Origin of the sequence: Janthinobacterium lyxosi, from assembly GCF_051380665.1 — a bacterium.
Taxonomy (GTDB): Bacteria; Pseudomonadota; Gammaproteobacteria; order Burkholderiales; family Burkholderiaceae_D; genus Janthinobacterium.
Map to the genome: position 1 here is coordinate 114,297 of NZ_JBNYXM010000015.1, position 45,032 is coordinate 159,328.

Sequence of the window (45,032 nt, forward strand, 5' to 3'; positions counted from 1 at the left end):
GACCGTGCTGAAAGCCCTGGCGCAGAAGAAGAAACAGGCCGAGCTTGGTGGCGTCATCGAAACCAAGGTCGAACTGGTCGCCAAGGGCGCCAAGTCCTGATCGTTTGATCCCGCCGGGGCCGGCGCCCGCTTGCTCACCGAGCAGGCGGCGCCGGCCCCGCCGTCACTACCGCGGAGTTTTATCATGCCTACCGACATCCCCCCGGCGCCACCGGCCACCACCCCTTTATTGACCCTGGACAACATCGGCAAGTCCTATGTCGGCCCCGTGCTGGGCGGCGTGGTCCTGCGCTTCGCCCCTGGCCAGGTGCTGGCGCTGACGGGAGAGAACGGTGCGGGCAAGAGCACCCTGTCGAAGATCATCTGTGGCCTGGAGCATGCCACCACGGGCACCATGCTGCTCGACGGCAAGCCTTACCAGCCCGCCTCGCGTGGCGCCGCCGAGGCGCTGGGCATCCGTATGGTGATGCAGGAACTCAATTTGATTCCCACCCTGTCGATCGCGGAAAACCTGTACCTGAAAAATCTGCCGCAGCGCTTCGGCTTCATCGACCGTACGCGTCTCGAACGCGACGCGCGCGAACAGATGGAAAAAGTCGGCCTGGGCGGGCTCGACCCGTGGACCCTCGTGGGCGAACTGGGCATCGGCCACCAGCAAATGATCGAAATCGCGCGCAACCTGATCGGCGCCTGTCGCCTGCTGGTGTTGGATGAGCCGACGGCCATGCTGACGCACCGCGAAGTGGAATTGCTGTTCCTGCAAATCGAGCGCTTGAAAGCCGAAGGCGTGTGCATCATCTATATTTCGCACCGCCTGGAAGAACTCAAGCGCGTGGCCGACCGCATCGCCGTGCTGCGCGACGGCCAGCTGGTGTGCGACGACGATATCGCGGGACACTCCGCCGCCGACCTGGTCAGCCTGATGGTGGGCCGTTCGGCCGACGATGCCGTCGACTTGAGCGGGCGCACCATCGGCGCGCCCTTGCTGCGCGTGCGTGGCCTGGCGCGCGGCAAGGTGGTCAACCCGACGTCCTTCGACTTGCGCGCCGGCGAAATCCTTGGCATTGCCGGCCTGATCGGCTCGGGCCGCACGGAATTGCTGCGCCTGATCTTCGGCGCCGACCGCGCCGATGCCGGTGACGTGTTCCTCGGCGACAGCGAGGTGCCCGCCGCCTTGCACTCGCCGCAGGCAGCAGTGAAAGCTGGCATTGCCATGATCACGGAAGATCGCAAGGGACAAGGCTTGTTGCTGCGCCAGTCCATCGCCGTCAACACCACCCTGGCCTCGCTCGACACCGTCAGTGGCGCTGGCTGGCTCAACGATGCGGCCGAAGCGACGGTGGCCGACGATTATATTCAGCGCCTGGGCATCCGCTCGCGCAACAGCGCGCAAACGGTGGCGGAATTGTCCGGCGGCAACCAGCAAAAGGTGGTGATCGCCCGCTGGCTGTACCGCGACTGCCCCGTCATGCTGTTCGACGAGCCCACGCGCGGCATCGATATCGGCGCCAAGTTTGATATTTATCAGGTACTGGCCGAACAGGCGCGCCAGGGCAAGGGCCTCGTCATCGTCTCGAGCGACTTGCGCGAACTGATGCTGATCTGCGACCGCATCGCCGTCATGAGCGCGGGCAGCATCGTTGAGACCTTCGAGCGCGGCGCCTGGAGCCAGGACGCGCTGCTGTCGGCCGCCTTCTCCGGCTATTTGACCTCACCTTCCACTCCAGCTGCGGCCTGATCCGCCGGAAAGATTCCCATGACCACCAACTCCTCTCCTTCGTATCTGCAGCGCAGCCTGGCCGACCTGAAAAACTATGCGGGCCTGATCGGCGCCCTGCTGGCCATGTGCGTGCTGTTCTCGTTTGCCAGCGAAAATTTCTTCACGCTCGCCACGCTCAGCACCCTGTCGAACAATATCCCGACCCTGGTCGTGATGGCTGTCGGCATGACCTTCGTGCTGATCATCGGCGGCATCGATTTGTCCGTCGGCTCCGTGATGGCGCTGGCCGCTTCCGTGTTGTCGCTGGCCGTCGTGCACTGGGGCTGGCCCGTGTGGAGCGCGGCCCTGCTGGGCATGTTCGTCGCCGCGCTGTGCGGCGCCACCACGGGCCTGATTTCCGTCGGCTGGCGCATACCCTCGTTCATCGTTTCGCTGGGCGTGCTGGAAATGGCACGGGGTCTGGCCTATCAAGTGACCAATTCGCGCACGGAATACATCGGCAGCGCCGTTGACGGCATTAGCTCGCCGATCGCCTTCGGCCTGTCGCCCGCCTTCATCGCCGCCATCGCCATCGTCGTCATCGGCCACCTGGTACTGACGCGCACGGTGCTGGGACGCCACTGGATCGGCATCGGCACGAATGAAGAAGCCGTGCGTTTGTCGGGCATCAATACGAAACCGTCGAAAGTGCTGGTGTTTGCCTTGATGGGTTTCCTCGCCGGCGTGGGCGCCCTGTTCCAGGTCTCGCGCCTGGAGGCGGCCGACCCGAACGGCGGCGTGGGCATGGAATTGCAAGTGATCGCTGCCGTCGTGATCGGCGGCACCAGCCTGATGGGCGGGCGCGGTTCCGTCATCAGCACCTTCATTGGCGTGTTGATCATTTCCGTGCTGGAAGCGGGCCTGGCGCAAGTAGGCGTGTCGGAACCCGTGAAACGCATCGTCACGGGCCTGGTGATCGTCGCGGCCGTGGTGCTCGATACTTACCGCCGCCGCGGCGAGCGCGCATAATTACAGGAGAAAGCGCGGCCAATGGCAACCATCAAGCAAGTGGCGCAGGCGGCGGGGGTGTCGTTTACCACCGTGTCGCACGTCCTCAACAATACCCGCCCCGTCAGCGACGAGGCGCGCCGCGCCGTGCTGGCGGCGGCGGAGCAATTGCATTACGTGCCCAGCGCGCTGGCGCGTTCCTTGCGCAGCCGCAGCACGGGCACCATCGGCCTGATCATTCCGAATAATACGAACCCGTATTTTTCGGAAGTGGCGCGCGGCATCGAGGACAGTTGCTACGCGGCCGGCTACAGCGTGATTTTGTGCAATTCCGATGACGATCCCGTCAAGCAGCGCGACTACTTGAACGTGCTCTTGACCAAGCGTTGCGACGGCCTGATTTTATCCGCGCTGGCCGATAGCGATGGCGAATTGCTGCGCAAGATGAAGGTGCCGGCTGTGCTGCTCGACCGCGCGCCCAGCGACCTGGCCATCGATGCGGTGGCCGTTGACAACCGCGCCGGCGGCGTGCTGGCCGCGCGCCATTTGCTGGGGCTGGGACGCCGACGCCTCGCTTGCATCGCCGGTCCCCGCGAAGTGAGTATTTCCAACGACCGCATCGACGGTGCGCGTAGTGCCATGGCGGACGCGGGCGTGGTCCTGGCCGATGCGCTGTGCCGCCATAGTGATTTTACGAGCGCGGGCGGCTATGCGGCTGCGCTGGACTTGCTGGCGCTGCCGCAAGGCCAGCGCCCCGACGCCTTGTTCTGCTGCAACGACCTGATGGCCTTTGGCGCCCTGCGCGCCGCCGCCGAGCGGGGCATTGCCGTGCCGGGCGAGCTGGCCGTCGTCGGCTTCGACGATATCGACCTGGCCAGTTTCGTGCATCCGGCCTTGAGCAGCGTGGCGCAAAATACGCGCGAGCTGGGCCGCATCACGGCTGCCTGCCTGCTGGCACGCATCGCCGACCCCGCCTTGCCGCGCCAGCAGCGCAGCATCGCGCCCGCACTGCACGTGCGCGGCTCCAGCGTGGCCGCCACTGTACCTTCTACCGCACCTACTTCTTCACCTGCAACTGAACTGATGGGAATGACATCATGATCGTGGTTATCGGCAGCATCAATATGGACCTGGTCTTGCGCGTGCCGCGCATGCCCCTTCCCGGCGAAACCCTGACGGGTGGCGCGTTTCGCACCATTCCTGGCGGCAAGGGCGCCAACCAGGCCGTCGCCTGCGCGCGCCTGAGCGGCAAAGTGGCGGCCGGTGGCCAGCAAGTGGCCATGGTCGCTTGCGTGGGCGATGACGCATTTGGCGCGACCCTGCGCGCAGCGCTGGTCGGCGACGGCATCATCGACAGCCACATCACCACCTTGCCGGGTGTCGCCTCGGGCATCGCCTCGATCCTGGTGGACGACAATGGCCAGAACAGCATCGTGATTGCCGGCGGCGCCAACGATTTACTCAGCCCCGCGCACATTGATGCGGCGCAAGGCTTGATCGAGCAGGCGGATATTGTCGTGCTGCAGCTGGAAACGCCCATGGCTACCGTCGTGCACGCGATCAAACTGGCCCGCTCCCTGGGCAAGACCGTGGTGCTGAACCCGGCCCCGGCGGCCAGCTTGCCCGAAGGCGTGCTGGAACTGGTCGACTACCTGATTCCGAATGAAATCGAAGCGGCCATGCTGGCCGGCGTCAGCCCGCAAGGCGCGGACGTCAAGGCGCTGGCGGCCGCGCTGCAAAAGCTGGGCAGCGACAACGTCATCATCACCCTCGGCTCCAAGGGCGTGCACGCGGCCCTGTATGGCGGCGATTATGATTTCCCGGCCGAAGTGGTGCAAGCCGTCGACACGACGGCCGCCGGCGACACCTTTATCGGCGGTTTTGTGGCGGGCCTGGCGTCCGGCATGGACGAGGCGGAAGCTATCAGCCAAGGCCAGCGCGCGGCCGCCTGGAGCGTCACCAAGCCTGGCGCGCAAACCTCGATTCCCCACTTGCACGAGCTGTTCTAACGACACCACGCCCATGAAAAAATCACCGCTGCTTAATATTGCGCTGTCGCAACTGATCGCTTCGCTCGGCCATGGAGATATGCTCGTCATCGGCGATGCGGGTTTGCCCTCGCAGCCGGGCGTGCCCCTGATCGACCTGGCCTTGACGCGCGGCATTCCCGGCTTCATCGATACCGTGAACACCGTGCTGAGCGAAATGCAGGTGGAATACCATTTGCTCGCCAGCGAGTTGCCACAGCACAACCCGGCCATGGCCGCACAGGTGGCGGCCCTGGATTTGCCCGATGCGCGCCAGGTGACGCACGACGAGTTCAAGCAATTGTCGAAGGGCGCGCGCGCCATCGTGCGCACGGGTGAGTGCAGTCCGTATGCCAACGTCATTCTGGTGGCTGGCGTCGTGTTCTAGCGCAAATCATGGTGAAATTGTTTGCCAAAAATATTAACGTTATTGTCCTCCCTGAAATAATTATCCTTCGGCAAAAGGGGCGACTACAATAGCCTTACCCCTGCCAGATCGGCAGTTTCCTGTGGTGTCCTGCCATGCCGAAGAAAGCATCCGACGCTTTCCGCTCCTTCTTGCCGCTCGCCGGCAGGCTTGCGCGCGGCTGGCGCTGCCTTTTCTTCCTGCTGCTGTGCCTGGCCACGCCCGCCCGGGCGCTGGAACCCATCTCCCTGCAACTCAATTTCACGCACCAGTTCCAGTTCGCCGGCTATTACGCGGCCATCGAGCAAGGTTATTACCGCGAGGCGGGGCTGGAGGTCAAACTGGTCGAAGGCAGCGGCGGGCCGCGTGCCGAGGCCGCCGTGCTGACGGGCCAGGCCGAGTATGGCATCGGCAACAGCACCTTGTTGCTCAGCCGCATGGCTGGCAAACCCTTGGTGGTGCTGGCCGTGGTATTCCAGCATTCGCCCAGCGTGCTGTTGATGCGCCAGCATGGCGGCGCGCCCGACGTGCGCAAGCTGGCGGGGGCGGCCGTGATGATAGGCGCGCCTACCGAGGTGGCGACCGCTTCCGATGAAGTATCGCTGTTCCTGCAGAAAATGGGCGTCGCGCCGCAGCAGCTGCGCCACTTGCCGCCCAGCTACCGGGTCGAGGACTTGATCGACGGCAAGGTCGACGCGATTGCCGCGTATTCCACCAACGAACCGGACTACCTGGACCGGGCGGGTTTTCCCTACTATCAATTTACGCCGCGCACGGCCGGCATCGATTTCTACGGCGACAACCTGTTTACCAGCGAGCACGAACTGCGCCGCCATCCCGAGCGCGTCAAAGCGTTCCGTGCAGCCAGCTTGCGCGGCTGGCAATACGCGATGGCGCACCGCGAGGAAATGGCGCGTCTGATCCACGTCAAATACAGCCAGCGCCACGACCACGCGCATCTGCTGTACGAGGCGCAGCAGATGGAATTGCTGCTGCAGCCCGTGCTGGTGGAGCTCGGTTACATGAATCCCCAGCGCTGGCAGCATATCGCCGACACGTATGTCGCCATGGGCGTGCTGCCGCCCAATGCTACGGACAGCCGCGCCTACAAGGGCTTCCTGTATCGGCCCGTGCCAGGTGCCGACCTGGGCTGGCTGTACCTGTCGCTGGGCGTGGCGGGCAGCTTGCTGGCCGTGTCGGCCGCCTTTCACTTCAGCAACCTGGCGCGCGAGCGCCGCCGCACGGAGGAAACCATCCGCCAGGGGGAGTTGCGCTTTCGCACCATGTTCGAGGAAGCGCCCATGGGCATCGCCCTGATCGATACCGTGAGCGGACAGTTTCTTGATATTAATCCGCGCTACCTGGCCATCAGCGGGCGCAGCCTGGAACACATGAAGCGGTCGAGCTGGATGGAGATCAGCCATCCCGACGACGTGGCCAGCGAGCAAGAGCAGGTGGCGCAGCTGCTGGCGCGGCGCATGCAAGGCTTTCGCCACGCCAAGCGCATCGTGCGTCCCGATGGTGGCGTGGTGTGGGTCGATGCCTCGGTGACGGCCATCGCCACGGCGCGCCATGGCGGGCCGCACCACCTGTGCATGCTGGAAGACGTGACGGACAAGCGGCAAACGGAAGCGCTGATCTGGCAGCAAGCCAATTTCGATACCTTGACGCAATTGCCGAACCGGCGCATGTTCCACGAGCGTTTGCGCCAGGCGCTGGCCCAGGGCCGCCGCGATACGAGCCGCGTGGCCATCCTGTTCATCGACCTCGACCATTTCAAGGAGGTCAACGACACCCTGGGCCACCACCAGGGCGATATTTTGCTGATCGAAGCGGCGCGGCGCATCCGCGTGGGCGTGCGCGAGACGGACACGGTGGCGCGCCTGGGTGGCGATGAATTCACGGTGATCCTGTCTGACCTCGATGATCTGCAGCAAGTCGACCGCATCGCGCGGCAGATACTCGACGGCTTGCTGGCGCCGTTTTTGCTGGGGCAGGAGCAGGCCTTCGTTTCGGCTTCGATCGGCATCACCTTGTATCCGGACGACGCGGGCAATATCGAGGACTTGCTCAAGCATGCGGACCAGGCCATGTATGTCTCGAAAGGCGCAGGGCGCAACCGCTACAGCTACTTTACGCCCGCGATGCAGGTGGCGGCCGTCAACCGCATGCGCATGGGGGCGGACTTGCGCACGGCCTTGCGCGAACAGCAGATGCAGCTGCATTACCAACCCATTGTCGAGCTGCATAGCGGCAATATTGTCAAAGCGGAAGCCTTGCTGCGCTGGAACCATCCGCAGCGGGGCATCGTGTGGCCGCCCGATTTCCTGGCGCTGGCCGAAAGCAGCGGTTTGATCGTGGAGATCGGCGACTGGGTGCTGCGCACGGCGGCCGCGCAACTGCTGCGCTGGCGCGCGCAGGGCCAGGCCATCGGCTTGCCGGGGCTGCAACTGTGCCTGAACCAGTCGCCGCTGGAGCTGCAGCGCGAAGTGGAGGCGCCCGGCACCTGGCTGCGCCAGCTGATGGCGCTCGATGTGCCGGCCTCGGCCATCGTGCTCGACATGCGCGAAGATGCGCTGCTGGGACCCGGTGCCGGTGCCGGCGCCGGCAGCGGCATGGCGCAGCGGCTGCAGCATTTGCGCGAGGCGGGCTTGCAGATCGCCCTGGACGACTTCGGCAGTGGCCAGGCCTCGCTGACGCAATTGCAGCAATGCGGCATCGATTACCTGAAGCTCGACGGCGTGCTGGTGCGCAAGCTGGCGCCCGGCGCCAGCGAACTGGTGCTGTGCGAAGCCATTGTCACCATGGCCCACAAGCTGGGCTTGCAGGTCATCGCCGAAGGGGTGGAGACCGAAGAGCAGCGCGTATTGCTGCTGGGCATAAGCTGTGATTTTGCGCAAGGCGATCTGTTTGCGCCGCCGCTGGCCATCGAAGCGTTCGATGCGCTGCTGCACGCCCGGCGGCCCTTGCACCCTTGAAACAGGCGTGCCCTGCCACCAGATGTCCACTGGCCCTGCGGGACAGGGCTCCCGGCCTGAACAGGCTTATACTCGACTGGCCGGCGCCTGCGCCCGGCATTGCTGTCATGGGTCCTGGACCTAGTGCGCAGGCAAATCTTCTTCCATTCACTCAACTCGAGGTGACCTCATGGGCATTTTCAGCAATATCTACAATAAAATCTTCCACCATGCGTCCGACGCCGCTCCGGCATCCACGCCAGCCGCCGCTACCGACGCGCCAGCGGCGGCAGCACCGGCGGCGGCACCTGCTCCAGCGGTTGCCGTGCCGGTGGTGGACGTGGAAGTGGTGCTGGTCGACCTGGCCAGCAAGAACGCGGAAAAACTTAATTGGCGCACGTCCATCGTCGACCTGATGAAACTGCTGCAGCTTGACAGTAGCCTGGCTTCGCGCAAGGAACTGGCACAAGAGCTGCACTTCACGGGTGACACCAATGATTCGGCCAGCATGAATATCTGGCTGCACCGCCAGGTGATGATCAAGCTGGCGGAAAACGGGGGAAAAGTTCCAGACGCGCTTAAGAATTAAACACCGGGCGGCAGCCGGAATCTCCAGCGCTGCCGCTATTCAATCCTGCGGGAACTGCCTATGATGGTGTTCCCATAGCGTCGTGATAGCTAAAACCAATTGAAACTATTGTGACAATCAATTTTGAATATGGACTAAAACCCCTTACACTAGGGTCTTACTGATTCACCACACGAGAGGAAATGACTATGTCGCTCATCAATACCCAAGTTAAACCATTCAAGGCAACCGCATTCCACAATGGCAAATTCGTCGACCTGACGGAAGCGTCACTGAAAGGCAAGTGGTCGGTATTCGTGTTCTACCCAGCCGACTTCACCTTCGTTTGCCCAACCGAACTGGAAGACCTGGCCGATAACTACGCTCAATTCCAGAAGCTGGGCGTCGATGTCTATGGCATCTCGACCGATTCGCATTTCGCGCACAAAGCATGGCATGACACCTCGGACGCGATCAAGAAAGTGCAATACGCACTGATCGGCGACCCAACCGGTACCCTGTCGCGCAATTTCGAAGTCATGATCGAAGAAGAAGGCATGGCACTGCGCGGTACTTTCGTCATCAATCCGGACGGCTTCATCAAAGTGCTGGAAGTGCATGACAACGGCATCGGCCGTGACGCATCGGAACTGTTGCGCAAAGTTAAGGCAGCCCAATACGTAGCCGCTCACCCAGGCGAAGTTTGCCCAGCCAAATGGACGGAAGGCGCAGCAACCCTGACCCCATCGCTGGACCTGGTTGGCAAGATCTAAGTCTTGAAACCTTGCTACATCTAGCAGCAAACAAGTAGTTACCGCGATGCCGGACCGGGTGTCCGGCCCGGCATTCGCCTAAATATTTGTCAAAGGAAAAAATCATGTTGGACGCAAATCTCAAAGCGCAGTTGAAAACCTATTTGGAAAAAGTAGTGCAGCCCATTGAGATCGTCGTCAGTCTCGATGACAGCGCCAAGGCCCGTGAAATGGAAGAATTGCTCCAGGAAATCGTCCTGTTGAGCGACAAGATCACGCTGGTCAAGCGCAATGATGGCGCCGAGCGCAAGCCATCGTTCAGTATCAACCGCCCAGGCACCGATATCGGCGTGCGTTTCGCCGGCATCCCGCTGGGCCACGAATTTACCTCGCTGGTGCTGGCGCTGCTGCAAGTGGGCGGCCACACCATCAAGTTCGACGACGCCGTGATTGAGCAGATCCGCAACCTCGATGGCGATTACGAGTTTGAAACGTTTATTTCGCTCTCCTGCCATAACTGCCCGGAAGTGGTGCAGGCCTTGAATGCCATGGCGGTGATCAATCCGCGCATCAAGGTCACCACCATCGATGGCGGCGTGTTCCCGCAAGAAGTGGAAGCGCGCCAGATCATGGCCGTGCCGATGATGTTCTTGAATGGCCAGCACTTTGGCCAGGGCCGCACGAATGTCGAGGAAATCCTCGCCAAGCTCGACACCAATGCCGGTGCACGTCAGGCTGAAGCACTGAACAAGAAAGACGTCTTTGATGTGCTGATCGTCGGCGGCGGCCCTGCCGGCGCGGCAGCGGCCATCTACGCGGCCCGCAAAGGCATCAACACGGGCGTGCTGGCCGAGCGTTTCGGCGGCCAGGTACTCGATACGCTTGCCATCGAGAATTTCATTTCCGTCAAGGAAACGGACGGTCCGAAGTTCGCCATGGCGCTGGAACAGCACGTCAAGGAATACGAAGTCGACATCATGAATACCCAGCGCGCGATAAAGTTGACGCCGGGCAAGCTGGTGCAGATTGAAACGGCGAATGGCGCTATCCTGAAAGCCAAGACCGTCATCCTGGCCACCGGTGCCCGCTGGCGCGAAATCAACGTGCCGGGCGAGAAGGAATACCGCAACCACGGTGTCGCCTACTGCCCGCACTGCGATGGTCCCTTGTTCAAGGGCAAGCGCGTGGCGGTCATCGGCGGCGGCAACTCGGGCGTGGAAGCGGCGATCGACCTGGCCGGCCTGGTGAAACACGTGACCCTGATCGAGTTCGGCGCGGAACTGCGCGCCGATGCGGTGCTGCAACGCAAGCTGCACAGCCTGCCTAACGTGAGCGTGATCACCTCGGCGCAAACCACCGAGATCCACGGCGACGGCAAGATCGTCAATGGCCTGAGCTACACCGACCGGGTCAGCGGCGCATCGAACAAGGTCGAGCTGGAAGGCGTCTTCGTGCAAATCGGCCTGGTGCCGAACACGGAGTGGCTGAAAGGCACGGTAGCGTTGTCGCGCCACGGCGAAATCGAAGTCGATGCCCGCGGCCAGACCTCGATCCCCGGCGTGTTTGCAGCCGGCGACGTCACCACGGTGCCGTACAAGCAGATCATCATCGCCACCGGCGAAGGTGCCAAGGCAGCCCTGTCCGCCTTTGACCACCTGATACGCTCGGACGACGAGGAAGTGGTTGAAGAAGCCGCAGCGAAAGAAGCGCTGACGGCGTAACACTTCACGCTGTAACAACCGGAACGGCTGCGAGGCTGCTCCGGTTTTTTTATGGGCGCAGGAAATCAGCTGCCCGCGTACAGCGGGTTGCCGGCGACATACACCGCGATGCCATCGACGGGCATGTCCTTCGGCGCGATGTCGCTCAGGGCGAAGACGGTCTTGTTGTTGAAGGTTTGCACGTGCCACGTAAACCGCTGGCCGGCGCGCGCGATGGTGACGGTTTCGCCGCGCGTGACGTTGATGTGGCGCGTCTCGGGCTGCAGGTCGATGCTGCGCTGGGCGGCGGCGTGCGGGGCGCTGCTGCCATAGTCCGCGGGCGTGCCCGTGGGGCCGGCCGCGATGGAGGAGGTGGCAAGGACGGCGCACAGGATGGCCAGGGTGCTGCGGTGGGTGTTCAACATATTGTTCTCCAAGAATAAGCCTGGCGCGGTGAATAACCGCGCCGTGTTGTCGTAGTGGCTGCACCGGGATCGCCGGTTTTTGCAACACGGCATCGTAAGCTGTCCTTGGTTGATCTGCAAAGCTGTATTTCCTGTCTATATTTCCATCGTCGCCGCCAGCGGCACGTCCGGCGCCAGGTGGCTGGTCAGCACGATGCACTGGCGCGCCAGGCGGCCCGGCTCGGCCAGGCGCGCGCGCAGATGCGCCATGGCGGACGTATCGAGGCCATTGAACGGTTCATCGATCAGCAGCAGGCGCACGGGCAAGGCCAGGGCTAGCGCCAGTTGCAGCTTTTTGTGCTGGCCCAGCGAGAGGGCGGTGATGCTTTGCTGCAAGCTCGGCATCATGGAAAATGCATCCAGTTCGTCGTTCAGCAAGGCTGGGTCACTGTCCGGATACAGGGCCAGGTGCAGGTCGAGCCATTCATGCACCTGCAGCCAGGGCAGGGCGGGCGCGTCGCCGCCGCAATAGAAGGCTTGCGCGCGGTAGGCCAGCGGCAGGCCGCCACTGTCGACGTCATCCAGGCGCATGGCGCCGCGCGCCGGCAGCAGGGCGCCGCCCGCCAGTTTCAGCAGGGTCGTCTTGCCGGCCCCGTTCGCACCGCGCAGCCAGGTGATGCCGGGGCCGAATTGCTGGTTAAAACCTTGAAACACGCTGTGCGTGGCAAAGTGAAAATCGAGGTGCTCGATCTGCAGGGTGGGAGAAGAGGCATTCAATTCCATAATTCGCTTCCGATAGCGCTCAAGGCAAGGATGGACAGGACGACGAGGACGACGCGCCCGCGCGCCGTGAGGCGGGGCAGGCCGACGATGGCCAACAGGGCCGCGCTGGCGGTGAGGGCATACACGCTGGTGACGCGCTGCTGCAAGGCGGCTGGATCAATGCAATACAGCAAGACGCCAGCGCCCAGCAGTACTGCAAATGGTGGCAGCAGGCTGGCGGCGCAGGCCAGGCGTGTCAAGGCAGTGCTGGCCAGGGGCCAGGCGTTCAGCGAAGGGCGCAGCACGGCGATCTGCTCGCGCACGGCCTTGTCGCCGCGGTCCGTCACAATGATCAGGCTGGCGCTGGCCAGTAAACCCAGCAGCGGTGCCGGCACCAGGGGTGCGCGCAACAGCCAGGCCAGCATGCTGGCACCAGCCGTGGCCAGCAAGACGCTTTGCTGCAGGCCAATCACATTTTCCTTGCGCCAGAACGGCAGCCAGAACAGCTGGCGCCACAGGAACACGGTGCGCCAGCGGGGCCGTTGCGGCACATAGGCGCTCATCGTTGGCGGGCGCGCCCTTTGTGCGGCGCGCGGCGCGCGCAGGCGTTGCGCCACGATGAGCGTCGTCAGCAGCCAGGCCAGCAGCCAGGCGGCGATGGTGGCGGCGATGCCGGGCGCGGCAATCGGGCGCAGCCAGGGCGGCGACTGCAGCAGCCAGATGGTGGCCGAGACGGCATAGGCGAAGCCCAGCGGCAGCATCAGCAAGCTGGCCACGGCCACGTCGGCTTGCCAGCGCAAGCGCGTCGGCAAGGGCAGCTGGCGCAGCCAGGCGGCGATGGGCGCCGGCAACAGGCGCTTGCGCAGCAGCCAGGCGGGCAGGCAGCTCAGCAGGGCTTGCGCGCTCACCACGCCCAAGGCGGCGGGCCAGGGCAGGCTCATGGCGAGAAAGCCGGGCAGGGCGATGACGCTGAGTAAACCCAGCAGGACAGGGCCGGCCAGGAACACGAGAATTTCCATGGAGCTGGCCAGGCTGGCGGCAAATTGCAGCAAAGCATGATGCGCCAGGCGCAAGCGCAGGGCGATATAGGGATGAGTACTACGGGGCATGCGCATGCGGGCAGGGGCGGAGTCAGGGTAGCGCTGATTCTAACAGCCGGGGTCAGACCCCTGGATAAGTTAGCTTTAAGGTTGACGTTGACGGTGTTGAGGGTCTGGCCCCACAATGGGAAAAGCCCTTCGGTTCCAGGAACCAAAGGGCTTTTCTTTTATTGGCGGAGCGGACGGGACTCGAACCCGCGACCCCCGACGTGACAGGCCGGTATTCTAACCAACTGAACTACCACTCCAAGCTCGTATGATCTGTGTTGCTGATCCATGAAGCACTGGATAATTTTCTGTATTGGTGGTGGGTGCTGAGAGGCTCGAACTCCCGACCTACGCCTTGTAAGGGCGCCGCTCTACCAACTGAGCTAAGCACCCGCATACCCAGAAAACTATCCCGACGTTTGTCACCACGTCTGGAAGAGGCACTATTATAGGGGGCGCTTTCCCGCTTGTGCAACTATTCTTGAGGGCTAACAGCAGTTTTTTTGCTGAAAAGGGCAAAAATATTCAAGGGAGGGAGTGTTGACGTGTTTTCTGGTTCTGAAATGGGAAAAGCCCTTCGGTTCCGGGAACCAAAGGGCTTTTCTTTTATTGGCGGAGCGGACGGGACTCGAACCCGCGACCCCCGACGTGACAGGCCGGTATTCTAACCAACTGAACTACCACTCCAAGCTCGTATGATCTGTATTGCTGATCCATGAAGCACTGGACAGTTTTCTGATTTGGTGGGTGCTGAGAGGCTCGAACTCCCGACCTACGCCTTGTAAGGGCGCCGCTCTACCAACTGAGCTAAGCACCCGTTGCTTGTCTCAGAAAACCATCCCGACGTTTGTCACCACGTCTGGAAGAGGCGCTATTATAGGACGATGGAAATCCTTGTGCAAGCGCTTTTTCACATTATTCCGTGATATCCCACTGTGACAGCATCCACGCCATATTAAACGCGTTCTCGGCGATGGCGTTATAGCGGCCGGAAGCGCCGCCATGGCCGGCGCCCATATTCGTTTTCAGCAGCAGCGCATTGCCATCCGTTTTATACGTGCGCAGCTTGGCTACATACTTGGCCGGTTCCCAGTACATGACCTGGCTGTCGTTCAGGCCTGTCGTCACCAGCATGGCAGGATAATTCTTGCGCGCAATGTTGTCGTAGGGCGAGTAGCTGAGCATGTAGTCGTAGGCCGCTTTCTGGTTCGGGTCGCCCCATTCCAGGTATTCGCCCGTCGTCAGGGGCAGGCTGGCATCCATCATGGTATTCATCACGTCGACAAACGGCACGGCCGCGTGCACGGCGTGGAACAGGTCGGGGCGCATGTTGACGACGGCACCCATCAAGAGGCCGCCCGCGCTGCCGCCCTGGATGATGAGGCGATTCGGGCTGGTCCATTTTTCGCGCACCAGATAGTCGGCGCTGTCGATGAAGTCATTGAAGGTGTTTTTCTTCTTCATCAGCATGCCGTCTTCATGCCAGGCTTCGCCCATGTCCGTGCCGCCGCGGATATGCGCCTGCGCATAGATGACGCCCCGCTCCAGCAGGCTGATGCGGCTGATGGCAAAACTGGCTTCCGTGGAAATGCCATACGAGCCATACGAGTACAGCAGCAGCGGCGCGGAACCGTCGAGCTTGACGCCCTTCTTGTAGACGATCCACAGCGGCACTTGCACGCCATCGCGCGCCTTTACCCACAAGCGCTGCGTGGTGTAGCGGCTGCCATCAAAGCCGCCGACGATTTCCTGCTGTTTCAGCACCGTGCGCTTGCCGTCTTGCATGTTGACGTCAATCACCGTGGGCGGCGTGACGGGCGACTGGTAGGACATGCGAAATTGCGTGGCGGAAAATTCCGGCGTGCCGGCCGCCGTAGCCAGGTAGACGGGGTCGTCGAACTGCACCGTCTTCCAATTCTTTTGCGCAAAGTCAAAGATGCGCGCGCGGTTCAGGGCGCGCGCTTTTTCCATCACCACCAGGTAGCCCTGGAACACGTCGATGGACTGGATCACGGCGTCCTTGTTGTGCGGCACGACGGGTTTCCAATTCTTCGGCTGCGGCGCGGACAGCGGCGCGCTGACGACACGGAAATTCTTCGCCTCCTTGTTGGTGAGAATATACAGCTGGCCGTCGCGGTGCTCGACGACGTAGCGGTGGCCTTTTTCGCGTTTCAGCACGCTCTGGAAATTGCCTTCTGGCTTGCTCGTTGGCAACAGCAGTACTTCGGTGGTATCCGTGCTGCGGGAGGTCAGCACGAAGAAGCGCTTGTCGTGCGTGCGGCTCACGCCGATGGAGAACTGTTCCACTGGCTCGTGGTAGACCTGCTGCAGCGTGCCGCCCAAGGGCAGGCGGAACAATCGGTCCGCGCGCTTGGTGGTGGCGTCTTCCTGGGTCAGCATCAGGGTGGCATTGTCCGCCGCCCAGGCCAGCGAGGTGACGCGTGGCATGGTGTCGCCCAGCAACTTGCCCGTCTTCAAATCCTTGACGTGCAGTTCGTACTGGCGGAAACCCGTCGTGTCGGTGCTGTAGGCCAGCAATTGTTCATTCGGGCTGATGGCAAACGCGCGCACGGCAAAGAATTTGTGGCCTTCGGCCAATTGATTCTGGTCCAGCAAGATCTCTTCGGCCGCCTGCGCATCGTAGGCGCCACTGGCGCCGACAGGGCGGCGGCAGTGGATAGCGTATTGCTTGCCCGCTTCCGTGCGCGTGTAATAGTAAAAGTTACCTTGGCGCGTGGGCACGGACAGGTCCACTTCCTGCATGCGGCCCTTGACTTCCGCAGTCACCTTGTCGGCCAGCGGCTGGATCGGGGCCGTGACGGCGGCCGTGTAGGCGTTTTCCGCATTCAGGTAATCGATGACGGCAGGATCGGTTTTCTTTTGCAGCCAGCGGTAGTCGTCCGTGACGACCGTGCCGTGGCGCGTTTCCTGCCAGGCCGTCTTGGCGGCGACAGGCGCGGTGGCCGTGGCAACGGTAGTGGTGGCATCGGCGGCCAGCGCGGATGGCGCCAGCGTGGACAGTAGCAGGGCCGGCAGGATGGATGACCAGACGGGCCGGCGGCGCGAAGCGTGATGGGTGATGGACAAGGCGACTCCTTTGAATAGTTGTGTCAGGATTGTAATCTTGCCATTGAGAAAAACAACCGCTGATCGCCGCCGCCGTCGCGCCGCGTTCGTTTCATCTTGCATCCGTGGCCATTTCCGGCAATACTGTATGCATGCACAGTATCTTGCCGCAATAAAGGCAAGCCGATCCGCCGCGAGGTGCCCCTTGACCCTATCTGCCCCCACACTCCCTGAAGCCCGCCGCTGGATTGCCCACCTGGACATGGACGCCTTCTTTGCCTCCGTGGAACTGTTGAAGTATCCGGAATTGCGCGGCGAAGCCGTCGTCATCGGTGGCGGCCGGCTGGAGCAGCCCGTGCTGCTGGAGGATGGCACGCGGCAGTTTGCGCGCATGCGCGATTACGTGGGGCGCGGCGTCGTCACCACGTCGACCTATGCAGCGCGTAAGTTCGGCGTGTTTTCCGCCATGGGCATCATGAAGGCGGCCAAGCTGGCGCCCGACAGCATCTTGCTGCCGGCCGATTTCGAAGCCTACCGCGAGTATTCGGCCCGCTTCAAGCAAGCCGTGGCCCATCTGTGCCCCATCATCCAGAACGTGGGCATCGATGAAATCTATGTCGACCTGACCGAATACGGCGAGCAGGCGCCGGCCATGGCGGCGCGCCTGAAGGCGGCCGTGTTCGAGGCGACGGGCCTGTCGTGCTCGATCGGCCTGGCGCCCAATAAATTGCTGGCAAAAATCTGTTCCGACCTGGAAAAACCCGACGGGCTCACCATGTTGTCGCCCGAGGATGTTGAAACGCGCGTGTGGCCCTTGCCGGCGAAAAAGATCAACGGCATCGGCCCGAAGGCCACGGCCAAGCTGGAAGCCTTGGGCATTGTCAGCATCGGTGAACTGGCGCAAGCCGATCTGGCCATGCTGCGCACGCAGTTCGGCGACCTGTACACGGGCTGGCTGCGCCAGGCGGCGCTGGGCATCGACGAGCGGCCCGTGCAGACGAGTCGGGAAACCAAGTCCGTCAGCCGCGAAACGACGTTCGAGCGCGATTTGCAGGTGGTGCGCGACCGCGCCACCCTGTCGGAAAAGCTGGAAAGCCTGTGTACGCGCGTGGCGGGCGACCTCGACAAGCAATCACTGGCGGGGCGCACGGTGGGCATCAAGCTGCGCTTCGAGGATTTCAGCACCGTCACGCGCGACATCACCCTGCCCAGCGCCACGGCGGACGCCGCCGCGATCCTGCGCGCCAGCCGCGATTGCCTGCGGCGCGTGCCATTTGAAAAGAAAATCCGCCTGCTGGGCGTGCGCATCTCGACCTTGTGCGATCCGGCCGTGGTGACGCGGCAGGCGCCGGCCCAGGCGGAGCTGTTTCCCAGCCTCTAGCGGCGTTTCCTACAAGATACATACCGCGCCGGACTGCGCTTTTGACGGCATTTTCACGTCGAAAGTGTAGAATGGCGTTCCCCTGGCACTACTGAAACAAACGGAAGACAAAAAACTATGTGGTTCAAGAATCTTCAGATTTACCGCCTGCCCGCACCGTGGGCTTATACGCCAGAACAACTGGAAGAGGCCTTGTCCTCGAACAAATTTACGCCGGCGACCAGCATGGATCTGATGCGCCAGGGCTGGGATACGCCACGCCCGAACGGCGGCCTGGTCCATGTTGTCAACAAGCAAATGTTGATCTTGCTGGGCACGGAAAAGAAACTGCTGCCAGCGACCGTCATCAACCAGGTGGCCAAGGCCCGCGCTGCCGAGATGGAAGAAGCGCAAGGCTTTGCGCCTGGCAAGAAAGCCATGAAGGAATTGAAGGAGCGCGTGGCCGACGAGTTGCTGCCGCGCGCCTTCAGCATCCGCAGCAACGTCTGGACCTGGATCGACCCTGTCAATGGCTGGCTGGTGGTCGATGCCGCCAGCCCGGCAAAGGCCGATGAAGTCATCAAGCTGCTGCTGAAAGCCGTCGACAAACTGCCGCTGGAAAGCCTGCGCGTGCAGCGCTCGCCCGTGGCGGTGATGACGGAATGGCTGCAGGCCGATGATGCGCCTGCCGGCTTCACGGTCGACATGGACACGGAATTGCGCGCCACGGGCGAAAGCAAGGCCACCGTGCGCTATGTGCGCCACACTTTGGAAGCGGACGACGTGCGCCGCCACATCGCCGCCGGCAAGCAGTGCACGCGCCTGGCCATGACGTGGAACGACAAGATCTCGTTTGTGCTGACGGAGTCCCTGGCCATCAAGAGCGTCAAGCCGCTGGACGTGATCAAGGAAACGGAATCGAGCACGAAGAACGACGACGAGCGTTTCGACGGCGACGTGATGCTGATGACGGGCGAGCTGAGCAAGCTGATGGCCGACGTGGTCGAAGCCCTGGGCGGCGAAGCGACGGCGTAAGCATAAGCATTTATGCGTGACGGATGGCCCGCTGGCATTGCCCAGCGGGCCGTTTTGTATTGGGAAACCGCTTGCGATAGTGTGCAGGTATTTTCCATGTGGAAATAATATTACTGTGATATCGTTACTATCCTGACATTAATTATTTCCACATTAACTCATGCACAAGTATTTCCAGCGCTGTTGCGGCGCCTTTATCCTCGGGGCCATGCAGATGGCCGCCGCCCAGGCGCAAATATCCGACGCCACCTTGCGCGAGCTGAGTGCTTGCGATGCCTCTTTTTTCCGCAGCTTGCACCAGGACGGCGCGGCTTTGGCCGATAGCGTGCCGTTGGCCACGCGCGGCGATACCAGCTGGATCAAGGTGCCCAACCGTTATCAGGCCAAGGCCGGCAGTATCCTGTTTGCCACTCCCTTGCGCGCTGGCGGTTTGACCTTGCTTGGCTACACCGATGAAGTGTCGGATCTGGGCAGCCTGGGGCACTATTACAGTTGGGCCTTCCTTGTCGCCGGCAAGGTCGACGAGGTGTACCGGCAACTTCAGCCCCTGCTGCACGATGCCCGGCGCATGCGCGCCGATGATGGCGCATATGTGCGCTCCGAGGTGCGCCTGCCCGGTGGCCCATGGCAGGCGTTTGCGTCCGCCTCCGGCGTGGCGGCCGGGCGCGACAAGGTCGAACGCGTGTTCCTGATCGAGCCGCACGGAGAGCTGGACGGCGTCGTGCGCGTGGGGTGCTCTCTGCAGGGCGGTGTCGACGCCACCCTGTTGCGCGAGGCGCGTCCCGACATCGACGCCAGCGAGTATCCGGCGGCCCCGAATGCCACGGGCGCGTTCGACAATGCACCGTTGCCGCCGCAGGTGCTGGCCGCATCGCAAGCGGCCCTGGCGGCGGCGCCTGTCTGGCAGCCGCGCTTCAAGACGCTGCATTTTTCCCAGGAGTCGACAACGCCCGGCAAGCCTGAGGAAAGGTCCGTGGTCGATCAAGAGTGGCGCGTGCGCGATGGGCTGGTCGGCGTGAACGAGCATTACAGCACCTTTACCATGCAGCGCCTGCAGATTGCGGGCCAGTTTCAGTTGCGGGCCGCAGAGAAGGGCGATGTCAGCAACAGCTATCTGGCCACTTCGAACCTGTCGCTATCGTTGCCGGCGAATTTGTTGCCGGGCACCCGCTTTCAGGCCAATCTGACCACAATCAATGTGCCTGCCAAGCCGGGCGAGCGGCCGGAGCATCTGAGCACGCTGTGTGAAGTGCAGGATACCTTACAGGCCAGTACGATTTCCGCCAGTCTGCAAGGCGAAGCGACGCGCTTTGTCTGTACCTGGCAGAAAAATGCGTATGTGGTCGAGAGTGCCTTGCTGCATGACCTCGGCGTTGCAGTGCAATTGCGTACGGTATCGAAAGAATACGGCGAGAGCCATTATCGTTATCTGAATGTCCAGGTAACAAAATAGCTGTGCGACAAGAAAAAGCGCCTTGCACGGTGAAGTGCAAGGCGCTTTCAAGACCCGTCAATTCATGTTCTTATTAGAACTTGTACGAACCGGTGATGTAGAACGTGCGCAGCATCGGATCGGCGTAACGGGGGGCGAAGCCATGTTAAGTCCTGTCTTGCCATCGGCTTACAAGGGCTGGAACACGCCGGCGGCGCGGTTCTTTTGCACATTGTCCCAGGCGAAGATCTGGCCATTCATGGCCACGTACACGCCCGCTGGCAAGGTTTGCGCCACGCCGCAGGCAAAGCCCAGGTTGAACAGGGCATCGGAATTGTCGATTTCGTAGGGAATCATGGCGCCCGTCAAAATCACCGTTTGCTGCAGGTTCGCCGCGCCCAGCACTTGCGCCGTTTCGCGCATGGTGTCGGTGCCGTGGATGATGACGATGGCTTTTTCCTGTGCCGCGCGGCACGAGGCCAGCACGCGCTGGCGGTCCGCATCCTGCATGTCGAGCGAATCGAGCAGTGGCAGTTGCTCCAAGGCCACGGGTGCCGTCATGCGCGCGCGGGCAATCGCTGCCGGCAAATGACTGTCGGAAAAGCCCAGGGTACCGTTCAATTCGTTGTAGTGTTTGTCGAAAGTGCCGCCAGTGGCGAGTATGCGCAAAGTCATGATGTGGTCACGATGTCAGTGGAGAATGACGCGCATGATAGCGTGGATTGGCAGCGTTGCGTGAATGGGCGCTGCAGATGGGGCAGCGTGCTTGCCAGCTGCGTTTGCGCTGCATCTGGAAAATCTGCCCATCTGTGAGTACACTGGTTTCTTTGTTTGCCTACCGCCCCGACTCCGTATGAAAGCGCTCGCTCCCGGCACCGTCATTTTTCACCGCCACCGCGGCTATGGCGTCATCACGTCCGTCAATCTGCTGACGGGCTGGATCGCCGCCCGTTTCGGTAGCGAAGCGCGGACCCTGGACCTGAACCTGTCGACCGACGATGTGCAGTTTGCCGATGGCGAAGCGATCCTGTTTCGCCGCGCGCCACCGGACCGCATGCCGCATGCGCGCCTGATGGCCATGGTGCGCGAGCTGCACCAGGCCGGTTATCAAAAACTGTATCTGTATTCCTGGCCCAAGCCGTCGGGCCTGCACTGGCGCTGGCATTTATTTACGGGGCCGCGCGACTGGATGCAGCGGCCCTGGCGCGAAGGCTGGTATGGCTCGGGCGCCGATTACAACGTCAACCCTGTGATGGGCTGGGGCGATACGCCCGGCGCCTCTACCGGCGAGCTGATCGATGCGCTGGCTCGTTTCGACCCGCAGGGGCTGGCGCAGGCGCTGGGGTGCGACGACGACCATAGCGACTGGTTTGGCCGCGTCTGCGACGCCTTGTTGCCTGATTACATGTACAGCCTGGACATGCAGCGCACCCCAGGCGAACCCTTGCCCGACATGCCGCCCGTACCGGTGGTCGCCGTGCGCGCCGGCGTGGCGCCGTATGGTGGTCCGGACATCGCCTGGCCGCCCGGCTGGGCCGGCCTGTGGCGCGGCCGGCACGTGCTGCCGGCGCCCGCCACCAGCATCACGGGAGAGCCGGACCTTATCAAGGGCTTTCAGCGCTCCTGAGGAACTTGCCGCGCATGCGCCAGCACTTCGGGATTGAGCAGGCGCGTGCATTGATTCTGCGCAAAATCGACGATGTTTTGCAAGGCGTAGCGGAAATACAGTTCATAGCTGTCACGCTCGACGTAGCCCAGGTGTGGCGTGGCCAGCACGTTCGGCAGCAGCAGCAATGGCGAGCTTGGCGGCAGCGGCTCGTCTGTAAACACGTCCAGCGCGGCGGCGCCCGGGCGTCCCTGCGGCAGCGCCGCTTCCAGCGCGCCATCGGCCACCAGCTCGGCGCGGCTGGTGTTGACGAACAGGGACGTCGGCTTCATGCGCGCCAGGTCTTCGTTCGTTACCAGGCTCCGCGTGGCGTCGGACAGGCGCAGGTGCAGGGTCAATACGTCGGCCTGTTCAAAGAAGGCTACACGCGATGTCGCCGCCGTATCGCCGGCAGCCACGGCCGCCGCGCGGCTCGCTTCGCTGCCCCACACGAGGATGGTCATGCCGAAGGCGCGGCCATAGCCGGCGACCAATTGGCCGATCTTGCCGTAGCCCCAGATCGCCAGGGTGCGTCCCTTGAGCACCGTGCCCAGCGTATTGCGCGCCGCTTCCAGCGACGACGTCTGCCATAACCCTTCCTGCAAATGTTGCGCGTACGGCACGATCTTGCGCTGCGCCGCCATGATCAGCGCCCACGTCAATTCGGCCGGCGCCGTGGGCGAGCCTATGCCTTCCGCGATGGCGATACCCAGCTCGGTGGCGGCTGCCACGTCGATGTGTCCGCTGACCTTGCCCGTTTGCGAAATCAGTTTCAGATTCGGCAGTTTCGACAGCAAGGCGCGATTGAAACTGCTGCGTTCGCGGATCAGCACCAGTGCGTCGAACGGCGCCAGGCGGATCGCCAGCTGGCCCAGACCCCGCGCAGTATTGCTGAACACCTTGACCTCGTGGTCATTGATCAATTGGAAACAATCGAGGCTGCGCACGGCATCCTGATAATCATCGAGTATGGCAATTTTCATGGGGGATGGCCGATTTTAATGAGGATTTGGTAGGGAAATAACAGGATACGGAAAATGCTGAATAGCCTACTACATTAGTCAAGCTATTCTCCTACATTTTTGCGAGAATAGCCCTTACTCGGGTGTACAATCGCCGGCACTTTTGAAGCTTCCTGATTATAGCTATAGCGCAAACTGTTCCTGCTACCTGGGTGCATGATCCAGGTAAACGACACCAGAGCCCTGCCCGTGTGCGCGCGCCGCCCGCAGTGAGCCGCAGCCACCTCTCAACGATGCTGCCTGTCTTGCCGGAACGACCAGAATTTCTTTTATTGGTATTGGAGGTAATATGAATCAGCCCGTCATGGGTGGCGTCGCCGCACTTAACGTCCCAGCTTATATTAAACAACAGAAACTGATCAACTGGGTGGCCGACATTGCCGCGCTGACCAAGCCAGACCGCATCTACTGGTGCGATGGTTCGCAAGAAGAGTACGAGCGCCTGTGCGCCGAAATGGTTGCCAGCGGCACCATGAAAAAACTGAACGCGCAAAAGCGCCCGAATTCCTACCTGGCCTGCTCCGACCTGAGCGACGTGGCCCGCGTCGAAGACCGCACGTATATCTGCTCGGCAACGAAAGAAGCGGCCGGCCCGACGAACAACTGGACCGAACCTGGCGAAATGCGCCGCACCTTGAACGGCCTGTTCGATGGCTGCATGCGCGGCCGCATCATGTATGTCGTGCCATTCTCCATGGGCCCGCTGGGTTCGCCAATCGCGCACATCGGCGTGGAACTGTCCGATTCACCGTATGTCGCCGTCAACATGAAGATCATGACCCGCATGGGCCGTGCCGTGTACGACGTGCTGGGCACGGATGGCGCATTCGTGCCGTGCGTACACAGCGTGGGCGCACCGCTGGCTGCCGGCCAGGCCGACGTGAAATGGCCGTGCAACAGCACCAAGTACATCGTGCATTTCCCTGAAACGCGCGAAATCTGGTCCTTCGGTTCCGGCTACGGCGGCAACGCCTTGCTGGGCAAGAAATGTTTCGCCCTGCGCATCGCCTCGAACATGGGCTACCAGGAAGCGCAATCGGCCGATAACAACCCGGGCTGGCTGGCCGAACACATGCTGATCCTGGGCGTGGAATCGCCGGAAGGCAAGAAGCATTACGTCGCAGCAGCCTTCCCATCGGCTTGCGGCAAGACCAATTTCGCCATGCTGATCCCGCCTGCAAGTTTTAACGGCTGGAAAGTGACCACCATCGGCGACGATATCGCCTGGATCAAGCCGGGCGCCGATGGCCGTTTGTATGCCATCAATCCGGAAGCTGGCTACTTTGGCGTGGCGCCGGGTACCAACGAAAAAACCAACTACAACTGCATGGCGTCCATGCGCGACAACACGATTTTCACCAACGTGGCGCTGACGGACGATGGCGATGTCTGGTGGGAAGGCTTGACCAAGGAAGCACCAAGCCACCTGATCGACTGGCAAGGCAAGGACTGGACGCCCGCGTCCGGCACCAAGGCCGCGCACCCGAATGCGCGCTTCACTGTTGCTGCCACGCAAAACCCGGTCATCGATGCTGCCTGGGATGATCCGGCCGGCGTGCCGATCTCGGCCTTCATTTTCGGCGGCCGCCGCTCCACCACCGTGCCGCTGGTCACCGAAGCGCGCAACTGGGTCGAAGGCGTCTACATGGCTGCCACCATGGGCTCGGAAACGACGGCCGCCGCCGTGGGCCAGATGGGCGTCGTGCGCCGCGATCCATTTGCCATGTTGCCGTTTATCGGATATAACATGAGCGATTACTTCCAGCACTGGCTGGACATGGGCGTCAAAGTGGGTAAAGTGAACCCCGCCGCCCTGCCGAAGATCTATTGCGTCAACTGGTTCCGTACGGACGAAGCAGGCAAATTCGTCTGGCCTGGTTTTGGCGACAATATGCGCGTGCTGAAATGGATGCTGGAACGCATCGAAGGCAAGGCGGGCGGCGTGGAAAACCTGTTCGGCACGACGCCGCAGTATGGCGACCTGAACTGGGATGGCTTGCCATTCACGCAAGAACAGTTCGATACCATCACCTCGATCGACAAGGCCGCGTGGGTGGAAGAATTGAAATTGCATACGGAGTTGTTTGAAAAACTCGCGTATCATCTGCCGCAAGAATTGGCAGATAACAAGGCTGCGCTGGAAAAGCGGCTGAGTGCATAAGGTTTAGTAGTGGGGGAGAAACACGTCGGCGAAGACTGGCGTGCGATAAATGACACGCCGGCAATGACTGGGGTGCTAGCAAAAAGAGAAACGGCGCGGATTGCATGAGCAATCCGCGCCGTTTTTTATTGCCGGTATAATAATTATCCTGTGGAAATTATTTGCTGTCATGCCTGCCCAAAAAATGAAAAAAACGATCATCATCATCAGCACCGTGGCCGCCTGCCTGCTTGGTAGCGGTGCCCACGCCGAGCACCGCCAAGATTGCGAGAGTATCGAGTATGCCCGGCAGTACGGCGTCACGCTGGAAGCGGGGGTGAAGAGCAATGTAGAGCGCATGCGCCAGCAGCAGGCGCACTATCACAAGACGCTCGATGGCATGCTTGCAGAAATGAAGCAAGGTGGTGTCTGGTCCGATGAGGACGCCGGCCGTTTCTTCCAGACCGTGTGGACGGATGAGGAGGGCAAGGCGGTCGACACGCAGCGCCAGAAGGCTGGCGAACGCTACAAAGTCCAGGCGATGGCGGCGCAAGCCTGGAATGGCCAAAAGGGCCAGCCGCCGGAAATGCTACGTGGCATGTGCCTGCTTGGGCCGCGCCTGTTGGAAGATGGCGTGGCGTTGCACGATGCGCTTGAGCGCTCCTGGACCTACATGCAGACGAAACTGGAGCGCGTTGCCAAAGCAAGTAAGGTGAGCAAGCCCTGACGTTTGTGCGGAAACAAAAAACGGCGCGGATTGTTCCGACAATCCGCGCCGCTGCCATTCTTATTGCTTCAGCAGCGGCCCCAGGTATTTACCCGTCACGCTGGCCGGGTTCAATGCCACGTCTTCCGGCGTGCCGGTGGCGATGATCTGGCCGCCGCCGGCGCCCCCTTCGGGGCCCAGGTCGACCAGCCAATCGGCCGTCTTGATGACGTCCAGGTTGTGCTCGATGATGACGAGGGTGTTGCCCTGGTCGCGTAGGCGGTGGATGACTTTCAGCAGCAAATCGATGTCGTGGAAGTGCAGACCCGTCGTCGGTTCATCGAGTATGTACAGGGTGCGGCCAGTGTCGCGCTTGGAAAGTTCCAGCGACAATTTGACGCGCTGCGCCTCGCCGCCGGACAAGGTGGTGGCGCTCTGGCCCAGCTTGATGTAGCCCAGGCCCACGTCGAGCAGGGTTTGCAGCTTGCGCGCGATCAAGGGCACGGGCTTGAAGAATTCATGCGCCTCTTCTACCGTCATGCCCAGCACTTCCGTGATGTTTTTGCCCTTGTAGTGCACTTCCAGCGTTTCGCGGTTGTAGCGCTTGCCGTGGCACACATCGCATGGCACGTAGACGTCGGGCAAGAAATGCATTTCGACCTTGATCACGCCATCGCCCTGGCACGCTTCGCAGCGCCCGCCCTTGACGTTGAACGAGAAGCGCCCTGCGCTGTAGCCCCGTTCCTTGGCCGTCGGCACGGTGGAAAACAAGTCGCGGATCGGCGTAAACAAGCCCGTGTACGTGGCGGGGTTCGAGCGTGGCGTGCGGCCGATGGGCGCCTGGTCGACGGAAATGACCTTGTCGAAATGTTCCAGGCCGCTGATCGATTCGTGCGGCGCCGGTTCCGTCTGCGAACCATACAAATGGCGCGACAGGGCCGGATACAGGGTATCGTTGACCAGCGACGATTTGCCCGAGCCGGACACGCCCGTCACGCACGTCATCAAGCCCACTGGCAAGCTCAGCGACACTTTTTTCAGGTTGTTGCCCGTCGCGCCCGTGATCACCAGTTGCTTTTCCGGATTGCTGGCGTGGCGCTTGGCTGGCACGGCGATCTTCAGCTTGCCGTTCAGGTACTGCGCCGTCAGCGATTTCTTGTTCTTGAGAATGTCTTGCAGGGTGCCTTCGGCGATGATTTCGCCGCCGTGTACGCCCGCGCCGATGCCCATGTCGACGATGTAGTCGGCCGTGCGGATGGCGTCTTCATCATGCTCGACCACCAGCACGCTGTTGCCGATGTCGCGCAAGTGTTTCAACGTTTCGATCAGGCGGTCATTATCGCGCTGATGCAAGCCGATCGACGGTTCATCGAGCACATACATGACACCCGTCAAACCGGAGCCGATTTGCGATGCCAGGCGGATGCGTTGTGCTTCGCCGCCGGACAGCGTGTCGGCGCTGCGGTCCAGCGACAGGTAGTCGAGGCCCACGTTGTTGAGGAATTTCAGGCGCGAAATGATTTCCTTGACCACGCGGTCGGCAATTTCTTTCTTGGCGCCCGTCAGTTTCAGCTTTTCAAAGAATTCCAGGGTCTCGCGCAGCGGTTTTCCCGCCACTTCATAGATGGCCCGTTGCTGCTTGCCGGTGCCGACCTTGACGAAGCGCGCTTCCACGCGCAGGCGCGCGCCATTGCATGACGGGCAGCATTTTTCATTGATGAACTTGGCCAGTTCTTCCTTGACGGCCATCGAATCTGTTTCGCGGTAGCGGCGCTGCAGATTGTTGACCACGCCTTCGAACGTGTGTTCCTTGATGACGGTACGGCCCCGTTCGTTCACATAGCTGAACGGAATCACTTGTTTGCCGGAACCGTACAGCACGGCCTGCTGCGAATTCAAGTCCAGCTGCTCGAACGGCATGTCCAGGTCGAACTCATAGTAGGCGGCCAGGTTCGACAGCATCTGGAAGTAAAACTGGTTGCGGCGGTCCCAGCCCTTGACGGCGCCCGAGGCCAGCGACAGATTCGGGAACGCGACGATGCGTTTCGGGTCAAAGAATTCGATGTGTCCCAGGCCGTCGCATTCGGGGCAGGCGCCCATGGGGTTGTTGAACGAGAAAAGACGCGGTTCCAGTTCCTGCAGGGAATAGCCACACACATTGCAGGCGAACTTGTTGGAGTACACGTGTTCCAGAGCGGTATCCATTTCGTAGGCAATGGCGCGGCCGTCCGCCAGGCGCAGGGCTGTCTCGAAACTTTCCGCCAGGCGCTGCTTGATTTCCTGGTTCACCTTGACGCGGTCGATGACGACGTCGATCGTGTGTTTTTCCGTCTTTTTTAATTTCGGCAGGTCATCGACTTCATAGATTTTCGCCGCATGCGTGCCGCTCTGCACGCGAAAGCGCACGAAGCCCTGTGCCTGCATCTGCTCGAACAGGTCGACATGTTCGCCCTTGCGGTTCGCGACGACGGGCGCGAGTATCATCAGCTTGGTGTCTTCCGGCATGGCCAGCACGGCGTCGACCATTTGCGATACGGACTGGGCCGCCAGTGCATTTTCCGGGTGGTCGGGGCAGTAGGGCGTGCCGACGCGCGCATACAGCAGGCGCAAATAATCGTGGATTTCCGTCACGGTGCCCACTGTCGAACGTGGGTTGTGCGACGTTGCCTTCTGTTCGATGGAGATGGCGGGGGATAATCCCTCGATCAGGTCGACGTCGGGCTTTTCCATCAATTGCAAAAATTGGCGCGCATAGGCCGACAGCGACTCGACATAGCGGCGCTGGCCTTCCGCGTACAGCGTATCGAACGCCAGCGAGGATTTGCCGGAGCCGGACAGGCCGGTAATCACGATCAGCTTATTGCGCGGCAAATCGAGATTGATATTCTTGAGGTTATGCGTGCGAGCGCCGCGAATGCGGATCTGTTCCATGTGATTGCCTTGCTTTCAGTGAGTGGTGCGGCCGGCGCATTGTGCCTGGGTGCAGATGAGGAGCCACAACGGGTCAACCTGTTACTATAGCCGGGTTTTGTTCTGCATGCCTGAGGCGTCCATGGGCGGATTGCGCCGCCAGGCGAACGTGCCCCGACAAAGTTTGATGCAGATACGTGCCGACGTTTAAACACTGTATATAATACCAGTATTCAAGTTTCTTGTTTTCCCCTGCCGTGAAAAAAACGTGCTGCCGCACGGTAGCTGGCGTCCGTTAGAAAGCGGGTGCTTTGCGCCGCGTGGTCGCTTATAATCCTCGTTTAGTACACTAAACTAACGCGCGGGACACCGGCTCCCGCTGCAGTTCATCAGGAGTTATTCATGGCATCAGTCAACAAAGTCATCATCGTCGGCAATCTGGGCCGTGACCCGGAAATCCGCTACATGCCTAGCGGCGACGCGATCGCCAACATCGCCGTGGCCACTTCGTACAAATCGAAGGACCGCAACACGGGCGAACAAAAAGAATTGACAGAGTGGCACCGTATCTCGTTCTTCGGCCGTCTGGCGGAAATCGTCGGCCAATACCTGAAAAAAGGCTCGTCCGTTTACGTCGAGGGCCGTCTGCAAACCCGTAAATACACGGACAAGGACGGCGTCGAGAAGTACGCAACCGACATCATCGCGGAACAGATGCAAATGCTGGGCGGTCGCTCCGGCATGGGCGGCGATGCCGGCGGTGGCGATGACAGCTACGGCGGCGGCGGTGGTGGCGGCTACGACGCCCCGGCCCCGCGCCAGGCGCCAGCCCCGCGTCCAGCCCCGGCACCGGCGCCACGCCCGGCACCGAAGCCAGCTCCGAACTTCTCGGATATGGATGACGATATTCCGTTCTAATTCGGACAAAGCCGTTTTTTGTTGCTGGAAGCCTGTTTTTTGAGAGGAAAACAGGCTTTTTGCTTTATGGAAAGGATAATGCCTACCTTGCAAGCGCTTCCAGACGCGGCATCCCGACCCATCCAATCTGGCCCTGGCAGTGCCCACTCATCACGCGTACATGGGCAAGGGCTATGCCTGTGGCCCCGGGTGGATCATTTTTGATTTCAAGGATGGCAACCGTGTCCCCTTTCAGCGGCTGGCAGGCAGGCATGCATGACGTTGCCTTCGATTGTTGCTTCCTTCAGCAACACGTTGCTCTCGGTGAGCTTTGCCATGCGTTCGGGCGTTTGCGCTCCTGCCAGGCCTCAGCTGAGTGCCAGGACGATGGCAATGAAATTGGCTTGTTGCATATCTCCCCCATTGAGTCAGTCAGAAAAACCAAAAAACCAGCAATGGATAAGATCATCGGCAGACGTAAAAATTCAATGCCGCTGGCCTGGAGGACAGGTGCGCATGTGTGAATCACGCAAACCCTAATCGCGCAGCCCCATCTCCAGGCTGTAGCTGGCCACCGCATTCCTGCGCGCCGCGTTGCGCATCAAATACACCTGCACCGTGTACGCGCCATCGGCTGGCAGTTTTGCCTGGAAACTGTTACCGCTGGTCGAGCCGATGAACAGGGCTTCATCCTGGCCTTGCTGGCGGATGTTGAAGTAATTCGATGATAGCTTGGTCTTGAGCTTGACGCTGAGGGTCTGGCCGGCTTTGCCTGTCAACGTGTATTCGGCCGTGGCGTAGCCCTTGATCTTGCCTTTCACGCTATGCGTGTTCTTGCCTGCCGTCAATTCGACGTTTTCCTTGTGGACAGGATCGGCGCTCCAGGCCGGCGTGGCAAAGACGAGTGCCGCCAGCAGCAGGCTGGCGCGGATGGGCAGTGGACGACGCAGCATATGGAATTTCCTTTGAAGTGGATTAATAAGCAGGCGATGGTGATGCCGCCCATCTTACGCCAGCTGCTGCCAGGCGCCTGTACGGCAGCGCGCGCATGGCCAGTTCGAGGACGGTTTTCCCCCCTTTCTTGACCTATGTACTTTTTTTGGCTGCGCACGTTTCAATATGCGGCCAAATGCCAATTTCAGGTAGGCTGAAGCGTTTCTACGTCGCGGAACCGGCCGCGGGCGCTGCCGCGCCGGACCGGTTTTTTGCTGCTCTTCTTCCCTGTACTGAAAGGAACGCAAATGGGTATTTCCGGAAAAGTCGCGCTGGTCACGGGTGCCGCGCAAGGTATAGGCAAGGCCATCGCCTTGCGCCTGGCCAAGGATGGCGCCGATATCGCGCTGGTGGATTTGAACCAGGACAAGCTGGACCTTGTCGCTGCCGAAGTGCGCGCGCTGGGGCGCCGCGCCGTCACCTGCATTGCCGACGTGTCGCAGCTCGATCAAGTGACCGCCGCAGTGGCGTTTGCCGAACAAGAATTGAGCGGCTTCGACATCATCGTCAACAATGCCGGCATCGCGCAAGTGCAGCCGCTGCTCGACGTCACGCCGGCCGAGGTCGACCGCATCATGCGCATCAATGTGCAAGGCACTTTGTGGGGCATCCAGGCAGCTGCCAAGACGTTCAAGGCGCGCCAGCAGAAGGGCAAGATCATCAATGCCTGTTCCATCGCCGGGCATGACGGCTTCGCCCTGCTGGGTGTGTATTCGGCCACCAAGTTTGCCGTGCGCGCGCTGACGCAGGCGGCGGCCAAGGAACTGGCGGCCGACGGCATTACCGTCAACGCGTATTGTCCCGGCGTGGTCGGCACCGACATGTGGGTCGAGATCGACAAGCGCATGGCCGAGTTGACTGGCGCCGAGCTGGGCGCGATGTACAAGAAATACGTGGACGGCATCGCGCTGGGACGTGCCGAGACGCCGGAAGACGTGGCGGGGCTCGTCTCCTTCCTGGCGGGGCCGGACTCGGATTACATGACGGGCCAGGCGCCGCTGATCGATGGTGGTCTCGTGTACCGCTGATGGATTGATCGCGCGTAAGAAACGCATCGAAAAAACAGGCCGCGCACTCGTCGAATGCGCGGCCTGTTTGCGTCGCATCAAGGTTTAATGGAAATTGACTTCCTTGCGGTTATCGCGCGAGACGCGGTCGATCATCTTGTTGTACGGATCGACGCCCACTTCAAACGGTTTGTCCTTCACCGTAATCGTCACCACCGGGTCGCTGCCTGTCAGCATGCGCTTGTCCGTGAACAGGACTTTTTCATCTTTCTCCTTGCCGCCCGGGGCGCGCGCGAAGATGGCGATTTCCACCGGCTCGTCGTAGGCGCGCGCTCTTTCCTTGCCCTTGCCGTCGGACTCCAGCTTGGCCAGGTGCAGCTGCATGGTGACATCCCACTGGCCGTCCGGGCGTTTCACGGCCGTCGCTTGCGTCACGCGGTTGTCGTAAAACACGATTTTCTCGAACAGGTCCGTGATCAGGGTCTGCTTGTCCTGCGGCGCTTCGGCGCGGATATACGCCAGCAGTTCCGACGACGTGGTGAACGGCGCCTGCTGGTAACCCTTGTCTTGCAGATAGCGTTTCAGGGCACGGTTCAGGGCTTCTTCGCCGATTTCGTCACGCAGGCGGTAGAACACCAGGCTGCCCTTGTTGTAGTGGATGTATTGCTGTCCCTCCACGCGCGCCAGCGGCAGTTCCTCGATGGCTTCGCCGCCGCGTCCGCTCAGGTAGCGGTCCAGTTCATAGCGCAGGAAACGGCGCATCTTGTCGCGGCCGTATTCCTTCTCCATCACCATCAAGGCCGAATATTGCGCCAAGGACTCCATCAGCATGCTGGCGCCCTGCACATTGGCGCCGATCACCTGGTGGCCCCACCACTGGTGCGCCATTTCATGCGCCGTCACGTAGAACACATAGTCGATGTCCTCCTTGTCGCGCAGGTCGGCGATGAAGCCGATGCCTTCCGAATACGGAATCGTGTTGGCAAACGACTGCGCGAAACTCTGGTAGCGGGGGAATTCCAGGATGCGCACCTGCTTGTGCTGGTAAGGCGTGAACTCGGTGCTGTAATAGTCGAGCGACTTTTGCACGGAAGTGATCATGCGCTGCGTGTTGTAGCCATGCTTTTTATCGTAATAAATTTCGATCGGCAGGCCGTTCCACTCACCCTTTTTGACTTCCCAGCGCGCCGACAGGTAGGCAAAGAACGGCATCATCGGCTGGTCCATCTTGTAGCGGTAGTAACGGCGGCCATCCTGTTCCCAGCTTTTCTGCAGATAGCCGGGCGCCAGGGCGATCTGCTCGCCGCTGGTCGAGACGGTGGTATCGAAATGGATCCAGTCCGCCTCGCCGCCCAGCACCGTGTTGCCATAGGCGGAAGAATCTTCCAGCTTGGCCATGCGCTGCGGCTCGCCCAGGCCCCGCTTGCGGCGCTCATTGCGATCCAGCAATTCCATTTCTTTCGCATAGCCGAAGTGGGGGAAGAAGGCCTGGTTGTTGAAGAAGCTGCCGTTCAGGTTGAGCTGGTCCGGCGCGCCATCGTTGGTGAAACCCTGGTGCGTGACCGCCACCGTGAAGTTCAGCGGCAGGGTGGCGCCGGGCGCCAGGGGTTGGGCCAGCTTGAGGATGCTGAAGCCGAGTTCCCTGTCGTCCAGCGCCACTTTGTGCGCAGGCAAGTTCAGCCAGGTCGTCTTGAGCTGCGGATCGAGCTGGATGCGCAGGGTGTCGAGTGGCTGAGCTGTCTTGTTCTGCAGCACGTAGTGGCCCTTGATCAACACCTTACGTTGCTCAGGATAAATATCCACATCGGCCTGGACATCCGTGATCTTCGGCTGCGGCAAGTCTTTGTATTGTTTGTACAATTTCTCGTAACGCGCCTGCTTGTCCATGCCGATGTTCGACGGTTCGTACTGGTTCAGCACATTCGTGTTGTAGAAGATCCAGCCACCCGTGCCCGCCCAGCACAGCAGGACAGCGGCCAGCGCAGTACCTGTGCGGCCCTGCAAGCGCTGGCGGGCCAGGCCAAGGCGCGCGCACCAGCCGGCGGACAGGCCGCGCACCCAGAACGCCTGCGCCAGCAGGACCAGCGCCACGGTAAACAGGCTCCAGTACAGCGCGAACCAGGCCCAGCCCGTCAAGAAGTGGCCATAGCCATTCATGTCCGAATACTGGATGGCCGGCGTGCCGCCGAAGGCGTACAGATTGTGTTCCAGGTGCAGCATGCCCAGCACGGCTTGCGCCACCATCAGCAGGATCACCAGCAGGTAGCCGATGAACTTGTTATTCGACAACACTTGCAGGGTGAGCGCGCACAAGCCCATCAGCACGAAGAAGAGGGCGCCCAGCAGGGTGCCTTTCAGGTACAGGCCCAGCCCCACGGGCGCGCCGCCCTTGACGAGCTGGAAGCCGATGGCCGTGATGACGCCCACCAGCAAATAGCCTGTGATGACGCCAATCAGGGCTGTGCATTTGGCCAGCAGGGGCACCCAGTCGGGCACGGGCATGGCGTCGCTGACGTCGGCGATCCTGGCTTGCCGTTCCTTGAAGATCAATTCGCCCGCATAAAACGTGACGATGATGATCAGGAGAAAGCTGAAGCTGTTGCTGATCTGTTGCAACATCAAATGCGTCATCGGATACACGGCCGTGCCGTACATGTTCTTGCCGACATTGGCGGCAGCGATCAGGTTGATCATGCCGAACAGCAGCATGACGAGGAAGGGCAGGCTCTTGAACACGCCAGCCGCGTCGAAGCACAGGATGTGCCACCACTGGCGCCAGGCCGTCGCCGGGGTAAAAGTGGGAATGCTGCGCGGCAGCTGCAGCTGCGGCGTGACGGCGGGGGCTGCGGCCACGGCCTTGTGCTTGCCAAACAGGCGTTTTCCCGTGCCTGTGCGCTGCGGCTTGAACAGGATCACGGTGGCGGCGAACAGCACGGCCGTGATACCCAGCCACAGCAAGCGGTTGGCCAGCAGGAAGCCGGAAAAAGGCGGCAGGCCCGCGTTCGCTTCGGCGGACGTGAAGTAGCGCGTCATGCGGCCCAGGGCGCGCATGCCGAACGGGTCGAGCAGGACGGCGATCCATTCGTTGTTGATGTCGCGCGTAAAGGCGCCGGCCGTGCCCCACAGCACGAAAAAGCCCAGCACGCCCACGTAGACGAGCATCATCGAGCGCGTGGTGGCCGCCAGCAGCATCAGCAGGGCGCCGATGAAGAGCAGGTTCGGGATCACCATCACGGCGAAGCTCCACGCATACGCATGCAGCGAGAACGCCCCCACGCGCTGCGCATCGACCCAGGGCATGAGGGGGCCGAGCATGAGGGCCAGGGCAATGGCGGCAAAGATCACCAGGCAGGCGACAAAGCCGGCGGCGAAGCGGCCAAACAGGTAATCCCACTTGCGCATGGGCGTGGCGAACAGCATGTCGGCCATGCCGATCTCGCTGTCGCGCAGCACGGCGCCGGCGATGAAGATGGTGATGAGCAACATCGAGAGCAGGCTGAACATTGTCAGCAGCTGCGCTACCACGGTGGGCGCATTGCGGTTGATGTTGCCGATGGCACCGCCGATCTGGATCGAATCGCTGCTGCTGGCACCAAAGGCCAGCAAGGCCAGGATGACGGCAAATATCCACAGCAGCGGCTGTTTCAGCTGATAGCCGAGGTCAAACTTGAAAAATTCCTTCCACATGGCGTGCTCCTCAGGCCAGAACGGCGGCTGCGCCAGGCACGGCGGCGCCATGGCGGGCAGCGTTGCGCACGTGCAGGAAGTACACGTCTTCCAGGTCCGCGGCGATCGGCACGAAGCCGCTGTCGGGCTGGCTGTCGGCATACACATTGATTTGCGGCTTGCCGCCCACCAGGCGCGTCGACAGCACGTTCAAGGATTGCTGGTACTGCGCCAGTTCTTCCGTCGTGACGCTGCGGCGCCAGACCTTGTTGTGCAGGGTGTCGATGGCCGCTTGCGGCTCGCCCTGCACCAGCACTTGCCCCTTGACGATCATGGCCATGCGCGGGCACAAGTCCGTCACGTCGTCGACGATGTGCGTCGACAGGATCACCACCACCTGCTCGCCGATCTTCGCCAGCAGGTTGAGGAAGCGGTTGCGCTCGTCCGGGTCCAGGCCGGCCGTCGGTTCATCGACGATCACCAGGCGCGGTGCGCCCAGCAGCGCCTGGGCGATGCCGAAGCGCTGGCGCATGCCACCCGAATATGTGCCCAGGTTGCGCTTGCGTGCTTCCCATAGATTGGTTTGCTGCAACAAGGCTTCCACGGCTTCCTTGCGCGGCCCTTTCTCCGTCAAGCCTTTGAGCACGGCAAAGTGATTGAGCAGGGTTTCCGCACTGACTTTCGGGTACACGCCGAAATCTTGCGGCAGATAGCCCAGCTGGCGGCGCAAGCCTGCCTTGTCCTGCAGCACGTCGAGGCCATCGAAGTGGATGCTGCCGCTATCGGGGTCTTGCAAGGTGGCAATGGTACGCATCAGCGAGGACTTGCCTGCGCCATTTGGTCCCAGCAAGCCGAACATTCCGTTGGGAATCTCCAGGCTGACATGGTTGATGGCCTTGACGCCATTGGCATATGTTTTGTTCAGCTGTTTGATCGATAGCATGTGCAGCACTCTCCAGAGCTTGGGTCTAAAAGCCGGCAGATACCTGCCTGCCGGTCTGTAAAAGGGGATCACCGTTGTTTTTCAGCCGCGATGGCGGACGTTACTTAAGGGAAATAATATATAAGCAATTGGAAAAAGTAATCTTTTTGCGATCAAGGGTGGAAATGCAGGGCTGAAATACAGGAGGGACGGATGAGTGACGTGGTGCTACACTCGCCAACTCAGCGATGCCAGCTGGCGGAAAGACGGGATTATGCCGATAGTACAGAACATGACATTGCGCGCCGTTGCGCCCGGCGAAGAGGGAGCGCTGGCGCAGTTGTTCCAGCTGTATTGTTACGACAATTCGGCCTGGAGCGGCGAGGCGTTGCTGGCTGACGGCCGCTATGACGTGTGCAATGCCGGGCTGGCGTCGTATGTGCACGCAGCCGGCCATACGGCCAGCTGGATCGAGGTCGATGGAGAGCTGGCCGGCTTTTTCCTCACGGAGCCTGGCATGGCGGGTGAGCTGGTCGTGCAGGAGTTCAGCGACTTTTTCATCCTGAAGAAATACCGGCGCCGGGGCGTGGCGCTGGAAGTGGTGCGGCGCGTGCTGCTGGACAGTGCGCAGACGTGGATGGTGGCGATGTTCCGCGACGATGCCGCTGCCTGCGCGTTCTGGCGGCAGGCGTTTGCGCGCCTGCCGTTTGCCAGGGTCGAGGCGTGGGACGATGCCAGCCTGCCGCAGTTTCAGCTAACTCTGCTGAAACCGGCGGCCTGAGCCGGTTTAGAAGCGTACTTTCACATACGCCGACGGTCCCGTCAGGCGGATGTTCAGGTCGGCATCGCGCTCGCTGTCGCGGTGCAGCTTGATTTTCGAGATGCCGTAATCGGCGACGAAGCCGATATTCTTGAACGGAAACCATTCCACGCCGATATTGCCGCCGTAGATGTGGCCGTTGATGCGTCCGCCATTTTTCTTGATGCCCGATGCCTCCGCATACATGCGCAAGTCCGGCGTAAAGGCGTGGCGCCAGCCCACTTCCAGCAGCGGCGCAAACGCGTGCTCGCCGATGGAGTCGCGTGCCGTGGCCGTTTCGCCATTGACGACGCCGGTGGCCGTGCCGTTCAGGCTGGCATGATAATAGGCGGCGCCCAGGCCGATGCCGAAGGTGTCGTTGCCGCTGCCCAGCCACCATTTATAGGCCAGCTTGGCCAGGTCCAGTTTCAGGTCGGCATTCGCCGTGGCCGTGCCCGTGACGGGCTGGCCATTGATGATGGTTTCGCCCGTCAGGCTTGGCGTGTAGGATTTGTCGTAGCGGTAGTAGTCGAATGCCAGGCCGTGGCGGTCGCCGATCAGCAAGTCCGCCTTGACGCGGGGGATGGTGGTGTGGCTTTGCTTCGATTCGGGTGCATCGATGCGGCCAAACTGCGTGTCGGCGCCGATATTGATGCGTGGATCGGCGGAAAACGCGCCTACCGAGATGCTGATACGGTCCAGGGCGGGCGATGGCTCGGCCCGCGCCGTGGCGGCCGCCGTGGCAATGCCCAGCACGCCCAGCATCACGCTGCTGCGCAAGGCGCGATGGCGTACACGTGGTGGAGACAGGCGGACAGAGACGGGCGTGGCAAACATGGGACTACTCCTCGGAAAGATGATGGGTGGGCCGCGACGCTGAGGCGGCCTACAGGTGCAATGCAATGAGGAAATGGTAGCAATTGTTACTTTTGGATCACGTAGCCGCACGTCGCAAATTACCGTCGGATTTGTCCTACCGTGTGTAACAGCTGGTTATGCACGCCGGGCCAGTCGGCCAGACTGGCCGGTATGCCGCCATTGCCTGTAACGCGGGACGCGGGCAGAATGGTGCGCACGAAGAGGAGACACCGCATGAGAATCGCCGTCATTTCCGATATCCACGGCAACCTGGACGCGCTTGACGCCGTGCTGTCAGACATCGCCCGGCGTGGCGTGGACGTGACCGTCAACCTGGGCGACATCGTTTCGGGCCATCTGCAGCCGCGCGCCACGGCGGCGCGCCTGATGGCGCTCGCCTTGCCCACCATCCGCGGCAACCACGAGCGCCAGCTGCTGGGCGACCCTGCCCGCATGGGCGTCTCGGACGCCTATGCGCGCGCGCAACTGCTTCCGGAGCAACTGGACTGGATCGCGGCGCTGCCCGCCACCTTGCGCTTGCGCAAAGACGTGCTGCTCGTGCACGGCACGCCCACCAGCGACCTGGTGTATTTTCTCGACAGCGTCACGCCGCAAGGCAGCCGCGCGGCCACGCCTGACGAGGTGGCGGCGCGCGCGGGCGAGGCGGACGCGGCCTTGATCCTGTGCGGCCACACGCACATGCCGCGCCAGGTGCGCTTGGCCGATGGCCGGCTGATCGTCAATCCGGGCAGCGTGGGCTTGCAAGCCTACGACGATGACCATGGTTATCCGCACGCGATGGAAAATGGCACGCCGCATGCGCGCTATGCCATCGCCGAACAGGGCGCGGACGGCGCCTGGACGGCGCACTTTCATGCGGTGGAGTATGACTGGGACAAGGCGGCCCGGCTGGCGCTGGCCAACGGGTGGCCCGACTGGGCCGTGCCACTGCGCACGGGTCGTGTCGGCGTGCTTACCTAAACTCTTCGGCCACCAGGTTGTACTTCTGCATCTTGTGGTACAAGGTCTGTTTTGGCAAGCCCAGCACTGCGCTCACTTCGCTGACGTTGCCGGCATATGCGCGCAGTTCCTGCTCGATCAGTGCGCGTTCGAAGCCGTTGACCTGCTCCGCCAGTGACAGGGGGCTGGCCTGGCCGCCCGCCAGCAGGCTTGAGGCACCGCCGGCGATGCCCAGCACGAAGCGGTCGGCGATATTGCGCAGTTCGCGCACGTTGCCGGGCCAGGAATGGGCCATCAGGTTGCGCATCTGTGCGCTGGAGACCACGGGCGCGGCGCGGTTGTAGCGGGCGGCGGCGGCCAGCACGAAGTGCTCGAACAGGATGGGAATATCCTCGCGCCGTTCGCGCAGCGGCGGCAGATGCAGCACGATCAGATTCAGGCGGTAGTACAGATCGCTGCGGAATTTCTGCTGCTGCGACAAGTCTTCCAGGTCCAGCTTGGCCGCCGCGATGACGCGCACGTCGACGGGCGTGGGCACGTTCGAACCGAGCCGTTCGATATAGCGTTCCTGCAGCACGCGCAGCAATTTGACTTGCAGCGACAGGGGCAGGCTTTCGATTTCGTCGAGGAAAAAAGTGCCCTGGTCTGCGTGCTCGATCTTGCCCACTTGACGCTTGGCCGCGCCCGTGAAGGCGCCCGGTTCGTGGCCGAAGACTTCGCTTTCAAAGATGCTTTCCGGAATCGCGCCACAGTTGACGGCGACGAAGTTATGCTTGCGGCGGTGGCTGAAGTCGTGCAGGCAGCGCGCCACCATTTCCTTGCCTGTTCCCGTGTCGCCATAAATCAGCACGTCGGCCGGTTCGTCGGCAACGTCGAGTATCAAACGCCGTATGTCGCGCATTGCCACGGAATTTCCCAGCAGGCGCGCTTCGATGCCGCCGCCGTCTTCCAGTTGCCGGCGCAGGCTGTGCACCTCCAGCGTCAGGCGCCGCGTTTCCAGCGCGCGCAGGATGACGTCGACCAGTTGCTCGGACGAATAAGGTTTTTCGATGAAATCGTAGGCGCCCGTGCGCATGGCGTGCACGGCCATCGTGATGTCGCCATGGCCCGTGACGAGGATCACGGGCAGGTTGGCATCGAGTGTCTTGACCGCTTGCAGCAATTCCAGGCCGCTCATGCCGGGCAGGCGCACGTCGCTGACCACGATGCCGGGAAAATCCGGCGTCAGCAGTTTATAGGCCAGCTCGGCCGAGTGGAAGGCCAGCACGTCCAGGCCGGCCAGCTGCAGTGCCTGCTCGCTGCCTTCGCGTACGGTGGGGTCGTCCTCGACCAGCAAGACCTTCAAGCCGTCAAACATGTTTTTCCTCCTGCGTTGCAATCTGTAGTTCGATGGTGAAGATGGCGCCGCCGCCGGGGGCGTTTTCGGCGCGCAGCACGCCGCCGAACTGGCGCGTGATCTGTTCGGAAATGGCCAGGCCCAGGCCCAGTCCCAGGCCTTGCGGCTTGGTTGTGAAGAACGGCTCGAACAGGTGTTCGCACACTTCCGTCGACAGGCCCGGCCCCGTATCGGCGACGTGGATCAGCACGTGCTCGGGCGTACATTCGACGGCCACGCGCAGGCTGCGCACGTTGCTGCCGTTCATGGCGTCCAGCGCATTGGCGTACAGATTCACCAGCACTTGCTCCAGGCGGTTGCTTTCGCACATGGCGAAGATGTCTTCGGGCGGCAGTTGCAGGGTGAAACGCACATTTTCGACCTGCAGGCGGCGTTCGACGAGGAACAGGGCATTGCTGATCGCCGTGGGAATCGACACGGATGTCAGGCTGGTGGTCGACTTGCGTGCAAAAATCTTCAATTGCCCCGTAATTGTGCCCATCCTGGCTGCAATTTGCGATATCTTCGCCAGGTTGCGCCGCGCGTCGTCGAGCCGGCCCCGCTCGAGCAGGATGACGGCATTGTCGGACATGGTGCGCAATGCCGTCAACGGCTGGTTGAGTTCATGCGTGATACTGGCGGACATTTGCCCCAGCACGGCCATCTTGCCTGCTTGAAACAATTCATTTTGCGTGATGTGGAGTTTTTGCTCGGCCTTGCTGCGCACCTCGATTTCCTGGCTCAGGCTTTGCGTCATGGCATTGAGTTCCGAGGTGCGTTCCTCGACCATGGCTTCCAGGTTGTCATAGGCATGCTGCAGTTCTTCGCGGGCGCGCAATTTTTGCGCCACGGCCGCGCGGCGCTGGCGCAGGTAAAAGAACAGCAGCATGAAAAAGCCCAGCAGCACGCAAGAGAAGGCGGCCGCCGCGCGCGCGCTGGCCTTGGCCTGTGCCAGGTCGGACAAATAGATGAAAGTCCAGCCTTGCGGCGACTTGAGCTTGATCTGCGTCATGACGCTGGAGCTGATTTTCGGTGGCGTATCGGCGTGTTCCTGCTCGCGCACGCTGATCACGCGCGCGCCATTGCCCAACTGGCGGTCGGAGACGAAGGGGATGGCTGCCAGCTGTTTCGAGTAATACTGGCGCGTGCGGTTGAGCTCTTCGACGATGGCGGGCGACAGCGGCGCCAGGGTCTTGTACTTCCAGTCCGCCATGGAACTGAGGAAGATCACGCCGTGCTCATCGGCCAGCATCACCTTGTCCGCGCCCTGCACCCAGCGTTTTTCCAGGTTTTCCAGGTTCACCTTCACCGTTGCCAGGCCCAGCATGTGGCCATTCTGGTAGATGCCATGGGCAAAGAAGTAACCGGGCTCCAGCCGCGTCGTGCCCACGCCATAGAAGCGGCCCGGCGTGCCGCGCAGCGCGTCCTGGGCGTAGGGGCGGAACGAGATATTGTCGCCAATAAAGCTGTCCGGCTGCTGCCAGTTGCTGGCGGCCCGCGTGTTGCCGTCGAGGTTGCTGATGAAAATGGTCGACGATTTCGCCTGGGCATTCATTTGCTCGAGGTAATGGTTGACCGTATCGACCAGCACCGGGTCTTCCGGATGCTGCAGCAGGCGGATGACGTCGCGGTTCAGCTCCAGGGTCTTGGGCAGGAAGTCGTATTTTTCCAGCGCATTTTCAAGACTGCTGACATACACCTCAAGGCGCTGTGCGCCGCTGGCCTGCAGCTTGCCGATGGCGATGCGTTCGGTCCAGAAATACACGAGCCAGACGGTGGCCAGGCAGGCGGCCAGCACCACGCCCCAGGCCAGCGTTTCGCGGCCCGATCGTTGCGACAGGCGCTGGCGCCAGGAAAGGGAGGGTTTGTTACTGCTATTCATAAAATCAGCTGCCAACTTGCAAGATCCCACAGTATCGCATTTAAGTAATCGCGGAAATAAAAAAGCCGCCGGACATGCATCCGGCGGCTTGCGCTCTAACTAGCCGCGATCAGAATGTATGACGCATGCCCAGGTTAAAGCCGCTGGTGCCGGTGCCATCGTCGGTGGCATTGCCGACGACGAAGGTGGCGCCGTTCTTGTTGCTGATGTGGCCGTAACCGGTGTACAGGTCGCTGCGCTTGGACAGGGCATAGAACGCGCCAATGGCCCACTGCTGGGCGTCACGGTTCGCGTTGCTCTTGTCGTTGTGGCGGATGTAGGACGCGACCAGCTTGGTGGCGCCGAACGGGGCGCTGAAGCCAACGAGGATGTCGTTGCTCTTGCTGTCGTCGATGGCGCGGTTGTCCGCGTAGCCGAAGTTGCCTTGCAGCACGCCAAAGTCGTAGCGCGTGGCCAGCAGAGTGTTGCGCGTTTGTTGCGCCACCAAATTTTCCTTGCGGTGATGCGTCAGGGTCACGTTCAGCGGGCCGTCGATGTAATGCACGGCGCCGCCCATGCTGCGGTTTTTCGCATTGTCGCCGGCCACTTCGCCAAAGCCATACGCCAGGTCGGCCGACAGGTGGCTCCAGGTCGGCGTGCTGTATTGCACCATGTTATTGACGCGGTAATTCGTCGCCATGATGTTCGATGCCGTGCCGGCCAGGCCAATGACAAACGGATCGGCCACGTCGCGCAGGGCCAGGTAGTACGGAGAATATTGGCGGCCCAGGGTGACGGCGCCGGCGCTGCCGGTCAGGCCCACATACGCCTGGCGGCCGAACAGCAAGCCGCCCTGGCCCGAGGTACCGGTGTCGATATTGAAACCGCTTTCCAGCACGAAGGTGGCGGCCAGGCCGGCGCCCAGGTCTTCCTTGCCTTTGAAGCCGATGCGCGAACCGGAGGCCACGCCCGAGGCGACGCGGTTCAGGCGGTCTCCAGCCGCATCCTTGTCGAACACCAGGCCGGCGTCAGCCACGCCGTAGATGGTCACGCTCGATTGGGCCATGGCGCCGCCGGAAGCTGCGCCAAGGGCCAGCAGGGTAAACAGGACTTTTTTCATGAAAATCTCTCTAATAAGTTGGAATGACTACTGATCGCACTACCTGACTGCTTGTTACTCAACATGGACAACAAATAAATGGCCCGCTTGTGGCGGGCCATGGCGCTATCAGGCTTTGCTAGCGTGGTCAGCTTCGCCCCAATGGCTTTCCGTGTTCTGGTTGGCGGCGTTGGCCGCGGCGGCTTCTTCCTCGGTGGCGAGGCCACCTTCCCACTTGGCGACGACGGCCGTGGCGACGGCATTGCCGACCGCATTGGTAGCCGAACGACCCATGTCGAGGAATTGGTCGACACCCATCAGCAGCAGCAAGCCCGCTTCCGGAATATTGAACTGGTTCAGGGTGGCGGCAATCACCACCAGCGAGGCACGCGGCACGCCGGCCATGCCTTTCGAGGTCAGCATCAGCAGCAGCAGCATGGTGATCTGCGTGCCGATCGACAGGTCGATACCGTAGGCTTGCGCAATGAACAGCACGGCAAAGGTGCAGTACATCATCGAGCCATCGAGATTGAAGGAGTAGCCCATTGGCAACACAAAACTGGAAATCTTGCGGTCCACGCCGAACTGGTCGAGTGCCGTCAGCAGTTTTGGATAAGCCGCTTCCGAGCTGGCCGTCGAGAATGCCAGCAGGAACGGTTCGCGGATCAGGCCGACGAGCTTGAAGATGCGCGGGCCAATGACGACAAAGCCGGCGCCGATCAGCAGTGCCCACAGGCACAGCAGGCCCAGGTAGAAGCCGCCCATGAACTTGGCAAACGTGACCAGCACGCCCAGGCCGTGGGTGGTGATGACGGAGGCCATGGCGGCGAACACGGCCAGTGGGGCCAGGTTCATGATGGTGCCGGTGATGCGCAGCATGACTTGCGCCAGCTGGTCGACGACGGCCGTCAGGGTCTTGCCCGATTCGCCCAGGCCGGCCAGCGCGCCGCCGAAGAAGATCGAGAACACCAGCACTTGCAGGATTTCATTGTTGGCCATGGCCTCGATCGGCGATTTCGGCACCAGGTGCGTGAAGAAATCTTTCAAGGTGAAGGCAGCCGTTTTCAAATTGGTCGAAGCGTGTACGTCCGGCAATGGCAAGCCCAGGTTGGTACCCAGCTGCATCAGGTTCGACAGCACCATGCCCAGCGCCAGCGAGACCAGCGAGGCGACCACGAACCAGCACATGGCTTTCAGACCGATGCGGCCTGCCGTTTTGCCGTCGCCCATGTGGGCGATGCCGACCGTCAGGGTGGAAAATACCAGCAGCGCAATGATCATCTTGATCAGGCGCAAGAAGACGTCGGTGACGATGGAAATATTGCCAGCGATCTGAGCGCTGAGCTTGGCATCAGGGAAGGCGGTGTTGCATCCATAGCCGACGGCAATGCCGAGGATCATGGCAATCAGGATGTACAGGGTTAATGGCCGTTTCTTTTTCATTTTGACTCCTCCGGTGAAACGCCGCTGTGAGCGGATTATTGATAGCGAGCAACTCAAGCTTGGAGTCAATATTTCTCAAAAACAAGCCCTTGCGTGCTAGCGATTATTTGCAGCAAAACCTGTACATAGCAAAGGATATGCCTGAAATGGGAATTTGGTAGCCAACTTCTTAAGTTGTTGATTTAAGGAAGATTTTTTGTTGTTTAGATGTTGCAACTTGGCGTGCTTGCGCGAAATATTGGACGCAGCGGCTCATCGCTGTATGACTTTTCATACGCTAGTCGCGGCAGGGCGGCGGTGCGGCAAAAAGACAAGATTATCAGGACAATAAAAAAGCCCCTCCGAAGAGGTAATGCCGTTCAGTTAAGACTGGACGGCATTTTTATTTTGGGGCTTGTAAACGCCCGGACCAGCTGTTAACCTGTATGGCTATGCTCGATGACACTCTCCATTTCCTGGCAAATT

36 protein-coding genes and 4 tRNA genes (1 of these 40 only partly in view) are annotated in these 45,032 nt (G+C 61.4%); 21 read left to right on the top strand and 19 right to left on the bottom strand.

Features of this window, described 5'->3' with window-relative positions; translation table 11 throughout:
- The 10 genes from ACQ4WP_RS17560 to ahpF form a co-directional block, all read left to right on the top strand.
- Positions 1-100: the end of a sugar ABC transporter substrate-binding protein gene (locus ACQ4WP_RS17560; RefSeq protein ID WP_436522800.1), read on the top strand. The gene continues 860 nt to the left of window position 1, outside the view; only the last 100 of its 960 coding nucleotides appear in the window; its start codon lies beyond the left edge, outside the window; it ends in the stop codon at positions 98-100.
- Between the two features lie 84 nt (positions 101-184).
- The gene (locus ACQ4WP_RS17565) at positions 185-1,738 is read left to right on the top strand and encodes a sugar ABC transporter ATP-binding protein (protein ID WP_436522802.1); all 1,554 of its coding nucleotides are present in this window, start codon (positions 185-187) and stop codon (positions 1,736-1,738) included.
- Between the two features lie 18 nt (positions 1,739-1,756).
- Positions 1,757-2,728, top strand: coding sequence for an ABC transporter permease (locus ACQ4WP_RS17570; RefSeq protein WP_426089549.1), 972 nt, complete (start codon positions 1,757-1,759; stop codon positions 2,726-2,728).
- 21 nt (positions 2,729-2,749) lie between these two features.
- A complete protein-coding gene (locus ACQ4WP_RS17575; RefSeq protein WP_436522804.1) occupies positions 2,750-3,808 on the top strand; it encodes a LacI family DNA-binding transcriptional regulator in 1,059 nt (352 codons plus the stop codon).
- Entirely contained in the window at positions 3,805-4,716 is a 912-nt protein-coding gene (gene rbsK / locus ACQ4WP_RS17580; RefSeq protein WP_436522806.1) for a ribokinase, read from the top strand. Before ACQ4WP_RS17575 ends, rbsK begins: the two co-directional genes overlap by 4 nt.
- 13 nt (positions 4,717-4,729) lie before the next feature.
- Positions 4,730-5,122 carry a D-ribose pyranase gene (rbsD, locus tag ACQ4WP_RS17585; protein WP_436522808.1) on the top strand — a complete coding sequence of 131 codons (393 nt, stop codon included), beginning with the start codon at positions 4,730-4,732 and terminating at the stop codon, positions 5,120-5,122.
- Between the two features lie 134 nt (positions 5,123-5,256).
- Entirely contained in the window at positions 5,257-8,118 is a 2,862-nt protein-coding gene (locus ACQ4WP_RS17590) for an EAL domain-containing protein (protein ID WP_436522810.1), read from the top strand.
- A 169-nt stretch (positions 8,119-8,287) separates the two neighbouring features.
- Positions 8,288-8,686 (top strand): DUF3597 domain-containing protein, encoded by a 399-nt coding sequence (locus tag ACQ4WP_RS17595; RefSeq protein WP_436522812.1) that lies wholly within the window; start codon positions 8,288-8,290, stop codon positions 8,684-8,686.
- 188 nt (positions 8,687-8,874) lie between these two features.
- Positions 8,875-9,438 (top strand): alkyl hydroperoxide reductase subunit C, encoded by a 564-nt coding sequence (gene ahpC / locus ACQ4WP_RS17600; protein ID WP_436522870.1) that lies wholly within the window; start codon positions 8,875-8,877, stop codon positions 9,436-9,438.
- A 104-nt stretch (positions 9,439-9,542) separates the two neighbouring features.
- Positions 9,543-11,138, top strand: coding sequence for an alkyl hydroperoxide reductase subunit F (gene ahpF / locus ACQ4WP_RS17605; protein WP_436522814.1), 1,596 nt, complete (start codon positions 9,543-9,545; stop codon positions 11,136-11,138).
- Positions 11,139-11,203: 65 nt separating this feature from the next.
- Here the strand turns inward: ahpF and ACQ4WP_RS17610 are convergent, their stop codons facing one another.
- The 8 genes from ACQ4WP_RS17610 to ACQ4WP_RS17645 all read right to left on the bottom strand — a co-directional run bounded on the left by ACQ4WP_RS17610 (position 11,204) and on the right by ACQ4WP_RS17645 (position 16,458).
- On the bottom strand, positions 11,204-11,542 hold the full coding sequence (locus ACQ4WP_RS17610) for a CzcE family metal-binding protein (protein ID WP_436522816.1): 339 nt from the start codon (positions 11,540-11,542) through the stop codon (positions 11,204-11,206).
- 135 nt (positions 11,543-11,677) lie between these two features.
- Positions 11,678-12,304: an ATP-binding cassette domain-containing protein gene (locus ACQ4WP_RS17615; protein WP_436522818.1), complete on the bottom strand. Its 627-nt coding sequence runs from the start codon at positions 12,302-12,304 to the stop codon at positions 11,678-11,680.
- Positions 12,295-13,392, bottom strand: coding sequence for a hypothetical protein (locus ACQ4WP_RS17620; RefSeq protein WP_436522820.1), 1,098 nt, complete (start codon positions 13,390-13,392; stop codon positions 12,295-12,297). The genes ACQ4WP_RS17615 and ACQ4WP_RS17620 overlap by 10 nt, the downstream gene beginning before the upstream one ends.
- Before the next feature lie 162 nt (positions 13,393-13,554).
- Positions 13,555-13,631 (bottom strand) — tRNA-Asp (locus tag ACQ4WP_RS17625).
- 57 nt (positions 13,632-13,688) lie between these two features.
- Positions 13,689-13,764, bottom strand: a tRNA-Val gene (locus ACQ4WP_RS17630).
- A gap of 217 nt (positions 13,765-13,981) precedes the next feature.
- Positions 13,982-14,058: transfer RNA gene (locus ACQ4WP_RS17635), tRNA-Asp, on the bottom strand.
- Positions 14,059-14,112: 54 nt separating this feature from the next.
- Positions 14,113-14,188 (bottom strand) — tRNA-Val (locus ACQ4WP_RS17640).
- A gap of 98 nt (positions 14,189-14,286) precedes the next feature.
- Positions 14,287-16,458 carry a S9 family peptidase gene (locus tag ACQ4WP_RS17645; RefSeq protein ID WP_436522822.1) on the bottom strand — a complete coding sequence of 724 codons (2,172 nt, stop codon included), beginning with the start codon at positions 16,456-16,458 and terminating at the stop codon, positions 14,287-14,289.
- Positions 16,459-16,642: 184 nt separating this feature from the next.
- Here ACQ4WP_RS17645 and dinB point away from each other — a divergent pair, with 184 nt between their 5' ends.
- From dinB to ACQ4WP_RS17660, 3 genes are all read left to right on the top strand, one after another.
- On the top strand, positions 16,643-17,818 hold the full coding sequence (gene dinB, locus ACQ4WP_RS17650) for a DNA polymerase IV (RefSeq protein ID WP_436522824.1): 1,176 nt from the start codon (positions 16,643-16,645) through the stop codon (positions 17,816-17,818).
- A gap of 117 nt (positions 17,819-17,935) precedes the next feature.
- Positions 17,936-18,832 (top strand): recombination-associated protein RdgC, encoded by an 897-nt coding sequence (locus ACQ4WP_RS17655; RefSeq protein WP_100874868.1) that lies wholly within the window; start codon positions 17,936-17,938, stop codon positions 18,830-18,832.
- A gap of 160 nt (positions 18,833-18,992) precedes the next feature.
- A complete protein-coding gene (locus tag ACQ4WP_RS17660; protein ID WP_436522826.1) occupies positions 18,993-20,285 on the top strand; it encodes a hypothetical protein in 1,293 nt (430 codons plus the stop codon).
- 168 nt (positions 20,286-20,453) lie between these two features.
- On the opposite strand, the gene ACQ4WP_RS17665 is transcribed toward ACQ4WP_RS17660, so the two are convergent.
- A complete protein-coding gene (locus ACQ4WP_RS17665) occupies positions 20,454-20,939 on the bottom strand; it encodes an asparaginase domain-containing protein (RefSeq protein WP_034781194.1) in 486 nt (161 codons plus the stop codon).
- Positions 20,940-21,117: 178 nt separating this feature from the next.
- Between ACQ4WP_RS17665 and ACQ4WP_RS17670 the strand changes: the two genes are divergently transcribed.
- Positions 21,118-21,891: an L-asparaginase gene (locus ACQ4WP_RS17670; protein WP_436522828.1), complete on the top strand. Its 774-nt coding sequence runs from the start codon at positions 21,118-21,120 to the stop codon at positions 21,889-21,891.
- On the opposite strand, the gene ACQ4WP_RS17675 is transcribed toward ACQ4WP_RS17670, so the two are convergent.
- The gene (locus tag ACQ4WP_RS17675; protein ID WP_436522830.1) at positions 21,879-22,892 is read right to left on the bottom strand and encodes a D-2-hydroxyacid dehydrogenase family protein; all 1,014 of its coding nucleotides are present in this window, start codon (positions 22,890-22,892) and stop codon (positions 21,879-21,881) included. The genes ACQ4WP_RS17670 and ACQ4WP_RS17675 overlap by 13 nt on opposite strands.
- Before the next feature lie 328 nt (positions 22,893-23,220).
- Between ACQ4WP_RS17675 and ACQ4WP_RS17680 the strand changes: the two genes are divergently transcribed.
- Both ACQ4WP_RS17680 and ACQ4WP_RS17685 read left to right on the top strand, forming a co-directional pair.
- The gene (locus tag ACQ4WP_RS17680; protein ID WP_436522832.1) at positions 23,221-25,092 is read left to right on the top strand and encodes a phosphoenolpyruvate carboxykinase (GTP); all 1,872 of its coding nucleotides are present in this window, start codon (positions 23,221-23,223) and stop codon (positions 25,090-25,092) included.
- 100 nt (positions 25,093-25,192) lie between these two features.
- Entirely contained in the window at positions 25,193-25,798 is a 606-nt protein-coding gene (locus ACQ4WP_RS17685) for a hypothetical protein (protein ID WP_436522834.1), read from the top strand.
- Between the two features lie 60 nt (positions 25,799-25,858).
- On the opposite strand, the gene uvrA is transcribed toward ACQ4WP_RS17685, so the two are convergent.
- A complete protein-coding gene (gene uvrA, locus ACQ4WP_RS17690; protein ID WP_436522836.1) occupies positions 25,859-28,708 on the bottom strand; it encodes an excinuclease ABC subunit UvrA in 2,850 nt (949 codons plus the stop codon).
- 381 nt (positions 28,709-29,089) lie between these two features.
- Here uvrA and ssb point away from each other — a divergent pair, with 381 nt between their 5' ends.
- A complete protein-coding gene (gene ssb / locus ACQ4WP_RS17695; protein ID WP_034754418.1) occupies positions 29,090-29,605 on the top strand; it encodes a single-stranded DNA-binding protein in 516 nt (171 codons plus the stop codon).
- Positions 29,606-29,826: 221 nt separating this feature from the next.
- On the top strand, positions 29,827-30,108 hold the full coding sequence (locus ACQ4WP_RS17700; RefSeq protein WP_436522838.1) for a hypothetical protein: 282 nt from the start codon (positions 29,827-29,829) through the stop codon (positions 30,106-30,108).
- 12 nt (positions 30,109-30,120) lie between these two features.
- On the opposite strand, the gene ACQ4WP_RS17705 is transcribed toward ACQ4WP_RS17700, so the two are convergent.
- On the bottom strand, positions 30,121-30,537 hold the full coding sequence (locus ACQ4WP_RS17705) for a hypothetical protein (RefSeq protein ID WP_436522840.1): 417 nt from the start codon (positions 30,535-30,537) through the stop codon (positions 30,121-30,123).
- Between the two features lie 288 nt (positions 30,538-30,825).
- Between ACQ4WP_RS17705 and ACQ4WP_RS17710 the strand changes: the two genes are divergently transcribed.
- Complete coding sequence (locus ACQ4WP_RS17710) at positions 30,826-31,605, top strand: acetoin reductase (protein WP_436522842.1); 780 nt, start codon at positions 30,826-30,828, stop codon at positions 31,603-31,605.
- An 84-nt stretch (positions 31,606-31,689) separates the two neighbouring features.
- Here ACQ4WP_RS17710 and ACQ4WP_RS17715 read toward each other — a convergent pair whose 3' ends face one another.
- Together ACQ4WP_RS17715 and ACQ4WP_RS17720 are read right to left on the bottom strand one after the other, a co-directional pair.
- A complete protein-coding gene (locus tag ACQ4WP_RS17715; RefSeq protein ID WP_436522844.1) occupies positions 31,690-35,271 on the bottom strand; it encodes an ABC transporter permease/M1 family aminopeptidase in 3,582 nt (1,193 codons plus the stop codon).
- Positions 35,272-35,281: 10 nt separating this feature from the next.
- On the bottom strand, positions 35,282-36,193 hold the full coding sequence (locus ACQ4WP_RS17720; protein WP_436522846.1) for an ABC transporter ATP-binding protein: 912 nt from the start codon (positions 36,191-36,193) through the stop codon (positions 35,282-35,284).
- A 253-nt stretch (positions 36,194-36,446) separates the two neighbouring features.
- Here ACQ4WP_RS17720 and ACQ4WP_RS17725 point away from each other — a divergent pair, with 253 nt between their 5' ends.
- Positions 36,447-36,953, top strand: coding sequence for a hypothetical protein (locus tag ACQ4WP_RS17725; RefSeq protein WP_436522848.1), 507 nt, complete (start codon positions 36,447-36,449; stop codon positions 36,951-36,953).
- Positions 36,954-36,959: 6 nt separating this feature from the next.
- Here ACQ4WP_RS17725 and ACQ4WP_RS17730 read toward each other — a convergent pair whose 3' ends face one another.
- The gene (locus ACQ4WP_RS17730; RefSeq protein WP_436522850.1) at positions 36,960-37,808 is read right to left on the bottom strand and encodes a porin family protein; all 849 of its coding nucleotides are present in this window, start codon (positions 37,806-37,808) and stop codon (positions 36,960-36,962) included.
- A gap of 255 nt (positions 37,809-38,063) precedes the next feature.
- Between ACQ4WP_RS17730 and ACQ4WP_RS17735 the strand changes: the two genes are divergently transcribed.
- Entirely contained in the window at positions 38,064-38,810 is a 747-nt protein-coding gene (locus ACQ4WP_RS17735; protein WP_436522852.1) for a metallophosphoesterase family protein, read from the top strand.
- Here ACQ4WP_RS17735 and ACQ4WP_RS17740 read toward each other — a convergent pair.
- The 4 genes from ACQ4WP_RS17740 to ACQ4WP_RS17755 all read right to left on the bottom strand — a co-directional run bounded on the left by ACQ4WP_RS17740 (position 38,803) and on the right by ACQ4WP_RS17755 (position 44,567).
- Positions 38,803-40,146, bottom strand: a complete 1,344-nt coding sequence (locus ACQ4WP_RS17740) for a sigma-54-dependent transcriptional regulator (RefSeq protein ID WP_436522854.1) — start codon at positions 40,144-40,146, stop codon at positions 38,803-38,805. The genes ACQ4WP_RS17735 and ACQ4WP_RS17740 overlap by 8 nt on opposite strands.
- Complete coding sequence (locus ACQ4WP_RS17745; RefSeq protein ID WP_436522856.1) at positions 40,139-42,046, bottom strand: sensor histidine kinase; 1,908 nt, start codon at positions 42,044-42,046, stop codon at positions 40,139-40,141. Before ACQ4WP_RS17745 ends, ACQ4WP_RS17740 begins: the two co-directional genes overlap by 8 nt.
- A 109-nt stretch (positions 42,047-42,155) precedes the next feature.
- A complete protein-coding gene (locus tag ACQ4WP_RS17750) occupies positions 42,156-43,145 on the bottom strand; it encodes a porin (protein ID WP_436522858.1) in 990 nt (329 codons plus the stop codon).
- A 108-nt stretch (positions 43,146-43,253) separates the two neighbouring features.
- Positions 43,254-44,567, bottom strand: a complete 1,314-nt coding sequence (locus ACQ4WP_RS17755) for a dicarboxylate/amino acid:cation symporter (RefSeq protein WP_436522860.1) — start codon at positions 44,565-44,567, stop codon at positions 43,254-43,256.
- Between the last annotated feature and the right edge of the window lie 465 nt (positions 44,568-45,032).

Coding starts and splice junctions, on each gene's coding strand:
- ACQ4WP_RS17610 (WP_436522816.1), bottom strand. CDS start 11,542: ATGTTGAACACCCACCGCAGCACCCTGGCCATCCTGTGCGCCGTCCTT.
- ACQ4WP_RS17705 (WP_436522840.1), bottom strand. CDS start 30,537: ATGCTGCGTCGTCCACTGCCCATCCGCGCCAGCCTGCTGCTGGCGGCA.
- ACQ4WP_RS17620 (WP_436522820.1), bottom strand. CDS start 13,392: ATGCCCCGTAGTACTCATCCCTATATCGCCCTGCGCTTGCGCCTGGCG.
- rbsK (WP_436522806.1), top strand. CDS start 3,805: ATGATCGTGGTTATCGGCAGCATCAATATGGACCTGGTCTTGCGCGTG.
- ACQ4WP_RS17565 (WP_436522802.1), top strand. CDS start 185: ATGCCTACCGACATCCCCCCGGCGCCACCGGCCACCACCCCTTTATTG.
- ACQ4WP_RS17615 (WP_436522818.1), bottom strand. CDS start 12,304: ATGGAATTGAATGCCTCTTCTCCCACCCTGCAGATCGAGCACCTCGAT.
- ACQ4WP_RS17670 (WP_436522828.1), top strand. CDS start 21,118: ATGAAAGCGCTCGCTCCCGGCACCGTCATTTTTCACCGCCACCGCGGC.
- ACQ4WP_RS17740 (WP_436522854.1), bottom strand. CDS start 40,146: ATGTTTGACGGCTTGAAGGTCTTGCTGGTCGAGGACGACCCCACCGTA.
- ACQ4WP_RS17570 (WP_426089549.1), top strand. CDS start 1,757: ATGACCACCAACTCCTCTCCTTCGTATCTGCAGCGCAGCCTGGCCGAC.
- ACQ4WP_RS17590 (WP_436522810.1), top strand. CDS start 5,257: ATGCCGAAGAAAGCATCCGACGCTTTCCGCTCCTTCTTGCCGCTCGCC.
- ACQ4WP_RS17680 (WP_436522832.1), top strand. CDS start 23,221: ATGAATCAGCCCGTCATGGGTGGCGTCGCCGCACTTAACGTCCCAGCT.
- ACQ4WP_RS17660 (WP_436522826.1), top strand. CDS start 18,993: ATGCACAAGTATTTCCAGCGCTGTTGCGGCGCCTTTATCCTCGGGGCC.
- ahpC (WP_436522870.1), top strand. CDS start 8,875: ATGTCGCTCATCAATACCCAAGTTAAACCATTCAAGGCAACCGCATTC.
- ahpF (WP_436522814.1), top strand. CDS start 9,543: ATGTTGGACGCAAATCTCAAAGCGCAGTTGAAAACCTATTTGGAAAAA.
- ACQ4WP_RS17750 (WP_436522858.1), bottom strand. CDS start 43,145: ATGAAAAAAGTCCTGTTTACCCTGCTGGCCCTTGGCGCAGCTTCCGGC.
- ACQ4WP_RS17655 (WP_100874868.1), top strand. CDS start 17,936: ATGTGGTTCAAGAATCTTCAGATTTACCGCCTGCCCGCACCGTGGGCT.
- rbsD (WP_436522808.1), top strand. CDS start 4,730: ATGAAAAAATCACCGCTGCTTAATATTGCGCTGTCGCAACTGATCGCT.
- ACQ4WP_RS17735 (WP_436522852.1), top strand. CDS start 38,064: ATGAGAATCGCCGTCATTTCCGATATCCACGGCAACCTGGACGCGCTT.
- ACQ4WP_RS17575 (WP_436522804.1), top strand. CDS start 2,750: ATGGCAACCATCAAGCAAGTGGCGCAGGCGGCGGGGGTGTCGTTTACC.
- uvrA (WP_436522836.1), bottom strand. CDS start 28,708: ATGGAACAGATCCGCATTCGCGGCGCTCGCACGCATAACCTCAAGAAT.
- ACQ4WP_RS17725 (WP_436522848.1), top strand. CDS start 36,447: ATGCCGATAGTACAGAACATGACATTGCGCGCCGTTGCGCCCGGCGAA.
- ACQ4WP_RS17755 (WP_436522860.1), bottom strand. CDS start 44,567: ATGAAAAAGAAACGGCCATTAACCCTGTACATCCTGATTGCCATGATC.
- ACQ4WP_RS17595 (WP_436522812.1), top strand. CDS start 8,288: ATGGGCATTTTCAGCAATATCTACAATAAAATCTTCCACCATGCGTCC.
- ACQ4WP_RS17745 (WP_436522856.1), bottom strand. CDS start 42,046: ATGAATAGCAGTAACAAACCCTCCCTTTCCTGGCGCCAGCGCCTGTCG.
- ACQ4WP_RS17710 (WP_436522842.1), top strand. CDS start 30,826: ATGGGTATTTCCGGAAAAGTCGCGCTGGTCACGGGTGCCGCGCAAGGT.
- ACQ4WP_RS17730 (WP_436522850.1), bottom strand. CDS start 37,808: ATGTTTGCCACGCCCGTCTCTGTCCGCCTGTCTCCACCACGTGTACGC.
- ACQ4WP_RS17715 (WP_436522844.1), bottom strand. CDS start 35,271: ATGTGGAAGGAATTTTTCAAGTTTGACCTCGGCTATCAGCTGAAACAG.
- ssb (WP_034754418.1), top strand. CDS start 29,090: ATGGCATCAGTCAACAAAGTCATCATCGTCGGCAATCTGGGCCGTGAC.
- ACQ4WP_RS17675 (WP_436522830.1), bottom strand. CDS start 22,892: ATGAAAATTGCCATACTCGATGATTATCAGGATGCCGTGCGCAGCCTC.
- ACQ4WP_RS17665 (WP_034781194.1), bottom strand. CDS start 20,939: ATGACTTTGCGCATACTCGCCACTGGCGGCACTTTCGACAAACACTAC.
- ACQ4WP_RS17720 (WP_436522846.1), bottom strand. CDS start 36,193: ATGCTATCGATCAAACAGCTGAACAAAACATATGCCAATGGCGTCAAG.